We start from the raw sequence: 57,671 nt of genomic DNA on the forward strand, positions 1-57,671 counted from the left end.
ATCTGTCAATTTCAATGTGCCCTTATCGATCGCTTCCATCGTTAGTAGCATCGTCATAATCTTTGTAATACTAGCTGGTGGTAACTTCTCATGACTCTGTTTCTCGTAAATCACAGTCCCAGTATCCGCATCAATCAAAATAGCAGAACGGGCGTTATCCGCAAGTGCGACATCACCGTCATCTTCATGAAGCCCCGCCTGAGCTGCGTAGCTGAACGTAGGACTGATTAAGACTGTCAACATCAACGTGACGATCCACGTCAACATCATTTTTTTCATGATTAACCCCCCTTAAACATGCATTTGATTCTGATAACCTAGTATCGTCCAACTAGATGAAAAATATTCCTTAAAACGCAAATAAACCACGGTATCTCCCGCAACCCTATTAAGGATTACTGAAAACACTGTGGTTCGCTCGCATTACTATTCAATGTTCAAGCTAGAATCTCTTGATACCTTCAGGTGTTACTAGAGCAAAAACGAGTGGACGTCTTTGTACCTTCTCACTGGAAATACCATAAGCTTCTCTCACTCGGTTCACCGCTTCTTCTTGTCCTGATTCATGTTCTTTATTCAGGTGAAGAACAGCTAAAGTTTCACCAATCGTGACTGAATCACCAATTTTCTTGCGTAAATCTACTCCAGCAGCCAGGTCAATCACGGAATTCTTATTCTCTCGCCCAGCTCCGAGTATCATCGCGGCAATACCAATTTCCTCCGCCTGTATAGACTCTATATACCCTGAGCTGACTGATTTAACTTCAACCAAAATCTCCGCTTGTGGAAGTAATGCTAGATCTTTGATTTGGGCGATATCGCCTCCTTGTGCTGCGACCATGGCCATCAATTTATCCAGTGCTGCACCACTTTCTAGCTTTTCTTTAAGAATCATTCTGGCTTCCGTCTCTGACTCAGCCTTCCCACCTAGCACAAGCATGTGCGATGCCAATATCAAGCATACCTCTTGCAGATCAGATGGGCCTTCTCCTCGAAGTGTAGCCACAGCTTCCTTGATCTCCAGAGCATTGCCTATGGCATGTCCTAGCGGCTGATCCATATCACTGATCACAGCTACCGTGCTCCGACCGACTTGTGTGCCAATATCGACCATCGCACTCGCAAGCCGGATCGAATCATCTAACGTCTTCATAAATGCTCCGCTACCCGTTTTGACGTCGAGCACAATCGCGTCTGCACCCGCTGCGATCTTCTTACTCATAACGGAACTCGCAATGAGCGGGATCGAATCCACAGTAGCTGTGACATCACGTAGGCCATACAACTTCTTATCCGCAGGAGTCATGTTGCCGCTCTGACCGACAACAGCAAGTCCAATATCGTTCACTTGATTGAAGAACTGCTCTTTCCCAAGCTCGACAGAGAATCCTGAAATAGCTTCAAGCTTATCAATGGTTCCACCGGTATGACCGAGACCTCGACCTGACATCTTAGCTACAGGTACTCCAGCAGCGGCAACAAGAGGTCCAAGGACTATCGTCGCTTTATCACCTACACCGCCAGTAGAGTGCTTGTCGACCTTAATCCCATGTATGGAACTAAGATCAACCATATCCCCTGAAGCAGCCATATGCAGTGTTAGATCAGCCGTCTCACGCGCACTCATCCCTTGGTAATAAACAGCCATGGCCCAAGCGGACATTTGATAATCAGGAATGTCACCTTCACTATAACCCTTAACTAAAAAGCCAATCTCTTCGTTACTTAGTTCAAGACCATCTCGTTTTTTTCGAATCAGATCTACAGCTCTCATCGTCAGCTTCCTCACCTTTCAAATTTACATTTCAGGGATGATTGACAATACAAGACTTAGGAACTTCTCCCGAACTCGATCGGTCGTTTCCATCACTTCATGATGGGACAAAGGTTGATCTAAGATACCAGAAGCCATATTACTAATACATGAAATACCCAGCACTTCAATTCCTGCATGCCTTGCCACTATGACTTCGGAAACAGTCGACATACCCACTGCATCACCGCCAAGAGTACGAAGCATTACAATTTCCGCTGGCGTCTCGTAGGTAGGGCCCAGAAGGCCAACATAGACACCTTCCTGAAGTGGTACATTCTTCTCACTTGCGACTTTCTTGGCCGTATCCCGAAGCTTACGGCTGTATGCCTGTGACATGTCCGGGAACCTTGGACCCATTTCACTATCATTTGGTCCAATCAGGGGGTTCTTCCCCGTCAAATTAATATGATCCGAAATAAGCATCAAATCCCCTGGAGCAAATGACGTATTAATACCGCCTGCAGCGTTCGTTACAAGCAGTTTCGATACGCCAAGCTCTTTCATGACACGTACAGGGAAAGCGGTCAGCTCAGGTCCATAACCTTCGTACATGTGAAAACGACCCTTCATGAGTACAACAGGTACACCTTGAAGCGATCCAACCAATAATTCTCCGGCATGTCCTTCAACCGTGGACTGAGGGAAATGCGGAATATCCTGATAAGCGATACTTATCGGTTCTTCAATATGTTCAGCTAGCACACCAAGACCGGATCCAAGTATAAGTCCAATCTGTGGCGTAACCGGTGATTTAGATTGGATATATTGTGCTGCTTCTTTAATCATATCTTGTGTTAAAATTGTCATTTTGTCTACTCTCCCGTTTATTATTTCAATTGTTTTAGAAAGCTTCTACCGTGTCCACTTCCGTTGATTCCAAAGTTATCGGCAATCGTCGCTGCGAGGTCCGAGAATGTCGCGCGAATACCGAGGTCAACAGTTTGAGTTAGCGCCGGATTGTATACAAGCAACGGAACATATTCCCGTGTATGGTCGGTACCCGCATGAATCGGGTCATTTCCGTGATCCGCTGTAATAACAAGTAAATCTTGGTCCCCTACCTTGCTCAGCAAATCCGGCAATGCAGCATCAAATTCTTCTAGTGCACGCGCATATCCCTCAGGGTCACGGCGATGGCCGTATAAGGAATCGAAATCAACTAAATTCGTAAATAGTAGACCCGTGAAGTCCTGACCCATTAGAGTAATCGTCTCCTGGATGCCATGACTGTTGCTCTTTGTCGGATGGGATGCAGTAATGCCTTCCCCACTAAAAATATCGTTGATTTTCCCGACAGAAACAACGTCCTTCCCTGCATTTTTAAGGGCATTAAGAACTGTTGGTTCAGGCGGTTTTACTGCATAGTCGTGTCGATTTGGCGTTCTCTTGAAATCCCCTGGTGTGCCAACGAAAGGACGGGCAATGACTCTTCCCACGGTATGCTCCGGTTCCAGTGTAAGTCGACGAGCTATTTCACAAGCACGGTATAACTCTGAAAGCGGAATGATCTCCTCATGTGCTGCAATTTGAAATACACTATCTGCGGAAGTATATACAATCCAAGCTCCCGTTCTCATATGTTCTGCGCCCAGTTCATCGAGTATTTCAGTCCCGGAGGCTGGTTTATTACCAATCATTTTACGTCCAGTCTCTGCTTCGAACCGCGCGATCAAATCCCGTGGGAACCCATCTGGATAAGTCTGGAAGGGAGTATTAATCTTAAGACCCATCAGTTCCCAGTGTCCTGTCATCGTATCTTTACCTGTAGAAACTTCCGCCATTTTGCCATAAGAAGCCATAGGTGACTCTACCGGACTTAGATTGGGTAGCGTGGCAATATTGCCGAGACCTAACTTCTGAAGATTAGGCAGCTTCGTTTGAGGAACTTTCTCTAAAATATGACCCAGTGTATGAGCACCTTCATCCCCATATTTCTTTGCATCGGGTAGTTCTCCTATACCAACACTATCAAGTACAATTACAGTAATTTTATTGAAATTGTTATTATTTAGCATTATGTTTCACTCCTCACTTCTTACAGTTTTTTTGCTAGTTAGTTAAGTTATCCCCATTAGACGTCAAAGCATTCTTCGCCCGGGGATGATATGAATCGTACACAGACTTAATGTTCGGTTTCGTTATGTTCAAATAAACCTGTACCGTCGACACGTCTGAATGTCCCAGCATTTCCTGAACTGACCGCACATCAGCTCCACCTGAAAGTAAATGAGCGGCGAAAGAATGTCGTAGTGTATGGGGAGTAATAGCGGCTGTAAATCCCGCTTCCTGACCATATTTTTTAATAATTTTCCAGAAACCCTGCCGACTGATAGCTACTCCGCGACGATTAAGAAACAGGGGCCCTTGGCTACCTACTTCTGGACTCAGATGTGTCCAACTCTCGTTCAAGTACCTTTCTATCCATCCAGCAGTCACACTTCCAATGGGTATGATTCGTTCTTTCCCAGCTCCTCCAGAACAGCGTACGAAACGAAGACTTGTATTAACATCCTCCACGTTTAATGAGATTAATTCAGATACCCGGATTCCCGTCGCATACAACAGCTCCAACATTGCCTTATCCCTCATACCTAGAGGATGATTCACATCAGGCATTTCAAGTAGCCTTTCTGTTTCCTCGATCGTTAGAATTTGTGGTGGCTTCTTTTCACTCTTAGGCATGTCCATCATTAAAAAAGGGTCTTGATCAATGATTCGTTCTCGAACTAAATATTGAAAGAAAGCTCGAAGTGAAACCGAGGCCCTAGTTATCGTTGCGGGGGCTTTTCCTCTTTCTTTCATCGCTGAAAAGTATAACAGAATTCCTGTTCGGGTCACATCCAGAAGACTGTCCGCTTCTCGCTCTTGTAAGTAAGCCACATACTGTTTCAAATCTCTGGAGTATGATTCCAGAGTCGCTCCACTGAGTCCCTTCTGATCTTCTAAAAATGTAATAAAAGAGGCAACATGTTGTTCCAAATCCCCATGCCTCCTTTCGTTCTTTATGCAACCTGCCCTGTAGACAGATCTCTATTCAACAATTCAACATACATAACGCTATTCCCTGCTACTATCCCTATTCTCCATACCAAAAAAACAACTTTAATCTCTCAGATAATACTTCCGACTTGTTATCCCCATCGGTACCAGATCGAAATACTTTGACTGAAGATCCTTCTGGGATACGATACTTGTCCATCGGAAATATATATCCATCCAACATGCCTATAATTCTATACATGGCGTAGGCCAACACTAGGAATACTAATAAATATTTGAGCGCACGCAGACACTTACGTAGTGAAATTATCATAACCTTCCCTCTCTTTCTATACCCAAACTAAGATCCTATTAATTAAAAATAAGGACATTGTTTATAACAGTATATAAAAGAGACACAAAGTTTATGTACATTTATACTAGACAAGGATTGTTCTCTGACTACCTAGCCAGATAGCAAAAAAAGCTCCAAACGGCACGGTGGCCGTGAGAAGCTTTTTGGTTCGAATGATTAGTTAGTGCTTTCACCTTTATCCTGGTTATCACTATTCTTGTCTTTACAACGATAGCAAATGCCATGAAAATCAAGGCGATGATCGAGTACCGTAAAATTGAACTCTTTGTCCAATCGTTCCTCGAGCTCTCCAAGCCAGTCTTCGCGGATTTCATCCATTGCCCCGCATTGCACACATATCAAGTGATGGTGATGATGCTTGGATGTATCTGTACGCAAATCGTAACGAGCTACTCCGTCGCCGAAATTGATCTTCTCAACGACATGCAATTCACTCAATAACTCCAGCGTACGATAAACCGTCGCAAGACCGATTTCCGGAGCCTTATCCTTAACAAGCATAAACACATCTTCAGCACTTAAATGATCTTCTTCATTTTCTAGCAGTACCCTTACCGTGGCTTCCCGCTGGGGTGTCAACTTGTAACCGTGGGATTGTAACTGCTGCTTGATTTTCTCGATCTTTGCTTCCATGTTGTTCCTCCCCCAGGAATCGCCGTACATTGCCGTACAATGTAATTATTTATAACCACTTCTTTCATTATAGGGGGAGTCAAACAACAAAGTCAAACATTTTACTAGAGTTATACTGGGTTTAGAACCTGTTCCAACATAGGAGTGACCCAAGTCATCATCACGGGTGTAACCCAAGTTTCAAAAGCCGATGCCGCCAGTACAACCACGACCATAGCCAAAGTCAGGCCTGTATAAGATAAAAAGGGACGAGCAAAACTCCCATTACGGTTCATAAGAACTCTACTTCGGATAATCCCCAGTGAGAAACTTACCGCGGCTACACTGCCAATAAGCAATGCAGGAATAATGATCAGATTATGTGGCGCAATGGACACGAACGCAAATAATAAACCTTTCCAACTGAACTGACCGACAAGACAACCCACCGTAAACCCAATAAGAACTCCTTTTAGAAAATCTAAAATGAGAATACCAGGAAGTCCGATGACGGAAAGTCCCAAAATCCAAATTAGTCCAATCCACTTTAAATGCAGCCCCGCTACAGCCCAAAAATCTAGCTGGTTGAACTCGACTCCACCCTGATTTACGGATACAAAGAAATCTCCAAGATATCTTGATAGATCTTGCTGTTGCTCCAGTGTCAGCGCATTGACCATTAATGCACCAAAAACAACACCCATCAGAAAAAGCACAGATACGAATACATACAGTGACGTCTGATCCTTGAGCGCATGACGAAACGGTTGCAGCATGCGGGAGCCCCTTTCTCTCGTTCATAGTCGTCTTCCTCTTTAAATCAGACTATGTACAAGCTAGCTCCCTTATGCTTCAAAAATAACATTATGATTTGATGACCTTGCCGTATGTCCCGCCCCCACCTGGAGATAAATTTAATCTTCCACTTCGTGCTTCACAAATGAGACCAGCAAGCTCATCACCTACGACTTCAGCAAGTTCTAACTGTGATACTTGATGCAAAATGTTCATTTCAGTACCGAAGACTTTGAGCAAGAGATTAAGCTTAGATGGACCAAGGCCCGGAATAAATTCCAAGGGCACTTGATAATGATACGGCGGGCGATGTGAGGGAATCGAAGGCTCGCTGCGATCACTAATAGAATGGATTCTATCCAGAACTCCACGTACTAATTTGGGACTACCGCAATAAGGACAACGCTCCACCGAATGCTCGGTCTCATTGATGATGTAATTACACCCACCGCAGTATGTTCGGTGGTACTTACCCAAGCGAGGATTCAAGCCATAATTGCCGGCTACCTTTCTCCCATCTTCACGCTTCAGAGCTTTTTCGAACTCACGATAACTAGGCTCCCGTAGAATCAATTCATTGTATTCCCTACCGATCTTGCCAAGAGAGTGTGCGTCTGAATTGGTCAAGATGGTATACCGATCTAGCTCACTGATCAATCCTGCCATTTCACTATCGGCACTTAGGCCAAGCTCAACCGCACTGACAAGTTCAGGATCCAGTACCTCATCCAAACGTGGGGCACAACTACCATAAATACTTCGATGAGGTGTAAAAATATGAGCAGGAATTACCATGCCGCCTCGGGCATATACCTCTTCTTGCAACGCACGTGCTGGCGCGTATACACGTTGGGAGCTTAGACTTACATTCTTCATTCTTTGCTCCAACCAACCCGTAAATGACCGCATCATATCGAAATAAGGTAAGTAGACCAAAATATGCGCTGGTCCCATACCTGGTTCACGAATTTCTAATTCTGTACCCAGTAAGATGGTCGTTCCCTTATAAGAAATCCCACCATCTTCTAACTCCTTCATCTCGCCTTTGCTTAAGCTAACGACAATGTCATCCTGTACTCCAGGTGAATGGCAATCGATAATCCCCACGAGACTGATGCCCTTGCGCTCATGAGCTTCCTTTGCAATGTTCTCAAACGTCAGATTCCGACTACCACTAATTTTTACAGGAGCGCCCTGACCCGTACGACCTATGTGTATATGAAGATCAGCATAATAAGACGATAAATCTAATGGTTTACTCATCGTTACTTAACTTGGCTGTCTTGTGCAAGTTGTTGTTTCCAAATATATACCGCCATGATCGTCTTACTATCCGCAATACGACCCTCGGCAATGTAATTCTCACATTCTTCTAAAGTAGCCTCATACACTTCAAGAAATTCATCTTCATCCAGAGCCATTTCCCCTGCTGACAATCCCTCTGCAAGATACAAGTGAATCATTTCATCTGCAAAACCGGGAGATGTATAGAACGAATGTAGCAGACTTATATGCTCACAGCGATATCCTGTCTCTTCCTGAAGCTCTCGCTTGGCAGCCTCCATCGGATCTTCACCCTTCTCCAGCTTACCTGCGGGGATCTCAAGCTCACACCGACCCATAGGTTGACGATATTGATCCACAAGAAGTAATCGCCCTTCATGAATAGCAATTACAGCAACCGCACCAGGGTGCTTCACAACCTCGCGTGTAGCTTGTGAACCATCGGGAAGTTCTACCGTATCGATCTGAAGAGAAATAATTCTCCCTGAGAAAATAGGTTCTGTAGATATCGTCTTTTCGATTAACTTATCCTGTGCTGTAGTCATTATTTTTCCTCCTAAAATGAAATAGATAACGTCATAACTTGTCCACCTGAGACATATGCTGTAACTATACCAAAACCCGTCTTAGAAAAGGAGCAGCGCTATGAAATCATATTTCTCCAATGATCGTTTGCGAGCCCAAGGAAAGGCCTGGCAAATCCGCATTCTTTTGTCCCAGTGGCAAAAAGAGGCGGGAGCAACCGTTAAAGTTAAAGAACTTTTAGAATCGCGACGTACCAAATAAATGAATTCAACAGAACAGGAAGTGATGAACTATGGGTTATTCTCCATTCTGTGAAAATAATAAATCGGAGTCTTACCGTGAAATATATCTTGAATCTTTAATTCGTTCTGGCGAGATTGAAAAGGCACTTTCGCGTATCCAGGAGTGGACAGCAGAAGAGATAGCGAAGTCATCTTCCTTTATGGAGAGTATGAGTCAGTTGTCAATCATCTGCCAACTACGGATGAATGTCCCTATTATGGACCTTATTCTGAGCCATATTCGTGTAGCCGAACTTATTCATCGAACAGTAGCCTTAGGTCTGCTTGATCTTGCTGAGACTTTAGTGAACAAGTATCCCGATAATTATCACCAAAGCGAGCTTATCCAGTCTCTTTATAAACACGGTTACGTATCTACGGCTAAGGAGAAATTAACCTCCTTTCATAAGCTGCTTCTCAATGAAAAAAGTTGCTCTGTACTGAATCTAAACTTTATATCTGCTGAAATCCTTCATGATGAGGGTCGTTATTCCGAGGCTGCTGAAATTTTCGAATCACTTGTCATAAGTAATCCTGACATGGCTCGGGCTCGATTCGGTGCTGCATCCTGTTATCTACTCGACGCAATTGACAACCTAACAGGAAGGATCACTATATACAACCCGTCTGAAGAAGATAGAATGAGAATAGAGAGGTATCTAAGTGACATCACGCAATCTCTCCAAATCATAACTAAATCTGGATGGCATACGGTCTGGTCACTCGAGCAGCAACGGAACCTGCCGGATCAAGTAGTAGAACAGTCTGCCTTGTTACATTAAGTTCTTTAGGCTCCTGCCCTCTTATCCAAGTCATACATAGACAAACCGCCCAGGCTGTCATGAAGACTAACCTAGGCGGTGCATATGATGATCGCCTAGAATTAGCGAGTCACAGTCTGTCTAACGATCTCAAGTGCAAATTGGGCGACTTTAACAATATCCTCGCTCTTGATACGCTCTTTGGTTGTGTGAATATCTTCATATCCAACAGCTAAATTTACTGTAGGTATTCCTAATCCATTGAAAATATTGGCATCACTTCCCCCTCCTGAGAGGAAAGTATCTCCTGATAATCCTAATTGCCCCGCTGCCTTCTTCGCCAACAATACAACATCCTCACTACCTGAAAAATGGAATGCCGGATAAATAATATTACTATGGAATTCTCCACGTGCGTGGTAATCACGGCAAGCTGAATCAACCGCTTCCTTCATATCAGCAATTTGTTTGTTCACCTTATCCTGAGAAATACTACGTGCTTCTGCATATAACTTCACATAGTCTGGCACAATATTCGTCTGGCCACCGCCTTCGAATTTACCAATATTTGCAGTTGTTTCTTCATCAATACGACCCAGATTCATACGGGAAATGGCTTTACCTGCAACTTGAATTGCGCTAATCCCATCCTCAGGATTCACCCCAGCATGAGCTGATTTTCCGAAAATTTCGATCTCAATCCGCGCTTGCGTAGGAGCTCCAACACAGATAGAACCGACTTCTCCGTTAGAATCTATCGCAAATCCGAATTTGGCATCCAAGTGTTTAGCATCTAATGCTCTTGCACCCATAAGTCCTGATTCTTCTCCAGCAGTAATCACGAACTGAATTTGGCCATGTGGTAGGTTATTCTCTTTGAGCACTTGAATAAGCTCAAGAAGAGCCGCGACACCCGCTTTATCATCCGAACCAAGAATCGTAGTGCCATCGCTGCGAATCCATCCATCTTCACCGATAATCGGCTTAATCCCGACTCCCGGTGTCACCGTATCCATATGACACGTGAATAGGAAAGGCTCAGCAGACGAGTCTCCATTTGGTTTCAGAGTGGCAATCAGGTTGCCAGCTCCGTGACCTGTAATCGCCTGGGAATCATCTTCCACCACTTCAAGTCCAAGACTCTCAAACTTAGCTTTCAAGAAATCTGCAATTTGCCGCTCATGTTTTGTCTCACTGTCAATGGATACTAGCTCTATAAATTGTGCGATAACTCTTTCCTGATTAATCAATGTACTTTCCTCGCCTTCTCTTTTGCGTTAATATAAATGGATATAGTCAATACTTGACTAGTTGGACAAGCTTCACATGATTCAAGTTCATTCTAATTTTAATAAAAGGAGTATCTCAATATGCAGAAAAAAAGGTTGAAAATCGTCGTTTATATAATGTTATTTGCTATGCTTGGATCAACATTGCTCGCCCTTCTTGAGCCATTGTTCATGCGTTAATTTTAGGGCTAGCCTAATCCATTATAATCAAACACCTCGTTAAACAACGGGACAATCTCCTGTGCAACTTGTTCCACAGTAAATGTAAGGCCAGTGACATCTTCTAGCGATGTCACACCATATTGTTCAATGCCGCAGGGAATAATACCTTGGAATCCAGCTTGTTGAATGCCCGCTTTGATATTAAAAGCGAATCCATGACTGGCTATAAATCCTTTCCTGCGGCGACACTTATTAAATTTCACACCAATCGCTGCTATTTTGGTATCCCCGACCCAAACTCCGGTATATTCCGGCTTTCTAGATCCTTCAACTCCAAATAATTTCAAGTAATTTATAATTACCTGCTCCAGCTCTCGTAAATAGCCGTGTAAATCCAGTCCTTTTGTACCGTCAAGCCACAATAAAGGATAACCCACTAGTTGTCCTGGGCCATGATATGTAATATCTCCACCACGATCGATTTCAAACAAAGCTATTCCCTGCTCCTGCAATTGTTCAGGACTTAGAAGTAGATGTTCAGGGTGTCGTTGTGAGCCTATCGTATACGTCGGTGGATGTTGAAGAAGCAGCAGGTGTTCCTGCTGCTGTCCTTCATCAATGGCTTTTACGAGCATTTTCTGCATTTCCCAGGCTTCTCCGTATTCCATCATCGGAAAATACCGGACTTCCAAGGATTTCGTCATGCCGTTCATCGCCTCGTCTCTCAAATAACGGATGGATCAGATCTCCCAATCAATCGCTGATCAATACACTTGAGTGTCCATATTATAGCTTTCCATATTATCCTTCACGCGCTGCATAAATCTTCCGCAAATGACACCGTCCAATATCCGATGGTCAAGTGACAGACACATGTTAGCCATGGAACGAACTGCGATCATATCATTAATAACTACAGGTCTCTTAACAATGGATTCGAAGGTAAGAATTGCGGCCTGCGGATAGTTAATGATCGGTTGAGTCAAAATAGATCCGAAAGAACCGGTATTATTTACGGTAAAAGTTCCGCCTTGCATATCATCAAGCTTCAGCTTACCCGCACGGACCTTGCTAGCAAGATCCTCGATTTCCCTGGCAAGACCAGCGATATTCTTCTGATCTGCTTTCTTAATAACCGGTGTCAATACAGAATCTTCTGTCCCAACAGCAAGTGAAATGTTGATGTCCCGTTTAACAATAATCTTGTCCACAGCCCAAACCGAGTTCATGATCGGATAGTCCTTGATCGCGCCAACTACAGCTTTCATCAGGAAAGCTAGATAGGTAAGATTAACGCCTTCTTTTTTCATGAAATCATGCTTCAATTTATTACGGAGCTGAACCAGATTGGTGACATCAACCTCAATCATCATCCAACCATGTGGGATCTCCGATACACTTTGACGCATACGTGTAGCAATCGTGTTACGGATTGGTGTCACATCGATGAAATGTTCAGAACGATCTCCTGCCTCAACCTCAATCTTTGGAATTTTTGGAGATTCCGTCAAATGAAGCCCAGAATGACGAACTGGCTCTTCAGCAACCCGAGTTGGTTCGAAAGATACCGGTGAGGTGTATTGAGCCTGCTGTGGAGCAGGCGATGGAGCTGAAGGCGCTGCTCCTCCTCCATCAATATAGGCTAGCACGTCTTTACGCGTAATCCGCCCACCGAGACCCGTCCCAGGGACATTTTGCAAGTTGATCCCGTGTTGTGCAGCTAGCGTCTGTACTGCTGGTGAATAACGGCTACGCTGCGACTGATCTGTAGCAATTCCTGAATTACTTACACGTGCATTATCATTAACATCCGAAGACTTGTCATCAGAGATCAGATCAACACCAGCGTCAGTCGTCTCAATTCGGCAAATCACAGTACCGACCTTAATCTCCTGACCTTCTTCCGCTAGTAGCTCTCCCATAATCCCATCCATTGTTGAAGGAATTTCGGCGTTAACTTTGTCCGTGATTACTTCACAGATCGGCTCAAATTGCTCTACTGAGTCGCCTGGCTTCTTCAGCCATTTGCCAATAGTAGCAGATACAAGTGACTCTGCCAGTTGAGGCATCGTGACATCGGTTAACTTTTTATTAGATGACATATTCTCACTCACTCCCAATTAGTAAAGCGCCAATTGCAGCATGGCTTCTTTGACTTTATCTTTACTGAGCATAAAGAACTTCTCCATTGGAGGACTGATCGGCATTGCAGGAACATCCGGTCCACACAATCTCGCAATAGGTGCATCTAGCTCAAATAGACACTCCTCTGAAATAATGGCCGATACCTCAGCACCGACACCACCTGTCTTATTATCCTCATGAACGATTAATACCTTGCCTGTTTTACGAGCCGCTTCAATAATCGCATCACGATCCAGCGGCTGGATTGTTCGAAGATCCAACACATGTGATGTAATGCCTTGTTCCTTTTCCAAGTCAGCCGCCGCTTGCATAATAAAATGAAGTGGAAGACTGTAGCTGATCACGGTGAGATCAGAACCTTCACGCAGAACATTAGCCTTGCCAATCGGTACGATATAATCGTCCTCAGGGACATCCTCTTTAATCAGCTTGTAACATTTCTTATTTTCGAAGAACAACACAGGATCAGGATCCCGTACAGCTGCCTTCAGCAAGCCTTTGGCATCGTACGCCGAATAAGGCGCAATAATCTTCAAGCCTGGGGTACCGAAGAAAATGGATTCCGCACATTGCGAATGGTATAAACCACCGAATATCCCTCCACCGATAGGCGCACGAACGACCAATGGGCAGTTCCAATCATTATTAGAACGATAACGGATCTTAGCCGCCTCGCTGATAATTTGATTTGTTGCAGGTAACATAAAGTCAGAATACTGCATTTCCGCAATCGGCTTCATTCCGTACATCGCTGCCCCGATCGCTACGCCGGCAATTGCTGACTCCGCAAGTGGCGTATCGATAACACGATCCTCACCAAACTGTGCATGCAGTCCTTTTGTCGTCGTAAAGACGCCACCTTTGACCCCAACATCTTCTCCCAAAATAAATACATTCTCATCACGTTCCATTTCCTCTTTCATCGCAAGGCGAATGGCGTCTATATACTCCATAACTGGCATTTATTGACCCTCCTCTGCGCTGTCAGCGTAAACGTGCAGCAACGTATCTTCTGGCTTAGGAAATGGTGCGTTATCAGCTGAATCAATCGCTTCTTTAACTTGCTTGTGTAACTCTTTATTAAGCGCCTCATCCTGTTCTTCATCCCAAATATTACATTCAATGAGATAGGACTTCAGCTTTGGAATACCATCTTTCTTCCAGTTCTCGTCAACCTCATCCTTCGTCCGATACACTAGATCGTTATCCGAAGTTGTATGTGGTGACAGTCGGTACATCACGGCTTCGATTAAAGTTGGACCCTCACCGCGAAGTGCACGCTCCCGTGCTTCCTTCACGACACGATATACTTCCAGAGCGTCGTTGCCGTCGACCTCGATACCAGGAAACCCATATCCCTTAGCACGATCATACACACGCCCACCAAGCTGTTTACTGATCGGCACTGAAATCGCATATTGGTTATTCTCACACATGAAAATGACCGGTAGCTTATGCACACCAGCAAAGTTCAAACCTTCATGGAAGTCCCCTTGGTTACTAGAACCTTCCCCAAAGGTAACAAATGAAACAATATCTTCACCCTTCATTTTAGCGGCTAAGGCCACACCAACAGCATGAGGTACTTGTGTTGTTACGGGACTTGATCCAGTCACAATCCGTAGTCGTTTACTACCGAAATGTCCCGGCATCTGACGTCCGCCACTGTTAGGATCTTCCGCCTTAGCGAAAGCAGATAACATAAGTTCTCTTACCGTCATGCCGACAGATAGAACAAATCCGTAATCACGATAATACGGTAGGAAATAATCACGTTGCCGATCCAAGGCAAACGCTGCAGCAACCTGTGCCGCCTCCTGGCCAATACCAGAAACGTGAAAATTAATCTTACCTGCCCGTTGTAGGAGCAAGTTGAGCTCATCGAATTTCCGCGCGAGCAACATATATTTGTACATGTCCACCACTTCGGTATCCGACAATCCGAGCTGCTCATGTTTGTGTTTAGTCTGTGTTAAACTCTTTGCGTTCATGGGAGTTACCTCCTTCAATTATGTCTTTCCCCAGATTTCTTATCTCATCTTAAAACCTGGTACTAAGACTTGGTTTAACCTCATTATAATCTCTTTTCCCGCAAAAAGAAAATATTACTTTATTCTCTTAGATCACAGTAGCTTGACCGTCTACCGCTAATGCCGCTTCACCGATAATTTCGGACAAAGAAGGATGTGCAAACACAGCTTGACCAACTTCCCATGGCGTTGCATCGAGCACTTGAGCTAAGGTCGCACCGCTGATCAATTCAGTTACATGTGCGCCAATCATATGAACACCAATAATATCGTTGGTACGAGCATTGGACACTATTTTTACAAAGCCATCTTGTTCTCCATGAACTAGCGCTTTGCCAATCGCCGAGAAAGGAACCTTACCGATCTTAAGTTCAATCCCTTGTTCACGAGCTTCCTTCTCCGATATTCCAACTGAAGCCACTTCAGGACGCGAATATACGCAACGTGGTACATGGTGTGCGTTATAACCATGCCCGGATTCCCCAGCCAAGTGATTCACTGCGACTATTCCTTCATGACTAGCAACATGTGCCAGTTGCAATCCACCTATACAGTCACCGATCGCATAAATATGTGGTTCTGTCGTCTGCATGGATTCGTTCACTCGGATAAATCCCCTTTCCAAGGCGATATCTGTATTCTCTAGTCCAATATTCTCCACGTTGGCCTGACGACCAATCGAGAGCAATAGCTTGTCTCCTTGGAGTTCGATATTTTCTTCGCCACGCTTCGCCGAAATATGTACGACTTGATCTTTCACCTCGAAAGTATCCGTCAGTACACTTACACCGGTCAGCACAGTGACACCACGCCGCCCAAGTTGTTTCTGAAGCTCACGTGACAATTCCTCATCTTCTGTTGGTAGCAGTTGGCTTGCCGCTTCCACAATTGTGACTTGAACACCGAAATCACTAAGAAGTGAAGCCCACTCTACTCCGATTACGCCTCCGCCAACAATAATAATTGAAGCAGGAAGTTCCTCCATTTGCAGTGCTTCATCGCTACTTAATATATACTTACCATCAAGAGTTAATCCCGGTAATGTGCGTGGACGAGATCCAGTTGCAATAATCAAATATTCAGGAATAATGGTTTCCATTTCACCGTTAGTTAACTCAACAGCAACTGCTCCACTTTTAGGAGAGAATATCGAAGGTCCCGTAACCCGTCCTTTCCCTTGAATAATTTGAATCTTATGTTTCTTCATCAGGTATTTGACACCTGTATGTAGCTGGTCCACGATTCCTTGTTTGCGCTCTTGCACCTTCGGGAAGAAAAGGGACACTCCTGATGTCTCAATACCGAAACTTGCACTATCTTTCATTTGTGCGAATAGTTCTGCGCTCCGGAGTAGTGCTTTACTTGGGATACATCCACGATGTAGACATGTTCCTCCAAGCTTGTCCTGTTCAATAATCACAACATCCTTGCCTAATTGGGCTGCACGTATTGCCGCAACATATCCTCCCGTACCCCCACCAAGAATCGCTACATCGCATGAAATAGTCATTACTTATCTCCACCCATTCATTATAATAATCAATAGTATTTCGTCATCTTATTGTACCTCGTTTTACGGCTAATACAAATAAATGGAACCAAATAGACAGAATATCAATAACAAGTTATGATTAAAAAAATTACATTTTTTTAGGAAAGGAAGACAATTTTCATGAAATTGAAGACTTCCCGATTTATTGCGATTCTTATTCTCGTTATTCCGGGTATCGCGGCCATGATTGGCTTCCTTAAAATGAAAGACACTATATTCTTATATATGTCCAATCACGGAGACGATGCACTCACCACGATTACTTTCGACTGGCTAAATTTTATTATAGGTCTAATCTTATTTCTGTGCGGTATCAGTTTCTTAGCTGGTTGGACCTTCTTCCGCGACCGAAAACGGAATTATGTAGGGCCAAGGTTCCGCAAAAAGGCGTGATTCAAAGCAAAAACCTCTTTTCGCTAGACGCCGAAAGAGGTTTTTATTTTACTCATAAAGAGCGTCCTTCAATTTACTCGACATCTTAGATTCATTCTTCGATGACACTCGTAACAACGTTCTCCGCAAGCGTCCATTCTCTGCAGTTAATTTCTCCACTTGTTCGATCAGTTGATTAATCAAAACCTTATCTTGCTCAGAGATTCCTGTATGTTCAAGCATTGTTCTATAATGCTCCAATTTCAACTCTTCTGTTTCTGCTGACATACTGCGCCTCCACTTCATTTAGCTATAGTGCTTCAGTTGCTAACTTCTATTTTATCATATATCAGATAATTAAGAGTTCTCTACGTAAGAGAGAATATTTTCGCTGCAAACATCCCCCGTAATATTAGTTGTCTTTCTTCTAGAACTTCAATTACTTTCTCAGGGCGTAATTCGGCAGAGTCAAAACCTCTTATATCCTTATAACAGGATTTACAAAAGTCATTCGACACCTTATTTACCTTTCCACATTCACACTGCCACTTCTCATGGTCGAGTATTTTCCCTCTATTCGTAAACTCTTTGACTAATGTATTTATAAGTTCTTCTATTTTCTCAACATCACTGGCATTATACGATGATTTAGAACTCATCAGACTTTCCAAACTCAATCTTTTATGTTCAAAAGAAGCGGATAGCAGATACTCATTCATTTTGGAGTAATCCATCATATTTGCACTCACTAATAAACTAAAAACTCTATCGGGCCGCCTTGTTGTCTGAAGTACCGTATATAAGTAGGATTCAACAGGTTCCCCGATTTCTTTCATATACTCTACTATCTTTATTCTTAAATCCTCATAAAGTTCTGTGTTTATACAATAATTAATAATATCCTCCATGACCTCGACAATTCGGTTCTGCGTGAAAAATGAAATATGTTCAGTTATAAGAGAAGAGTTCTCTTTAACCTGTTTAATTACCCGCATTTTGTTGATTTCAAATTCTAGCCTATCATTTGTAATCTCTTGGATATCTTCATCCTCTTCTAAAACAGTGGTACCACTATCGGTAATCACTGCAGTACCAGAAGCTGTGACCATGAACATTTGTTTTCCTTTACCAGAGATTTCGTCATGATCAATTCTTACGCCAATAATTGCATTTGCACTAACTTTTTTTGCTTCACTTTGTAAAAGTTCAATCACTTCATCATAAATACTCTTTAGCTGCTTCTGATAAGTACCTGATCTTCCTCCAAACATATCACTAAAATCAGCAACGAAGTCGGAGAAAATACCTGTACCCGTGACTACCCTCGCTGAAATGATCCCTTTATATTGCAGTATGTCGATACCTTCTAATGACGATGTTGTAGAGATTATCATCTTTTGTCTAGTCAAATTAATTCACTCCTTGTAATACTGACCCCCTTGAGACCATGCTCCTTCCAATACTAGGGAGGTCAATCATATGGGTTACATAATCTTTACTTAGTAATGGTAGATTTACCTAAAATAATCTTCTTTAATGAATATAAAACCCGATAAATCAAAGATTTATCGGGCTCATGAGATCAAAAAATGATTAGTTCCGTTCCTTTCAAGAAACCTTATGCTCAATCCGTAACTTATCCGCAACCATCGCGATGAATTCGCTGTTGGTTGGTTTGGATTTGCTGATATTGATCGTGTAGCCGAACAGGTGACTGATGCTGTCGATATTGCCGCGTGTCCAAGCCACTTCAATGGCATGACGGATTGCGCGTTCGACGCGAGAAGGAGTTGTTTTAAATTTCTCAGCAATGGCTGGATATAGAGTTTTAGTAATCGCACCCAAAATTTCAATGTTATTGTATACCATCGTGATTGCTTCACGAAGATATTGATATCCCTTAATATGCGCAGGAACCCCGATTTCATGTATGATCGACGTGATGTTCGCATCCAGGTTCTTGCCCTTACCAAGGGGTACTACGTTAGATTTTGTAAATACTGAAGTCTGAGCTCCACCGATCGTGAGGCTTTGTACTCCTACAAGTTGTCTAATTCGATTAACGAGCACTTCCATGTCAAATGGTTTGAGGATGTAGTATGAAGCTCCGAGTTGTACCGCACGTTGTGTAATGTTCTCTTGTCCGAAAGCCGTCAGCATAATGATCTTAGGCTGTGGAGATAAATTTATATCGCGTAAACGCTCCAGCACGCCCAGTCCATCTAGATGTGGCATAATGATGTCTAGAATTAGCACGTCCGGAACTTTAGGAGCGTTCTCGATCATTTCCAGCACTTCTTCGCCATTATAAGCAATTCCTGAGACAACCATATCGTCTTGCTCCGTAATGTATTCCGCAAGTAAACTTGTAAATTCCCGGTTATCATCCGCCAACAACACTTCAATTTTCTGCACTGACTGCTTCCTCCTTAGAATAATTACAATATTATTATATTTCTCTTCCAGAATAAGGATTCGACATGCAAATGTAAATCCCTTCTGTCGAAAATTATTTTTCTTTATTTTTTTTTAAGCTTGATATATAATTATTTATTTATTTACACAATATGATTTCATTCGTTCGTTTTCGACAATCCTACGTAATAAATTCCAATTCACTTCCATAAAAAAATCTTAAGGCGTTTAGCTCGCCTTAAGATTTTGTGAAGCATTTTTATTTCCTTGGAGTATTCCAGCGTCCTGAAGCATCCATTCAATGAAACATCCGTACCCCGATCTTGGATCGTTAACAAAAACATGAGTGACTGCACCAATCAGTTTTCCGTTCTGGATAATCGGGCTGCCGCTCATCCCCTGTACGATCCCCCCTGTCTTCTCAATCAGTCTTGGATCCGTAATCCGTATCACAAGACCTTTGGTTTCAGGAGCGCTTTGACGAGAAACATGAACAATTTCGACCTTGAATCGTTCTACACGCTGCCCCTCTACAACGGTTAAGATCTCCGCAGGTCCTTCCTTTACCTCTTCTGAGAAAGCAACTGGAATAGGTTTATTATAGACACTATGTTCTGGATTTTCCGGCATTTTCCCAAAGATACCAAAATGGGTATTGCGTTCGATGTTGCCAAGTGTTCTTCCTTCCTTCAGAAAATGAGCTCTCTTCTCCCCAGGTTCTCCGCTTTCACTTTTGGAAATCGAAGTTACACTGGATTGAAGAATCTCACCACTTCCCACAACAATTGGGGTTTGTGTACTCATATCGGTGATAACATGTCCGAGTGCTCCATACACTTTGTGTTCTGGAGCAAAAAAGGTAAGCGTTCCAACACCCGCAGCAGAATCGCGAATATACAGCCCCATTCTCCATGCCTTATCCTCTTTATCATAAGCTGGATTCAAGGAAGTGAAGTATTCCTTCCCCTTACGTTTGTACGTAATCTTCAGCGGCTTCTTTACATCGCCTGACTTCTCGACGATCTCGCCAACTTCCTTTACATCCTTCAATTCGACTTTGTTTATGTGGGTAATTAAATCTCCAACTTGAATGCCAGCAACTTCTCCTGGGGATATTTTGCTGTTATCCGTATTAACTTGATGATGCCCTACAACCAAGATCCCGGCTGATTTCACTTTAACTCCAATGGTTTGTCCGCCAGGGATGACCTTCAAGTCGGGAATTACATTGACCTTCACAGTCTTAAGAGGAATTTGACCAAATAATTTCATACGAAGTTTAGCTTCTCCGCTGTTAAGCGAAGACAGCTTAAGTGGATCCCCTAGAGATACTCTCATGGAGGAACTCTCTCCTCCATTCAGCCTTATGACATCAGGCCGATCCACACTAACTTCGGCTTGCACAGGCAGAGTCAAGTTAATTTGCGAATTCTGCCCCTGAAATAGGCGCAGTTCATCTGGCATGAAGGGTACTTGTCCCTTAGCTACAGACGTGCCAAGAAAACAAAAGAAGAAGGCAAGTAAAAGACCGAGCAATCTTTTCTTGAGGTTTGGGTTCAATGGCTGTCACGCTCCCTTTGCTTCTTTCGCTTGACGAAAAGGTGGTCGCCAATTGCGTACCTATAAGATACCCCCGGTGTAATGTTTTATTACTGTCAATCATTGCTCCGAACACTAAAATGAATCCTTTTGTGCCTGTGCCAGTTTCAGCATCTCTTGTGCGTGATGCAACGTTTTCTCCGTTATTTCCACACCGCCAAGCATACGTGCCAATTCATGGACCCGGCCGTCTTCAGACAGAGCCTCCACTGAGGTTCTCGTGCGATCACCTTCTACAACTTTCTCGATCAAGTATTGGCGATCAGCCATACAGGCAACTTGAGGAAGATGACTGATGGAGAATACTTGGCATGTCTGCGACAGTCTGTATAATTTCTCGGCAATCGATTGAGCTGCACGTCCACTTACACCCGTATCCACTTCATCAAATATAAGCACAGGCACGTCATCGTGCTGGGCGAAAATACTCTTTAATGCAAGCATCATCCGGGATAATTCCCCACCTGAAGCAATTTTGCTGAGAGGTCGCAAAGGTTCCCCTGGGTTAGGAGAGATCAGGAATTCAGCACTGTCTATACCGTGTTTAGTTGGTTTAACTCGCTTACCTTGCCATTCAACCCCATTCGGGTCTTCGTTCCAGCTTATTTTAACTTGAAGAGAAGTTCGTCCCATTTGCAGATCTTTCAGTTCACTTTCAATCTGTAGCGCCAGTTCTTCGGCATGCTTCTGCCGAGTTGCGCTTAATTCAATAGCTTCCTTTAGCAGACGATTCAACAAATCACTACGACGCGCCTCAAGCTTATCCAGAAGCTCATCCTTGTTCTCCAGTGTTTCAGTCTCCCGTGATATCTTGTCATAATAATTTAAGATTCCCTCCACATTATCACCGTATTTACGTCGTAATGTAGAAATTAAATCTAAACGATCTTCAACTTCTTCCAACCTTGCTGGATTAAATTCAATATTTTCTCGATAATCCCTAAGACCAAATGAAGCATCCTCTAATTGATAATAAGCGGATTGTAATTGTTCAAGTAATGGATTGATTCCATTGCTATCGTAACTTGCTACATCTTGAAGTCTTGAAACGGCTTTGGCAATGGCCGCCAGTCCTTCAGAACCATATAACAAATTATAAGCCTCAGAAATGGACTCCATCGTCTTCTCACTATGTGATAGCTTGACCTTTTCCTCAGAAAGAAATTCATCTTCACCCGCTTTTAAACCAGCAGCAGCAATTTCGTCCAATTGAAAACGGTATAAATCAAGCATTTGCAACGCTTGTTGACTATTATGCCTAAGCTCATTCCATTCTTTATCAACTTTGACAAAAGACGCATATGTCTCTTGGTACTTCGACTTCAAAGCAGCAATTTCCCCTGCCCCGAATGCGTCCAACAGACCCAAATGGCGCTCTGGGCGAAGTAAATTCTGATGTTCATGCTGTCCGTGCAGGTTAATTAATTCCTCACCTACCTCACGCAACATGGACAGATTAACTAACTGACCATTAATTCTAGCGATACTTTTTCCCTGATGACTAATTTCACGGCGAATAATCAATGATTCCTTATGATCCGCACTAATGCCCAAACCATCTAGTGTCATCCAGACGGAATGACCTTCAGGCAAATCAAAAGACGCCTCCATTTCGGCCTTTTCGCAGCCGTATCTAATTAAATCAGCTGTACCTCTGCCCCCAGCAATCAGACTCAGAGCATCAATCACGATCGATTTCCCGGCTCCTGTCTCACCTGTGAGTACGTGAAAACCGCGGTAGAACTTCACGTCCACCGCTTCCACCACTGCTAAATTACGAATTGATAAATGAACCAACAAGGTGAGTACAACTCCCTTCGCCTAATAAGTCAATTCAAAGGATTAAGAAATGAACCCCATAATCTGTTCAATAATAAAATGACTATATTTCTCATCTCTACAAATAAGCAGAATCGTGTCATCACCACAAATCGTTCCGAGCAAATCTGGCCATTCCATATTGTCGATCAAAACAGCTACTGAATTTGCTGTCCCAGGTAAACATTTCATCACCACAAGATTGCCCGTGTGATCGATATGTACGAAGCTGTCCACCAATGAACGTTGTAATTTTTGGATAGGATTGTACCGCTGGGCCGTCGGCAAAGAGTATTTATATTTCCCCTCATCCGTTGGCACCTTGATCAGCATTAGTTCCTTAATATCGCGAGATACGGTTGCTTGTGTAACTTGAAACCCTGATTTCCGTAATGCTTCAACCAATTCGTCCTGCGTGTCAATTTCCTGATTTGCGATAATTTCACGTATTTTAATATGTCGTTGACCTTTCATCATGTCCTCCAAGTGCCCTTATGGGCTGATTCGTCTTCATCTTCATCATTAATTAAAGCAATTGTCCTGATGTCCCCAAGATCAGTATCGACATACAGTACACCTGTACATTCAGGATATAGTAATAAAAACGGTAAAAGTTCTTTGCGAACTCCACTGCCAGTCCATTCTACCGTTAAACGTTCTCTTGCTGTCTTGACTAGATACATCTCCCTGTCCTTAGTTACGATATAGTCGATAAACAAGCGGCTATGTAGCACATTACCATTTACCTTAAATGCTAGCGGTACCTTCAACTTATCACTAATGATTTCAAACCCTGCCTGCTCTAAGAGATCTACTGCAGGATGTTCCATGATTTCTTCATTAAATTGAAAGCCGATTCCAGACCGTAGCGAAAATGGCTTACGTACCCAAGATTGCATGCCACGATAAATTAAATAAATCGCTATTCCCGTAATGAGAACCATCAATAGTCCATCGGTGTAATTTCCCACCCGAAATCACCTCAAGGAATTAATTCGACGAATCCTGGCAAGCTCCTGTTAAAAGTAGAACAATTTTATAAGACTTAATAATTATTTATGCATTTTTCTTCATTATAACGAACACCCGTTCTGATTTCAACTATACAAAAAGCCCATCACTTTGACGGGCTTCCTGTAAAGGTATCAGTAGCTTCAGCGACCACTTGCTTGGACCTTTCCTTAATGGTATCCAAATCGACAGGCTCTTCGTCTTCATTCTGTTCATCAAGACAAAAATGTGCCAGAAATTCGATATTTCCTTCTCCACCCGTAATAGGTGAGTAGGTCAGGTCCTTTAAACCGTATCCACTTTCCAGTGCGAATTGAAGCACCGTTTCCAATACCTCGCAATGAACTTTGGGATCGCGTACAACACCTGATTTCCCGACCTTCTCACGTCCAGCCTCAAACTGCGGCTTAATTAATGCTACAATATCCGAAGGCCTCTTCAAAAGCGTCAACAGTGTCGGCAAAATAATTTTTAGCGAAATAAAAGAAACATCGATGCTTGCGAAATCTGGAGCCGGACCATCTAAATCTTCTGGTGTCATGTAACGGAAATTGGTTCGCTCCTTAACATTAACTCGCTCGTCATTACGAAGAGACCAATCCAGTTGATTGTATCCAACATCAATCGCATATACATAACTTGCTCCATGCTGTAACGCACAGTCGGTAAATCCACCAGTCGAAGAACCAATATCCAGCATGACACGTCCATTCATGTCGATATTGAATCTCTTTAAGGCTTTTTCCAATTTTAATCCGCCGCGGCCTACATAAGGATGAATAGCTCCTTTTACCGTTAAAGCTATATCGCGAGGCACTTTGGTTCCAGCCTTCTCAATTCGTTCCTGACCACCAAATACTAGTCCGGCCATAATCGCAGCTTTTGCTTTTTCCCTACTATCAAAATACCCCTGCTCCACCAGCAGGACATCAATACGTTCTTTGGAAACAGACATGAATTTCTCCTGACTTTCTATGGCTCCAAAGGCCCTTAACTTAAAATGGGTTAGCCTTTTTACCGTATGTTAACTGATGTTCACTTCGGAATTTCTGAATCTCATGCACAACGGACTCTGCAGTTAGACCCACTTCCTCGAGTTGTTCTTTAATCGAACCGTGCTCGATGAATCGATCTGGAATGCCTAACAACGAAATATCCAACCCGGAAATACCCTGTTCTGCATAAAATTCAAGAACTGAACTTCCCAAACTTCCTGCTTGAGAAGCTTCCTCTAGAACAACAATTTTATTACCTGTTTGAGCTAATTTCAGCAGCATTTCATTATCTAATGGCTTCAAGAAACGAGCGTTGATGACACTTGCCGATACACCTTCACGTTTAAGGATATCCGCTGCTGCTTCCGCTACCTGGACCATCGGTCCTACCGCGATAATAGTAAACCCTTCACCCTCACGGACTTTAACCCAACTTCCAATCGGGATTGGAGTAAGTACCTCATCCAATGGAACTCCCGGTACGTTGATACGAGGGTAACGATAAGCAATCGGGCCCTCATTATATTCAAGTGCAGTCTTCATCATATGACGAAGCTCGTTCTCATCTTTAGGCATCATGAGCACGATATTCGGAATATGCCGCATAAAAGCTATATCGAATACCCCATGATGTGTTTCTCCGTCGGCACCAACAAAACCTGCTCGATCAATAGCGAACATGACATTAGCATTATGACGACAAATATCATGGACAATTTGGTCGTAGGCCCGCTGCATGAAGGTCGAGTAAACGGCATAGACCGGTTTCATTCCCTCCATAGCCATAGCTGCACACATCGTCGCTGCATGTTGCTCAGCTATCCCCACATCAATCATCCGATCAGGGAAACGTTCGGCAAACTTAACTAAGCCTGAACCACCTGGCATAGCTGGAGTGACCGCTACAATTCGCTCATCCTGTTCAGCAAGCTCAATAAGTGTTTTGCCAAAAACTTCGGTATACATTGGATTGCCGACCGCTTTCAACACTTGGCCTGATTCGATCTTATATGGTGAAATTCCGTGCCATTTATGAGAGTCTTCTTCAGCCGGAGTATATCCTTTCCCTTTAGTGGTCAATACGTGCACCAACACTGGACCGTTGACATTGTTAGCTTGGTTAAAGGAATCAATCAATCCAGGAAGATCATGACCATCAACAGGACCCAAGTATTTAAATCCGAGCTCCTCGAATAAAACACCTGACACCATTAAATATTTCAGACTGTCCTTTACACGTTCGGCTGTCTTCGCTATTTTACCCCCGATGGCCGGGATTTTCTTCAACAACTGCTCAACTTCATCTTTAGCACGCAAATAATTTTTGTCCGAGCGAATTTTTGTCAAATAGTTGTGCATGGCGCCCACATTCGGAGCGATAGACATCTCATTATCATTCAGAATCACCATCAGATTTCTCTGTTCATGACCGATATGATTGAGTGCTTCAAAAGCCATTCCACCCGTTAGCGCACCATCACCAATAACAGCAACAACCTTATTATTCTCACCTTTAAGGTCACGTGCTATCGCCATTCCCATTGCCGCAGAGAGCGAAGTACTGCTATGCCCCGCTTCCCAAACATCGTGCTCACTTTCAGCACGCTTAACAAAACCACACATTCCATTATGCTTACGGAGTGTGTCAAATTTGTCCATTCGTCCCGTTAATATCTTATGTACATAAGCCTGATGGCCTACGTCAAAAATAAATTTATCTACAGGACTGTTATAACAGTAATGAAGCGCGATGGTTAGTTCCACCACACCTAAATTAGACGCAAGATGCCCACCGGTCACCGATAGCTTCTCAATTAGAAACTGACGGATTTCCGAGGCTAATGGCGTCAATTGCTCTACAGAATATTTCTTTAAATCATGGGGTTCATTAATTTTCGAAAGCAGCATACAAATTCCCCGCTTTCCTTAAATAGTTTTCTCTTGATAGTAATAGCATTTATTATAACATATGAACAGCTTAATCGAAATCATCCGAAAAATTAATGGTCCCTCTTCATCAAATAATCTGCAATCGCCAGCAACCGCTCTGGATGTGGAATAAGACCACTTGTTATGGCCTCTTTTGCAGTTCGCGTCAGTGCTTCCATCTCAGCCTGCGATTGCTCCAAACCGATAAAAAAAGGATAAGTAACCTTCTGCTGTTTCACATCGCTTTGTGTCTTCTTCCCAAGCTTACTCTCATCTCCGATGAGGTCGAGAATATCATCTTGAATTTGAAAGGCTAGTCCAATCGCCCGGCCAAACTGTTCAAGTGCAGCTAGTTGTTTCTCTGTAGCCGAAGCAACTCGTGCTCCAGCTTTCAAAGAGAACACAATAAGATCACCCGTCTTATGTTGATGGATGTAGCGTAGTTGTTCCAGATCCGTAAGCCCTTGCTCACCTTCCATATCTGCAACTTGACCGCCTACCATTCCAGCAGGTCCAGCAAACAATGATAACTCCTCTACGATTGCTAATGCAGACTCAGCAGGAATATCATATTGACGGCTTGCCTGGATGATATTATAAAACGCATGCGTCAAGAGACCATCCCCAGCAAGAATTGCCATAGCCTCCCCGAACACTTTATGGTTCGTTGGTTTGCCACGCCGAAAATCATCATTATCCATAGCTGGAAGATCATCATGAATTAATGAGTAGGTATGGACCATTTCCACGGCGCAGGCGACAGGTAGAGCAGCTTCTCTACTCCCACCAAGCGACTCCGCCGCAGCAACAACTAGTAGCGGCCGAAGCCTTTTCCCACCCGCCATGAGCGAATATTCCATCGACTTTCTAAGGTTCTCTGGAACATACCATGAGCCGGGTACACTATTCAGAAGAGAAGAGGTCACCGTATTGGAAACATCCTCGATATATTGTTGAATTGACATGTTATCCAAGTTATTCACCGCTCTCCTCACCTAGTGGGGCGAAAGGCTTCTTTTCAATTTCTCCACCATTCTCTACGATCATTTCAATTTTGCGCTCGACTTGAGCCAGCTTTTGGCTACAAAGTTGTGAAAGCTGCATCCCCTTTTGAAACAGATCAATTGCTTTCTCAAGGGGGACATCCCCATTCTCCAATTGTGCTACAACTTCTTCCAATTGATTCATGGCATCCTCAAAATTAATTTGCTGTTCCTGTCCCATGATCGTCTCCTTCCCGCTTCATGCCCCATACTTGGCATTCCAGCTCTCCGTCGGTCACTTTAACTTTCACCATATCACCAGGCTCTACGTCTCCTAGAGATTTGATTAATGATTTCCCCTGTTCATCATATACAAGGCTATATCCCCTCGCCATTACCTTCAATGGACTAAGGGCATCGAGTTGTCTTATACCATAAGACAACTGCTGCGATTTCTCCTTGAGCATAGCACTCATGGCTGCGCGAAGCTGACGACCTGCATCATTCTGCCGACGCTTTGCTAATAGTAACGCATCCTGCGGGTGATAACGGAGTAAACGCTCATGCAGACGACCATATTTCGAAATCGTCAGCTGTGTACGTGACAGCATTCTAACCTCCATACGAGATTGAAGTGTATCCAATCGTTCCGCATGCTGTAGTAAGCTTCGACGCGGCTGGAGCAGCGCTGGAGATTTCTGCAAGCGGCGTAATCGCTCGCGTGCCTGTGATACCTGGTGCTGCAAGCCACGCTGCAGCACTTGCTCTCGCTGGCTGATCAGCGCTCTCAATTCAGCGCTGTGTGGAACGGCCAGCTCGGCGGCAGCTGTAGGCGTCGCGGCACGAAGATCCGCGACGAAGTCGGCAATCGTAAAATCCGTCTCGTGGCCAACGGCCGAGATGATAGGTATTGCCGATTCATAGATCGCACGCGCAACTGATTCTTCATTGAACGCCCATAGTTCCTCGAGAGATCCGCCACCTCTGCCTACGATCAGCACATCAGCTTCACCCATCGCATTTAATCTTTCGATCGCTTGAACAATGGATGGAGCCGCCCCTTTTCCTTGGACAAGAACAGGGTATAGTACAACCGCAGCCTGCGGATAACGCCGCTGTAGCGTGATTAAGATATCGCGTACAGCTGCTCCAGTTGGTGAAGAAACAACACCAATCACCTTTGGAAAACGAGGCAGCGGGGATTTACGTTCTGGGGCAAATAATCCTTCTCGTTCCAGCTTCTGTTTCAACTGTTCAAATGCAAGATACAAACTGCCTATACCATCCGGCTGCATATGTGTCGCATAGAACTGATATTGACCGTCACGTTCATAGACCGACACATTGCCGCGAGCAATGACACGCGTTCCTTCTTTGGGGATAAATGGCAGTCGCTGATTATGTGAAGCGAACATAATACTTTTAATCCGACTATCGGCATCTTTCAACGTAAAATACATATGTCCACTGGAGTGATGCGTAAAATTAGAAATTTCACCACGAATCCAGACATCAGCAAGCAGCGTATCTGACTCCAGTTTCATCCGAATGTACCGGTTCAATTCCTTGATGGAATATATTCGCTGTTCCAAAGGTGCTGCCCCTTTCCAGATGTTACGCTAGACCCTTCAATCTTTTGGCCGCAAGCACAGTATTCATCATCAACATCGTAATTGTCATTGGACCTACACCGCCAGGTACTGGCGTAATTGGGCCGGAGATTTCTTTTACACTCTCAAAATCCACATCGCCAGCAAGTTTTCCGTTATCCAGTCGATTCATGCCTACATCAATGACTACAGCACCAGGCTTAACAAAAGATGCGTCAACAAAGTTTGCACGACCGATTGCCACAACAAGAATATCCGCTTGTTTAGTCAATTCCTTCATATTGGTTGTTCTAGAATGACACATCGTAACCGTTGCGTTCTCCCGTTGCAACAAGAGTGAGACAGGTTTACCAACGATGTTACTACGTCCAATAACAACCGCATGTTTACCAGAGATTTCAACGCCCGACCGTTTGATCAATTCAATTACTCCAGCCGGTGTGCAAGGTAACAAGCTATCGTCACCGATCATTAGATTTCCTACATTGACAGGATGGAATCCGTCAACATCCTTCTTCACGGAGATCGCGTCGATAACTGATTTCTCATGAATATGGTTTGGTAATGGAAGCTGCACGAGAATACCATGGATGCTATCTTGATGGTTCAGCTTGTCCACTAGAGCCAATAGGTCTTCTTGGGAAGTAGATGCCGGAAGACGATGAACTTCCGAATAAAATCCGAGATCATGACAAGCTTTTTCTTTATTACGAACATAAACTTGGGAAGCTGGGTCTTCACCAACAAGAACAACCGCAAGTCCTGGCGTTAAACCTTGATTTAGCAATTGTTCAACCTCTTCGCGGAGACCTCCCCGTATATCCTCAGATATTTGTTTTCCACTAATAAGTTGTGCAGACATGAATTTCTCCCCTTTTCATGATTTATCTTCCAACACCCTATTTATTTTTAATGATCAAATTTTACTCTTGATTTGCTCCACATCATGAATCATTTTTCCAAGAACACCATTTACGAATTTCCCGGATTCTTCAGTTCCAAAGTGTTTAGCCAAATCGATCGCCTCATTGATTACAACTTTTCCTGGAATATCATCGCGGAATATCATTTCATACACAGCTAGGCGTAGCACCTGACGATCCACTTTGGACAATCGACTGATATGCCATCCCTTCAAGTAATCAACGAGTAATTCATCAATACCTACCTTCCGATCCCACGTACCATTAACAATCTCTAATACAAAGGCCTTAGTCGCTTCTACATCAGATAGGTCCACTTCACTTTCGTTTTCACCTGCTGCTTCTGAAATAAGCATCGTCACTGCTTCTTCAGCTTCTACTTCATTCATTTCCATTTGATACAAGCTTTGTACGGCAATTTCTCTCGCTAGTCGTCGTTTCATGTGTATCCTCCTTAATTGATGCCACTCATCCCTCCCAAACCCTCCCTTACCATAAGGGAGGGCCCCAAGGGCTGCCGCCCTTTGGATACCCGCTTAGGTAACGTAGGAGGATGAGAGGCGCTCCTGCTCGCTGTCCCCTTTGGGGATGCGCTCTACTTTGGTGCTCGGTACGCTTTTCCCCCTTCGGGTACGTCTTACTTTTGGGCACACCTGGGCTACCTAGGTAAACCTGCTGCTCAATGAGCTAAGATCAATCACCCGAATAGGCAATGTAACGTAGAGTCGCTTGTCGCCCTACGGGCACGCTCTACCTTTGGTGCTCCTGCTCCAACTCTCTATAACATTTGCTCAATAAAGGGCGCTGTCCCTTCGGGATACGCTCACTTCTGAGCAGAACATTCCTTCTTACCTTCATGATGATCCAAAACAGTCAGATTCATCACACTTTTTCAAATGACTCATTTATTTCAAACAAAAAAATCCCTTGACACGCTCTCTCCACAAAAAATGGGCAAGATGAAATCGCAGCTCTTTTTCCGGAGAAAGCATATCACAGGAATTATTTAAAAGGGCGCCAACGCGATTCCAGCCATCCCCGAAGCTCTCCCCAAGGGATGAGCGGGCCCTGACCCAAATCCTTGTGTTTGCCCACAGTATACCCGACAAACAGCAATAGCGCGCAGAACAGCATATTCCAAAATCCAAAAAATAGATAGATCAGGCAAAAAAACACAGCCGCCCCTAGCCCTAGCAGGCGTCCTTTATGACTCTCCCACATTTGTCTCCAGAACATCGGGTCACCCACCCCTATTCAACCCGGTTTTTCATAACAGTTGATTGAACGATGTTGGCAATATACACCGAAACATAAGAAACAGGAATGCCTGTAATCTCTTCAACATGATCGTGAACTTGCTTTTGTACATCCTCGGTCAATGACGGAATGGAGGTTTCTCCGTCTACCATTGCACGCACCATAATTTCAAGACCCGCATCTGTGATTCGAATTTTTGTCTTCACTTCTTTGATGCCTCGAACACGAGAAGCAGCCTTATATGATAAGTTCTGAATAGTTTCTATTGAGATTTGGATATCCCCATAATCGGTACGCTGATCAATCGAGGGTAGTGAGTTACGTTCCCGTCGAACTGAGATATAGAAGAAACGAATGCTGAGGATGAATAATAGTGCAGCAACTACCAACGATACAATATACCATGTTTTTTCATCTGAGCTACTCAGTGACAAAGGCATAATGTTCGTCAGCAGGAGGATGGCGATGACAGAAATTATTCCGATACTCAAGCTGTAAATAAACAGCAAAAGTCTGTCCAAAATTTTGGCCACGACAGGTACAGCCTCCTTAAAATGAGAGTGTTCAAAAGATGACATTCTGAACTACACTAAAAGTTCTACTCTTAAAGTATAGTAAACCCCTGACATGAGTCGGGGGTTTAGCAATGCAATTTATTTCACTCTGTGGGTCAATTCTACCTCTTCGACTTTCTCTACTGCCTTAAAGATTACATCGTGAATATGTACATTCACTTCAACCACAGTTAAGCCTGTCATTGTTTCGATAGAACGTTTAACATTGCGTTGGATCTCAGTAGCTACTTCAGGAAGGCGATGACCAAACTCAACAATAACAGAGACGTCAACAGCCGCTTCACGCTGACCTACTTCTACCTTTACACCCTTGGACAAATTCTTTCTTCCCAGGAGTTCAACAATACCTCCAGCGAAACCGCCGCTCATTCCTGCGACACCTTTGACCTCAACCGTAGCAAGACCTGCAATGACTTCAATTACCTCAGGAGCAATTTGAATTTCACCAATATCTGTACGTTCAAATTCAGTAGGCACTGTACTCATTCTATTCATCCACCTCTCAATAAGTATGACGTTGCCTCACATCCAAGAGACTAGCGCACTTATTATACATACTATATCATTTCGGGTTCATTATGACAAACAAAGAGACGGTAACTAAATCTCATTTTCTTCCAAAAATTTAATATCAAAGTCTCCCCGAATAAAAGTGGGGTGCTCCAACAATTTTTGATGAAATGGGATCGTAGTATGAATCCCTTCAATCGCGAACTCTGCCAACGCACGTTTCATCTTGGCAATCGCATCCTCACGAGTAGCTCCCCACACAATCAATTTAGCGATCATAGAATCGTAATAAGGAGAAATGGTATACCCAGGATAAGCTGCGCTATCCACACGTACACCAGGACCACCTGGCGCTAAATAGAAGCCGATTTTACCAGGGGAAGGCATGAAGTTCCGAGAAGGATCCTCTGCATTAATCCGGCATTCAATCGACACTCCATTTAATTGGACTTCTTCTTGAGTGAAGGAGAGTGGGTTGCCTTCAGCAACCGAGATCATTTCCCGAATAAGATCGATTCCCGTTACCATTTCTGTTACAGGATGCTCTACTTGAATTCGAGTGTTCATCTCCATGAAATAAAATTGTCCATCCGGACTTAACAGAAATTCAAGTGTCCCTGCACCGGAATAATCCACAGCTTGTGCAGCTCTAACCGCAGCCTCGCCCATTTCTTTACGCTTCTCTGGGGAGAGCATTGAACAAGGTGCTTCCTCTACCAGCTTCTGCCGTCTACGTTGAACCGAACAGTCGCGTTCACCAAGATATACAGCAGACCCATGCTTGTCAGCAATGATTTGAATTTCAACATGCTTCATGCCGGTTAAGAACTTCTCAAGATATACACCTGCATTACCGAACGCTTTTTGAGCTTCCTGTTGTGCCGTTGTTATCTGCTGAACAAGTGAAGACTCATCCTCAGCAAGACGTATGCCTTTACCGCCGCCGCCAGCCGTTGCCTTAATAATAACTGGATAACCAATATCCCTAGCAATTAAGATCGCTTCTTCGAGATCTTCAACCAGACCAACTGATCCTGGTATAACAGGAACTTTTGCATCTCGCATCGTTTGCTTTGCTACAGCCTTATCACCCATTTTGGTAATGGCTTCCGCGGAAGGACCAATAAACGTAATGTTGCACGAACTGCAAATCTCAGCGAAGTCTGCATTCTCTGCAAGAAAACCGTAACCTGGGTGAATAGCGTCGCACTCCGTTAGAGTCGCTACACTAATCAGGTTAGAAATGTTTAGATAACTGTCTTTGGACAAGGTTGGCCCAATACAATAGGCCTCATCCGCAAGCCGCACATGCAGCGAATCTCTGTCCGCTTCCGAGTATACAGCCACGGTAGAAATACCAAGTTCGCGACAAGCACGTATAATTCGAACCGCAATTTCTCCACGATTCGCAATCAATATTTTATGAAATTTCACTGTCTCGCATCCTCCTTGGAAAGCTAGATAAGCGCCCCATTTTGTTAGACGCCTTCAGACCGATCACTCCGGCTTCACCAGAAAAAGAGGCTGTCCGTATTCCACTAGTTGACCATTCTCCACTAGAACATCAATAATTTCACCCTTAACCTCAGCTTCTAGCTCATTCATAAGCTTCATAGCTTCGATGATGCAGACCGTAGTCTTAACACCAACTTTATCCCCTATATTCACGTAAGGGTTTGCATCTGGAGATGAAGAGCGATAGAACGTACCGACCATTGGCGAAACAATCGTATGTAAGTTTGCTTCCTGCTCACGTGGACTTGGTACAGTCGATTCAACACTTTGACCTTGGTTAGTCGGTTCAGTAGGGACATAAGTTGGAACACCTATTTGTGGTACCCCTGCAATAACCGGTGGTTGAACAAATACCCCATCATTCTTAGATCTACGAATACACAAACGTGAGCCTTCATTTTCAATTTCAAGTTCGTGAAGAGTCGTTTTATCCATCAGTTCAATCAATTCTTTAATTTCATCCAATTTAAACATATTCTAATTTTCACTCCTTCAGCTTTATCGGAAAGCCTTGGCCATTTATAACATAACTTTATGTATTATATCACAATCACTCAAAATGGAAAGAGTCCAAGATCGCCTCGGACTCTTCCCAGTGTGCATCGTATTCATTCTACAGTGGTGTTCTAGTTATTGACTTACATATTGCACCTTTACTTTGTCTTGCGAAACACCTAGTTCTTTAATGACCATGTCCATAATTCCAACAGCAGCTTTTGCGTCCAACTTATCGCTGATCACAACCACTTTGTATTGATCATTATCCTCGGTCACGACTGCATTAGCATATTGCTGTTGAAGGCGTTCTTCAATATCCGTGATCTTTGCTTCCTTCTCCTCAAGAGCGCCTAATTGTTGCTGAGCCATAGTCGCTTCTTCCAGTGTTTTCGATTCATCACTTATCGCTTGAGTTAGTTCATCTTGTTTCTTGATATTGTTCTCACTACGTTCACGTTGGTAAGCCGTTAGTGTATCAGCAGCAGATACCCCACCAGCCTCCAGCTGCTTCAGAACATCTTCATCATTTTTACCCGTATCCGTCTGATTCTTATCGGTAGTTACAGTAACACCCTTAGCGTTATCAGGAGATTTGGTGTCTGCAATTGTCCCATCAGGTGTGTTAGCATCAGGTGTAATAGCATCATCTGTTATTACTCCATTACTACTATCCATGACTACATCATTGGTCTGTTCATCCTTTGAAACTTCATTAAGAACCACATCATCTCCAGCAGTTGATCTTGTGTCCATTGTCGTTACTTGGGCCCCATCAGCAACAGGCTTTTTAGCACTACCTGAATCCTCAGTAAACAAATAATAAGCGGATAAAATTACCATCAAGCTAAGCATTGATACGAGCCATACTGTCTGTCTTTTCGATCTCATTGTAAAATTCCTCCTAAGTATTAAATAGATTTTTATATAAAAATGAACCTGGTCATCCGTGTTACTATCATCATTGAGCTTGTTTTCTTGGAACGACGGAAATTTGATAGGAAGGAACATTTAATCCCTTCTCAATGGCATCAATGATTAGACCTTTGACTGTTTTATTCTCAGCACCTCGTGCTACAACAAGTACGCCTCGAACCTTCGGTTTTATTTTCTTCGTAATGATGGGCTGTTCATCACCAGATACTGAATAAGTAACGATCTGCCCATCTCGGGTATACTGCGTAACATGTCGTTTCCCGCCGCCAGCATCCGTCTCTTCCGTCAATTCTTGGGTGTCCTTTACATTGCGTTGGACAACGATTTCTTCAGTAGAATCAATGGTGACTAACACATCAACCGCACCGACCCCAACAATCTTCTCCAAAATTTCTTTGGTTTTATTCTCCAGTGTCTGTTCAATTCCATCAAACGAATTATCTCCCGCCCCTTCACTGGATAGGGTCGATGTTGGCATATTTTGTACAACCGGAGGTTCTCTGCCTACTCCATCCGAGTCAATCTGTTTGACATGTACAAAGGAGTTAAATAACATGATCGCTACCCCAATCAGACCTAAAATTAATAGCAACCGAAAGGTGTGTACACTTTTCTTCCCCTCCGTTCCTTTGCCCAGAAACTGTTCAAGCTTCTTCAACCAATTCGGCACGGTTATCACCTCCTTAAAGTTAATGTTCTTCTTGATCCCGCCTTATAACGGCAACCGTATCTTTGGAAACGCCCCATTGTTTGTATAACAATTCCTTAACTTTCACTGTTAGTTCAACATCTTGAGCCTTATTTTGGCTTCGGCTATTTGAGCCATTGTCTTCTATGGAGTCCTTGTCTGTATCAGCCATTACCGTCTTATCCTCCATAATCCCTTCCTCATTATGCGATGTTGAATCTTGTGGCAATTGAACGTTAATTGTCACTTTTTCGACGGATGGAATTGCATCAATTTCTGAATCTTTCACGGTGTTAGCTCCGCTCTGAGTGAGCTCTTCCTTCATCGCTTGACCCATGTACACCTCAACTGCTGAGATCAAAAGCTCCGATTGCCCTGAACCAAAGCTAGCCTTCTTTGCAGTTTCATCCGTTGGTTTAGTAGTCAACTTCACAGTAACACGCTCTACCGGCTGTCCAATCACTCGTTCAATCTGTTCTTTCATTTGCCTTGCTGCTTCTTCACCCGCCCATTGGAGCGACTCAGATTCTCTCTTTTTCTTGATTTCTTCCCCTTGTTTTAAAATGAGCGCCGTGCTAGCCTTGTCAGAATAACCATCCAAACCATTCATATTGTCCGATAGAGCTGCAGTAATCGTCTGCTCCGTACCACTCGAAAATAACCGGATAATGGGTGATAGAATAGTTAGGAGTATCAGTAAACTGACAACGAATTTTACATACCGCTCCATGGACTTATTAGGTAGAAGTAGTTCAATGAACACTGCGATCAATACGACAAAAATAATTTCTTTTAGCCATTCACTAATCCATGTCACCCGGCAATCACCACCTTGTTCATTCCATCACCTCATCATCACTGTGATATTACCAGCCGTTAGCATAATCGTGATGGCTAGGAAGAACATCAGCCCGACCGCAGCCAGCGCTGCAAATACGTACAACATGCTCTTGCCGATGGTCTCAAGGCAGCTAACGATCGGTGTATCTCCAAGTGGCTGCATGACAGCTGCGGATAAATTAAATATCAGCGCTAGCGTAAGTATCTTTATGGCTGGAAATGCACAAAGGAATAACAGTATGATGACTCCGACAAGACCAATCGAATTTTTCACAAGCAAGGAGGCTGAGATCACCGTATCCGTAGCATCGGAGAACAATTTACCAACAACAGGCACGAAATTTCCGGTCAAATATTTGGCCGCCCGGAGGGTAACCCCATCTGCCACTGAACCCGTGATCCCCTTGACGGAGATGACACCTAAGAAAACTGTCAGCAACAATCCAAGTAAGGCCATGCTGACCGTTCGAAGCAAATTAGCTAATTGCGTCAATTTATATTTATCAGATAGCGAGCTAACGATATGAAGTACGGCGGAGAAGAATAACAAGGGAAATACCACCGTATGAACCACCGTTCCAACCGTATGAACCATGAAGACAACGAGCGGATGAGTGACCGTAACCGTAACCGCATTGCCCATCGAAGCTAGTAGCATAAAAAGTAGAGGAACCATGGCCATCATAAAATCAATCATTCCAGTGATAGCTTCTGTTGCGTAGGTGATGGCGACATGAAAGCTGTTAATCGCAAGAACAAGAATGACCATGTAACAAATGGAATAGGCTACTTTGCTCACTTGCCTTCGTTCGAATGCGGTTTGAAGCGTCTCCAGAATCATGCTAAATACCGATAGAAGTACGATGGTCACCAAGATGTGACCGTTATACAGAACTTCATGCCACATATATCGCATCAGACCTGATAACGCCGACTTCAGATTGAAGCCGCTATCTTTCTGAATAAGCATATCCATGAAAGAAGGCATATTCTGATCTGGAAAAAAACCTCCATAATTCTTCATCAACTGCTGCCAGTAGGATTCCACTTGGTCCGTTGGAAGTTCCTCTGCCTGACGCTGTACCCACCCATCATCTGTGCCTTCGGCAAACAACTGGATGGGATTGAATAGCAGTAACCCAAGGACAATGATGAATACTGTTTTTTGTCGCCATGTCAGGTCAAATTGTTTCATCCCTTGTCCCCATTTCGACTAAGCTGGCAGCAATTTCATTACCGTCTCGATAATGATGCTGATAATTGGGATGGCGAGTACCATAATTAACACTTTTCCCGCCAGTTCTATTTTGGAAGCTATGCTCTCTTGTCCAGCATCCCGGACGATTTGTGCCCCAAATTCAGCAATGTAGGCGATCCCGATGATTTTGAGAATCGTCTTAAGATATATCATCTGCACACCGGAAGACTCTGCTAACTGTTCTAGTACCTCAATGATTCCTCCGATTTTTCCTATGAGATACATAAAGATTAGTATCCCTGTGCTTGCTGCAATCAGAAAGGCGAAAATCGGCTTTTGCTCTTTAATAACTAAAATCAGCACTGTTGCCAAAAGACCTAATCCTACAATCTGAATCATTTCCACCGTAAGTTCACCTACTGGAATAAGAAGATCGATTTGATTTCTTGAAACAGACTGTCAAGCAGTCGAATCACCATAAACAGCACAACGACGAACCCGATCAACGTCACCCAATGTGCCATATCTTCTTTGCCCATTTGCTTCAACACCGTATGAATCATGGCGATAATTATTCCGATGCCTGCAATTTGAAAAATGGCGTTCACTTCTATGTTCATTGATTTGGCACCTCACTATCAATTTCACAGCGATCATCGAATGGGGAGGATCATAGAATTCAGTAGAATAAAATAACGACGAACGCTCCGCTAAGCAGTCCCAAGCTTTTACACATTTTCTCGTAACGAGATTGTTCATCTCTAGCTGCGACCTCTTCACTTTCTAATTGGCGGATCGCTGTAACGATGTGTCCAATTTGATCTTGCCGATCGCTTGTCCCGAGTGTGTAACTAAGCTGGTTCATAATGTCTTTCTCCGGCTTCTTCATTGAAGTGAAGCCCCATTGACTCTCAACAGCATGTTGTAGACTGTCCTGCGCGGTCCAGTTGTTTGGCGGATTCATATGACCGGCAGCCACTGTGAACAAGGATCTAATCGGTTCCTTATTCTGATTAGCAATCCGCTGCAGGGCATCCGGTAAAGGGGTGAAGCCATACATAATTTCCGTTTCTAGTCGTTTCAATGCTAAGATCAATCCTCTGATTTGATTTGGGCGGCTTGCAAATTGTCTTGCCTTAAGCCATCCAACAAGCGTTGCTGCCAGGATGACTAATGCGGCTCCTAGCATCTTAAGCATGTTCTTTCCCACCTTTCCAACCTGGCTCATGAGTCTGGATTACTCTACCTTTTCCATCCCATAGTCGGAAAGCAAGTCCCTTTTCCGTGCGATTGAGCACCGTGTAAATTTGAAAGAAGGGAGGGTTGAACAATTGCGCTAACGCCGGTCTGGAGGCCATTTCAGCTACATTTGAACCATGCGCTGTGGCAATAACTCGTACACCTGCATGCAGTGCTTCGGCTAATGCCTCTGCATCCTCAGAACGTCCAATTTCATCGACGATAATAACATCAGGGGACATCGAGCGAATCATCATCATAATGCCTTCCGCTTTGGGGCAACCGTCCATTACATCGGTCCGAGCCCCAACATCAAAACTTGGTACCCCTCGCTTGCTTCCAGCGATTTCAGAACGTTCATCAATTACAGCCACCTTGAGACCGGACCACTTCGCTTCTGGATGTCCCCACGTTCCATTACTGATCTGGCGAGCCAAATCGCGGATCAGTGTTGTTTTTCCCTGTTGTGGTGGAGATAGAATCAAGGTATGATGCACACTCTGTTGTTTGAAATCGAGTAGCTGCGGTAACACTTGATCAGCGATTCCCTGTACTTCCCGAGCGATACGAACATTAAATCCACTAATATCGCGAAGATGTTCGACCCGCCCCGAGCTGAGTACCGTCCTTCCAGCAAGTCCTATCCTATGCCCACCTGCAATGGTAATAAATCCTCTACGCAACTCCTCCTCCATCGTATATAGGGAGTGATTCGTAATTAGATCTAGCAGCGTGTTACCATCTTGTTTTCCCGGCTTAAAAGCGAGAATAGGATTGCGGGTGATCTCTCCACTAGAAGTTAGAAAATAGTGACGACCCGCCGCATTGACTTCGAGCGGACGACCTTCACGGATGCGTATTTCTTCCAACTCGTTAAAGAGAGAAGTAGGCATCTTAAGCAATAATCCCCGGATGTTATCAGGAAATACGGATAACCAACTTGGGTTCATTTGCAACCCCCCAAGACTTATGTCTCTTATTTATTAGAAATGGTTTCTGTTATATCTCATGTGTATGCTTGTACTTTGTCTTTATGACCGTAAATCTATCATTTCTTCAAAATACCAATTAAGAGACAGGTGATACCGCCACCGATCCACATCATTTTGCCCCACGACAGTTTGTCAGACATACCTGCAAGTCCAATAGCCGTTGTTATGATCAATACCGTGGGTCCTACGAAAGCAAGAGTAGAATTAACAACCAATGCTCTATCTACCCTTCCTAGCTTAAGCATAAGAAGCGCAGCTGTGATCTCAATCGTTCCTGAAATAATTCGTAGTGTTGCCATACTTGTCACAAATTTATCAAGCATACTGACCTCCTTTATGAACAGATAACTCTATGCAAGTTTGTCCCTTTCTTATCGATATGCTGGAATATCTTTTTTTATTAAAAAAGAAGGTTCAAATCAAAAAAATAGTGTTGATTTCAGTGAAGAAAGATAAAAAATAAAGGCTCGCGAGTAATATCTCACGAACCTTTCTTAATATTCAGAGCCCCTTAAATGATAGAACTCTTTGCGATAACAAAAGGCTGCTGTGGAGCCCCCATTAAATTCCGGTTTGCTGACACTAAGACGTCTTTATCTAAAATTACATTTTCAATCGTTGTCCCAGCCTCAATTATCGACTTCTGCATCACAATTGAATTGATCACCCTTGCTCCCTTTTCGATCCGGACCCCACGGAAAATAATACTATTCTCCACCACTCCATCAATCACGCAGCCATTAGCCACAAGCGAATTACTTACATTAGCCTCCGTCAAATACTTGGATGGCGCCTCATATTTGATCTTGGTCTGGACCGCTTGTTTACCAAACAGTCGCAAGTAGTGCTCCCTTTTCAAGAGATCCATACTGTTCTTGTAATAGCTTTGCACCGAATTGATTACGGCGTGATAACCTGTATATTTATATGCGGATACTTTTAAGCCTCCGCGCCCTTTCTGAATCACATCCCGGAAAAAATGGCTGCCACCATGTGCGATGCACAGATCCACCATTTCCAGAAAAAGTTCCTTCTCTATGATAAACATTTCCATGTAAATGTTGTGGTTATCTTTTTCTTGATGAATACCGCTCACTTCACCGGAAGATTCAACATCAAGCCTTGTACAAGATTCATGCTCTGGTTCAAGTTGCTCGATCTGTTTGTAGACTAATGTAACATCGGCCCCACTATCACAATGCTGACTATAAACCTCTTTAATATCAACCATGTTGATATGACGACTGCCAGAGTACACGATGTACTTCCCAGGGGAACGTCGAAAGAAATGAAGGTTATTATGAAAATGCTGTAATTCCCCGCGTGAAGTGTCTGTAGGATCATTCCAATCAGGAGGAAGAATAAACAATCCCCCACGTTTCCGATCCAAATCCCAAGGTTTACCGTCCCCTAAATGATCTAGAAGGGAACGATATTTTCGACGAATAAAGAGCCCCACGCTGACAATCTCAGCATACATCATATTCGACAATATAAAATCGATCAAGCGATATCGTCCAGCAAATGGCACCGACGCACCGCAGCGGAAATATGTTAATTCATTTAACTGGTCCAGCTCATGATCTAGACTAATGACTCCAAGCAATGGCTTCATACTGCCTTCCCCCTCCTCTTTTAGCTTTGTGGGTTTCTCGAAAGGTATGACCAGACATCCTCTTCACTATCAATGAGTAAAATGTCCTCATCCTGCGTTGAACCAATAACAGCATTATCTTCAATAACGATATCCTCATTGATAATCGCTCCATGAATGCGTACGTTCTTTCCGATTTTAACTTTTGGCATAATAACCGAGTCTGTAATTTCGCTGTCTTTTCCCACTTCTACTCCGTAAAAAAGTACTGAATGTTCTACTTTGCCGTGAATAATACAACCTTCATTAATGATGCAATTTTTAAGGCTTGCTTGAGGTGCAATATATTGTGCCGGTTGGTTAGGATTTCGAGTATAGATTCGCCAGGAAGAGTCGTTTAGATCCAAGGGTGGAGCATCAGATAGTAGATCCATGTTCGCCTCCCATAGACTGCGAACGGTACCTACATCTCTCCAGTATCCTTCAAAAGGATAGGCAAATAATTTCTTGTCATTATGGAGCATCAGCGGAATGATATCTTTGCCAAAATCATAGGAGGAGAAGGGCTTCTCAGCGTCCTCCAGCAGATGCGCGCGCAATACGTCCCATTTGAAAATATAGACTCCCATAGATGCTAATGTACTCTTGGGATGCGCTGGTTTTTCTTCGAATTCATAAATCTGCAAATCTTCATTCGTATTTAATATTCCGAAACGGCTTGCTTCCTCTAAAGGAACATCAATGACTGAAATCGTACAATCGGAATCACGTTCCTTGTGATATTCTAATAGGGCTTTATAATCCATCTTGTAAATATGATCCCCTGACAGGATAAGTACGTGCTCAGGATTGAACTGCTCAATAAATTTCACATTGCGATAGATGGCATCCGCTGTACCTCGGTACCAATTGCTTCCGTCTTCCCGTTCGTGAGGGGGTAGAACATATACACCACCATATTTGCGATCCATATCCCAATCTGTACCTACACCAATATAAGAATGAAGCACAAGAGGCTCGTACTGAGTAAGAACGCCAACCGTATCAATTCCAGAGTTAGAACAATTGCTCAGTGGAAAATCAATAATCCTGTACGTACCCCCAAAATAAACCGCAGGTTTAGCAAGAGTCCTAGTAAGTCCCTTGAGCCGCTTACCTTGTCCTCCGGCCAGCAGCATAGCTACGATCTCTTTTTTCCTCATGAAAGCACCTCTTTCACAGTGATGATTCCTATTCATATTAGATTCTGCAATTATTAAAGGCCGCTATATTTAAACATACTGAAGTTTCAGCGTAACCATGTCTCAAAATAGCAGATTATTAAAAAATCTTTTTGCAGGCACAAAAAAAGACCTGCAATAATAACCGCAGGTCTACTAAAATCAGAACATGAAATTAAAAGAACGAGCCTCTAGAATCTCTTCTAAGGCTCGTTCTGCATATAGGGGGAAAAACTGACCCTCCTAAATTTTAACGTCTATCCTCTGGTCCACCTACAAAAACCTGATCTTTGGTATCAAGGCCATAGGCAGTATGCAGTGCTTTCACAACTTCATTCAATTTGCTACCTTCGATAACGCAAGAACATTTAATTTCTGAGGTGCTAACCATTTTAATGTTAACCTCTTGCTTCGAGATAACATCAAACATTTGCGCTGCAACCCCTGGATGACTGACCATACCTGCGCCAACGATGGACACCTTAACGAGCCCATCTTCCGAGGTGATATCCTCGAATGGAACTTCTCCGCGAATATTGTTGATTACACTGAGTGCTTTCTCTCGATCAGAGAGGCCTACAGTGAAGGAGAAATCTGCTTTCCCGTCCTGAACACCACTTTGTACAATGATATCTACATCAATCTTGGCATTTGCAAGTGAGCCGAATACTTTGGCTAATACACCAGGAACATGAGAAACCCCTAATATACTAATCCGGGCTACGTTCTTATCATAGGCTATTCCACTGACAACTACACCTTGCTCCATATTGACTTCCTCCTTAACGACAGTACCTTCATTATGATTAAAGCTTGAACGAACGACTAGACAAACCTGATTGTGCTTCGCATACTCTACAGCACGGGGATGTAATACAGCCGCCCCCAAATTAGCCAACTCTAGCATTTCATCGTAGGATATTTCCGAAAGCTTACGAGCATTCTTTACAATTCGTGGATCAGTGGAATAAATACCGTCTACATCCGTATATATTTCACAGAAATCTGCGGAAATTGCCGCAGCAAGAGCTACAGCAGTCGTATCCGAACCGCCACGTCCAAACGTTGTAATTTCCCCATCTTCCGTCATCCCTTGGAAACCAGCGACAACGACGATGTTTCCAGCGTCTAGGGCCTGCTGAACACGCTCCGGCTGAATATCTATAATACGGGCTTTGCCATGAACCGGCTCCGTACGAAAACCAGCTTGCCAGCCCGTAAAGGAAACTGCGTTCTTGCCAAGTGCATGAATCGCTATGGATAACAAAGCAATCGAAATTTGCTCACCATTTGTCATCAGCATATCCATCTCACGTAATGGTGGTTCTTCATTTAACAATCTAGCTTGATCAATTAAATCATCTGTCGTATCACCCATCGCAGAAACAACAACTACGACTTGATGGCCCTCATCTTGCTTCTCTACGACGCGTCTTGCGACACGCTTCATGCGCTCTGTATCCCCTACGGAGCTACCTCCGAATTTCATAACATATAAAGCCAAGTCAGACCCTCCCTAATATGATCTTCCACATTCCACTCACTAAATCAGTAACGCTTTAAAACAGTATAATACGAATAAAAAAATTCCTCCACCAATAATGGATGGAGGAGGAACTTTTTTTGGAGATTTGGAGATACAGTGACATAACCCCAACTATGCGCGGGAAATGTATTTACCTTCACGAGTATCAATCAACAATATATCATCCTCATTGATGAATAAAGGTACTTGAACGTTATGGCCTGTCTCAAGTTTAGCATTCTTCGTTGCACCAGTAGCTGTATTTCCTTTAATTCCTGGTTCAGTCTCAACAACGCGCAGTTCAACACTGTTCGGCAAGTTAATCCCCAGAATTTCACCTTGATAGCTGACGATTTTTACATTCATGTTCTCTCTCAGGAAGTTAAGTTCCCACTTCAACTGTTCAGAAGTCAATGTAAATTGATCATAAGTTTCATTGTCCATGAAGGAATGCTCCGAACCACTTGCATATAGATACTGTACATCACGGTTTTCGATTTGAGCTCGTCCGATCGTTTCACCGGCACGGAACGTTTTTTCTACGGTGTTACCGTTACGAAGGTTTTTTAATTTGGAACGGACAAATGCTGCGCCCTTCCCTGGTTTAACGTGCTGAAAGTCAAGCACCGTATAAATATCGCCGTCTACTTCGACGGTCAAGCCTGTTTTAAAATCATTTACTGAAATCAATAGAGAACCTCCTCAGGTAAAGTTAACATTTATTAATAAAATATATCATAACTTCTATGCAATTACGGTAAAATCCTTTGTTGACTCGGTTAAACGGCGAATCCCGCTCTCCGTAATGACAACATCATCTTCAATTCGGACGCCGCCAAAACCTGGCAAATAAATACCTGGTTCAACTGTAACGACCATTCCTGGTTGAAGTACCGTATCGCTAAGTTTGGATAACCTTGGTGCCTCATGCACTTCCATACCTAGACCATGACCTGTACTGTGACCAAATTGATCACCATAGCCGTAACGTGTAATCACATCACGAGCTAAAGCATCAGCTTCTCTTCCTGTCATGCCAGGACGAAGATGTTCAAGCGTGTGTAGCTGTGCTTCCAGAACAATGTCGTAAATTTCACGGTGCTTCGGACTTGGAGTTCCTAAAACCACCGTACGAGTAATATCCGAGCAGTAACCGTTCAAAAGAGCACCAAAATCCATTTTCACGAATTCATTACCCTTGATAACTCGCTCACTCGCTACCCCGTGAGGAAGAGCAGAACGTTCACCGGATGCTATAATCGTATCGAATGAACTTGAAGTAGCTCCATTCTTGCGCATGAAGATCTCCATTTCAAGAGCCATGTCCAATTCCGTAACACCAGGTCTAAGAATCCCTAGCATATGATGGAAAGTTCGGTCAGCAAGATCTGCCGCCTCTTTCATGATAGCCAATTCTTCATCGTCCTTATAAACTCGCAGTCCTTCCACGAGTCCAGCTGCCGGAATAAGCTGACAGGGACTTAATTCAGTCTCATAGTTCCGATATGTAGAGTACACAACATTCTCATCTTCGAAGCCAAGTCGACTTATTTGCCCCACTTGTAGGAGCTCCTTGAGCGTATCCGTAACCGAAGCAGCATGCTCAACAATCTCGAAACCTGTAGCCTGTTCGGAAGCCTGTACCATATATCGGAAATCTGTTAACAAATAGGCTTTCTGTCCTGTAATCAGAACATATCCGGAACTTCCAGTAAACCCCGTTAAATAGCGGCGATTCACTTCTCCAGTAATCAATATGGCTTCCAAATTTTGAAGCTCGAGAGCTTCCCGAAGCCGAATAACACGAGTGTTCGCCATCATATGCGCCCCTTTTCAGTCCATTCATTACTTTACGCATCTATCCTGTGAATTAACCAAAAGTAATTTTAACATAAAAAGGAGTCAATTGAGAAGCTTTTTGTCCCTATTGGTACGCATTCTCCGGTTCTCGTTGTCTTTCATCATTGTATTCTACGGCTGCCGTATATCCGATAAATAACCCCCATAATAAATAGAGACAAAACTCACTGATCGCGGTGTTAACTGACAGCTCCTTAAAGGGAATCGTCATATGAGTCAAAGGGCCAATAAGAAGGAATATAATGATCCACCAGAAGATCCCATACAGAAGACCGGGAATAGGTCCCTTAAGTTTACGGAGACACAGAGTGTATATGAGCGTCACTATGATTGAGAATACGATAAACCCTAACCAACCAACGTAATATCCAGGCCCGCTATTTAGAAATTTTTGTTTAAAAAATGGTTCAAGTAAATATCCTGGCAGCACTGTCGTAAAGCGCATATAATAAAATAAGCCCTTAATTCCTCCCCATATAAGACCTGCAAAAAAGCCAATATTCAAAGCAAACAACCAAATGTTTGTGACCTTTTTGCTGTTTTGCTGATGCTGAGTCATATTTTGATTCTCCTTTAAAATTGTTCCATATCAAATTCGCATTTAGTATGACCAATTTTTAAAAGACTAAACAAACTAGAATTTGCTCTCAAAATTCGATACAATGGACTCATTAACATTAGGGAAGGTGAAATATTTGCCTCAAGAATCTAAACCAGCTATATACGGTGGTCAAGCCGTCATCGAAGGCGTCATGTTTGGCGGCAAACATGTCAATGTAACAGCAGTCCGCCGAAAGAGCGGAGAAATCACCTTTTTGGAAGTACCAAAGCAAGATAAAACTTGGGTAAAACGACTTCGTAGAATCCCGTTAATCCGTGGACTAGTCAGTATTATCGATTCTAGTGCCAAAGGCTCCAAACACTTAAATTACTCAGCTGAAGCTTTGGCTGATGATGAAACGTCACCAGAAGAACGTGCTCAGCAAAAAGAAAAAGAAGAGTCCGGTTTCTCTCTATCGATGATTGTCGGTGTGGCTGTTGCCGGTATTCTTTCATTCATTGCAGGTAAACTCATATTCACGCTTGTCCCTGCGTTACTGGAACAATATTTGTTTCAGCATGCATTTGACAATCGTGTCTTGCATACTTTGGTGGAAGGCATTATCAAAATTGTACTTCTCCTATGTTATTTATGGCTCATGACACTAACACCGGTAATCAAACGCTTGTTTCAATATCATGGTGCTGAACATAAAGTCATTACCGCCTATGAGAACGGTGAAGAACTCACTCCTAAGAACGTTCAAAAATATAGTCGTCTTCACTATCGTTGTGGCAGTAGCTTTATCATTCTAACCGTTATCGTTGGCGTCATTGTTTATTCTTTCTTTAGTTGGGATAACGTATGGGAACGGATGTATATCCGCATACTATTGCTTCCATTAGTTATCGGCATTTCCTTTGAAATGCTGCGTCTGACGAATGCTGTACGAGATCTTCCTGTGTTACGCTTTCTCGGGTATCCTGGGTTATGGTTACAACTTCTAACAACCAAAGAACCAACTGACGATCAAGTAGAAGTGTCTATTGCCTCATTTAATCGGATGCGTGAATTAGACGCCCGTTTGGAGCAAGAAGGTGTATTGGAATCGCCTCTAGGCCATTCCACTTTGGATCCTGTGAAAGGATGATGGGGTATGAAGAAGGAGTTTATGATTTTCTGGATTACCATCGGACTCGCGGTTTTCGGAATTGTAGGAGGAGGATTCAACTTAGGTTATATTCTCCCGCCGCTTATCGTTTTCGGGGTCGTGTTCTTACTCTATAAATTTCCGCCAAAGAAATATAGAAGACCAGCAACTCCCAAAGTTAAACCGTCAGCTCGCACAATGGCTAAGGTCAATGCGGAAAGACGTCAATCTACACCGGAGAAACGCAAGCATTATCCTTTTCAGGTCATCGAAGGCCAAAAAGGAAAAAACGATGATACACCTAAATATCACTGATTCGCTTTGATTAACCTTTAACTTATTACTTTTCTGAAGTCTGCTGATACTTTATGAACTGCTTTTCGTAATACTGGACATTCCAGTCCTCGAAAAAGCGATTACCGGCCATTAGCCCGGATTCATAAAGCAGCAGGCTTTCTTTTTTGTCGATATCAAACTGGGTTGTACCTACACCTAAAGTGGGGATCTTAACCGTCCGATAGCGATTGGATTGCTCAATATATCTTTCATCATGCGCCGATAACATCGTCTCAACCAGCGCTTGCAGCATACTAAATGGTCCTCTAATTACATGCGGTTGATTACTATTCTTCCCTACCATTTGAAAACCTACTGTCGGAATCATCTTTCCACTTTTTCTTTTACAATCCTCGTCAAATAGCCATAAAGGAAAATTGCTCAGCAGCCCTCCATCAACGATGTGAAGAAATTGACCAGCGAATGGTTTACCTTTGGTTTGCTTAGAAGGTAATCGTAAGAGTACGGGATCAAAGAAGTAAGGGATACTACAGCTCATTCGCACGGCTTTTGCTATTTCGAAGGTATCTGGATTAATTCCCATTTTGGGTAAATCATCTGGAAGAATTAGAATCCTTCCTCTTGTAATATCTGATGCAATAATGGTCAGTTTACCCTTTTCCAAGTCTCCGAATGTTCGGACCCCTTTAACCTTTAAAATTTGCCGCATCCATTCTTCAAGTGCCTCGCCCGAATATAGCCCTTTCTTAAGCAGTACACGTAACGCAGGCCCCAGAAGAGCTGTATTGAATATTGCCGATCTCTTCAAAAAGTGAGTAAACGAAGTAGACATAATAATGTTCTTCATTTCTTCTGCTGCGTGACCCGATGCAATGAGTGATGCTACGATCGAACCCGATGAAGTTCCTGCCACCCGATGAAATCTTGCACCATACAGTTCCGATGCCCGGACTGCTCCCGCTAAAGAGATCCCTTTTACGCCACCACCTTCAAACACACCATTGATCAACATAAGAAAAAGCCCCCAATCCATACCTAAGTCTACTCTTATGTATGTTGTCGGGGGCTGTCTGTATGCTATTTTAAGATCCGAAATATGACTGTAATAATGGAATAAGTCCTAATGGATTTTTCAGCAAATCTTTCGCGCTAAAAAATATACTTCCCTTAATTTCAGGAATCGTTTCATTATATTTCAATTCATTGATAATCTCAGATGCAGAATTCCATCCAACCTCACTCGTTCCGAGTTTGTATGGCGCATGACCGATATATAACTTCACGTTCGTACCTTTAACTTCGCTGGCCCACCAGTCAGCCAGAATGTCGTAACGAACCTCATTGCGCGACAAACTCCAGTACAACTGCGGAGCAACATAATCGACCCATCCGTTCTGAATCCAGGTACGTACATCAGCATAGTAGTTGTCATAAGCGGTAATTCCCGCTTTCGTATTCGAACCCGTCGGATCGGTCGCTTTGTTCCGCCAGACCCCAAATGGACTAATACCATAGGACACATTAGGCTTTGCACCATGAATACTTTGACCAAGATCGCGGACAAAATCATTGATATTGTCCCGTCTCCAATCGCCTTTATTGCTAATTTGATTATAGTTATAAGTTTTATAAGTGCTATCATCATTAAACTTTTTGGATGCTGTCTCGCCCGTCGGGTAGAAATAGTCATCTAAATGTACCCCATCGATATCGTACTTTTCCACAACTTCCATGATCACGTCAATAATGTGCTGCCGTGCTTCTGGAATTCCCGGGTTAATGTACAAAGTGCTCTCGAACTTAACGATCCAATCGGGATGCATTTTCGTGACGTGATTCTCTGGTAAAATACTAGTTTCAATTCCTGTGCTCGCTCGGAACGGATTGAACCATGCATGGAACTCCATCCCCCGACGATGTGTCTCTTCAATCATAAATCGCAGAGCATCATATCCCGGATCCTTACCAGCAGTTCCTGTTAGGAAAGAAGTCCATGGAACCAGATTCGAAGGATAAATTGCGTCGGCTGAAGGACGTACTTGAACAAACACCGCATTTAACCCCATACTTTGTAATTGATCAAGTTGTTTAATGTATTCATTCTTTTGAGTTTCAATTTTGCCACTTGAGGCTTTACTAGGCCAATCCAAATTAAATACCGTAGAAATCCAAGCGCCACGAAGTTCAGCTTTGTTACCTCCTGTAATTGGCGGTTCCTCAGTTACTGGCGGTGTGGTTCCAGGTTGTTCGTTGCCTGGTGGATCTATAACATCATGATTAGTGGTCAGATTAATGGTTTGGAGCTTCTGATTCCACTCTACATTTAGCCCCAATTGCTCGCTAACAAAGCGAAGTGGGACCATCGTTCGACCACTTACAATCTCAACCGATACATCCAAACCTATAAGACTATCATTAACTTGAGCTGTCTTATTCCCAATACGAAGCACTATTGTATTTCCGTCTTTAATGATTGTTACACTCTTTGCAGCCTGCGACCAATTGATCGATGCCCCCAGTCCTTCACTAATCACACGAAGCGGGACCATCGTAACGTTCTCTTTGGGTTTGATATAAGGAGCAGTATCACTAGCTAAAGATACTCCGTCCAAATAAATCGTAATGTCGCGGGATGATGCTGCCCCCACCTGACCCGTTGCGGAAGAAAACATAATCAGAATAAGAAGAGGAGTAAGCCATGTGCGCAAAAATTTCATCAGTAACCTCCAGGATTCTATTATTTGTACGAAAAATCTCCTACCTTCTTTTAACGTTATCTAGGTTACAAGAGTTGCGGTTTTGGGTGAACAAATAAAAGAAGCGACCTGTCATCGGTTAATACCGAGTGCAGATCGCTTCAACTTGACGGACTATAAACACGAGTACTTATTGTATTAAGATTCCGCTAGAATTTCCTGATGTACATTATTAAGATCATCGATTCGAGAACTATCACGTTTGAAGTATTCAACAAGTGTGGAAATTCGTGTGATGGAGTCCCAGCTTAAGTGATGTTCAATTCCCTCAACATCCTTATAAATATTATCATGCTCAACACCGATCATCCCCAGAAATTCTTCCAGCAAATGATGGCGGTCAACGAGTCTTTTACCTACCTTTTTACCTTTACTCGTTAACACTAATCCTCGATATTTCTCATAAATCAAATACTCATCCTTGTCCAATTTCTGAATCATCTTAGTCACTGAAGATGGATGAACCTCCAGTCCCTCTGCAATATCTGAAACTCTAGCATATCCCTTTTCATCGATCAGTTTATAGATACGCTCCAAATAATCCTCCATGCTGGGCGTTGGCATCTGTTGATAACCTCTTTTCCATGAGTTAACGGTAGCTTAACCTTGGCAAAACACTACTCTATTTATGATACATGTTATGCTTATCCCTTGGCAAGTGCACACCAAGTTTAACCTGTTACTTAAAACTTAAGCCACTCAGGTGTAATTTGCTGTAACCAGATCGTAATTTGTGACATCCGATTAGTAAATAGGAGTACGCCCATGAGCAACATTAGTGCTCCACCGACTTTCATCATGATGCCCGAATAGCGAACGATCCATCTCGTTGACCCAATAAAGAAGGCCAATACAAAGAAAGGCAGTGCAAAGCCGATCGTATAGGCGGTGATCATACTTAACCAGACTCCCGGTTCACTCGCAGCAAGCGCAATAATCGCAGCTAGAATTGGTCCGACGCAAGGAGACCACCCCGCAGAAAAGCCGATTCCGAATATAAAAGAACCCAAATATCCAGACGGCTTAAACTTCATATTCATTTTTCGTTCTTTAAGTAGAAACTGGGGTTGAAAAATGCCAAGTAAAAATAAACCCATGACAATGATTAAAATGGCGGAAAGCTGACGGATTAAGCTACGATTGGCGTTAAAAAAATCACCGAATAGTCCTGCGCCAAACCCTAGCGTGTAAAATACAACCGAGAACCCAAGAATGAACGCCAGCGTATGAGTCATCGTTCGGAAACGAACTTCCCGCCGACTCTGCTCGTTCTTCAATGTTTGTACCGACATACCAGTAATATACGATAAATAAGACGGATAAAGAGGCAGACAGCATGGTGAAATAAAAGAAGCCACGCCCGCACCAAAAGCCAGCCAAACATTGAGATCAGCCATAATTACCTCCAAGCTATCTATACTTTCTTCTTATACTTTAAAACCTCTTTTACCGAGAAGGGTTAATATTAACATGGCGATCAGAAGTAGTACAATAGTTGCTCCAGGTGCTAAATTCCATATTCCTGCGATCATTAATCCTAATACAACAGCAATTTCGGCAATGATTACAGAGTAAATAACCGAGGTTTTAAAACTCCTTGCAATAATCAGACTACAAGCAGCAGGTATTGTAAGTAATGCGGATACTAGTAACGCTCCAACAATCTTGATCGCAGTGCTAATAACTAGTGCGGTCATAATGGTGATGAGCATGTTTAGCAACTTAACTGGCAACCCACTCACAGCGGCTGCATCCTCTTCGAACGAGAGTAGGAAGAATTCTTTGAAGAACAGAGAAATTACTATAACTACAACAACGGTCACAGCACCTACAACATACAGATCTGTCGTATCTAACGTATAAATACTTCCGAACAAATAACTAACGACATCCGTATTGTAACCCATACCGAGTGTAAAGAACAATGACGCGAGCGCTACGCCTCCCGACATAATGATCGCGATAGATAGTTCAGCGTAGCTCTTATAGGCCTTACGTAGCTTCTCAATAGCAAATGAGGCGATCACAGCAAAGATCAGCCCCATGCCTACTGGATACACCTCAATGAGGAAACCTAAAGCTACACCCGCTATGGTGACGTGAGCTAGCGTGTCCCCAATCATTGATAATCGTCTAAGAACTAAAAAAATACCAATCAGGGGGGCAGTAAGGCCGATCAAGAGACCACCTGCCAACGCTCTTTGAAAGAAATCAACCGTTAATATTTCCAAGAATCACAACTCCTTAAAGTTTTGCGAAGCAAAACTACTTCGTAAGCATTATCTTAAGTTTTGCGAAGCAAAACTATTTCAATCCATGTATTAAAAAATTAAGTAAGCGAGTGCTGCAAGTCAGGAATAGCACATTCCTGCTCATGAGAATGTCGTACATATAACTTAATTGCGCCACATTGATCACGTGGTTCCTGACCCAAGTAGCCCTCAATGATTTCGATATCATGTGATACCATCAGGAAAGTCATATGATGATGGGCGTGTAAATGAAAGATAAGTTCAAAGAAGTCTCGTTGTGTTTGCGCATCAATTCCGACCGTTGGTTCATCGAGAATAAGCAGATCAGGATGATTAATTAACGCTCTAGCTAGAAATACACGTTGCTGCTGTCCACCTGACAGCTGTCCAATTCGTTTATCAGCAAGGTTACTAATCTTCATAACTTCAAGGGCGTCATCACACTTCTGTTGGTCCTCCCGTCCAACCCGGCGGAAGATCTTCTTATTACTATACAATCCAGACAACACCACTTCCCGTACCGTGGCTGGGAATAACGGGTTAAACGAGTTCTTCTGCGGTACGTATCCAATCCGATCCCAGTCTCGGAAGCGTTTGATCGGCTGACCAAACATCTTGATTTCTCCCTTAGTCGGCTCTAGAAGTCCAACCATCATGCGCAGCAATGTGGTCTTCCCAGCTCCATTGGAGCCGATCACGCCGACAAAATCACGCTCATTCACTCCAAAACTGAAGTCGGAGATCACTTTTTGATCATTATAGGAGAAGGAAACACCGTCAAGTTCAATTATTTTATCGTGACAAAATGCCGTGTTAGCGGCGCTATTTGATTTCATCGTGGCCATCCTTCCAGTTCAAAATTCAGCTTTATTGTAATACTTGAATTAGATTTTGTAAGTTTTTCTCCATTAAGGTGAAATACGTATCTCCTGCTTGCTCCTGCTCTTTTGTTAACCCTTCAACAGGATTCAGAACCATCGTCTGCACTCCTGTTTCTGCAGCAAGAGTCTTTGCCAACTTATCCGATACTAGTTCTTCGAAAAAGATATACTGTATACCCTCATCCTTCACAAGTTTAGATAATGCTACGAGATCTTGCGCTCTTGGCTCAGCTTCAGGGGATAGACCCATAATCGCATGCTGTGATAATCCATAATCGCGACACAAATAGCCAAACGATTGATGAGATACGACAATCTCTTTTTTTGTAGTCTTAGACAACTCTTCTGTAAATTTCATGTCCAATTGTTCCAATTTATCACGTAAAGCCGCATATCGTGTTTCATAACCATCCTTATGAGCAGGATCGACGTCTATGTAGCTGTTTTTTATATTTTCAGCCATAATGATCGCTGACTTAGGACTAACCCAAGTATGTGGATCCAAATGATGATCTGCTGTCTCACCATGATCATGATCGTGCTCGTCTTCTCCATCCGCCTCTATAAGCGAAATGCCCTCACTAACTTGGATCGACTTCACTTTCGATTGACTCCCCAGCCCCTTCATGAAATTGGGTACCCAACCTTCCAATCCCGCTCCATTATAAAGAAACAGTTCAGCTTTAGATGTATTCATAATATCTTGGCTACGAGGTGTCCATTCGTGCGGCTCCACACCCGTTGGCAACAGATTAATCACATTCGCTTCTTCTCCTCCTATTTCCTTGGCAAACTCATATATAGGATAAAAGCTTGTCACCACATTAACCTTCCCTGCTACTATTCCTCCACCCTGACTCTTGCCGCATCCAGTGAGGAGAACTAGTGCCACGACCATCATCAAAGAAAATTTCCAAACTTTATTTTTATATGAAGTCACTAGCCTCTTCCCTTCTTAATCGTAATAATTACTATAAGGATTATAGGGGCATTCGCTTGAGGTTGTCAACCTAGGTAATTCATCTCCTATCTTTGACAAACAACCATTCACCCATTAACATGGTGAAGTGAGTTTTTTCATACTATTAAGAAAGAGAGGAGAATTCAGTTTGGACTTTTGGGAAGTACTTAAATATGCTCTACTAGGCCTCATTCAAGGGATAACCGAACCTATTCCCGTCTCTTCAAGCGGCCATCTCATTATCGTAGAGAGATTATTTGGAATTCATATAGAGGGTATGAGCTTTGAGGTATTGGTTAATACTGCTTCGCTCTTAGCCATCGTGTGGATATATCGTAAGGATCTCTCAAAACTAATCATCTCATTCTTCCGCTACATAGCGAAACGTGAAACTCGTGATTATGCCGATTTCCGTATGGGCCTGTATCTAATTCTAGCAACGATACCAGCCGCTGTGCTGGGGTACTTGTATAGTGATGCGATTGGCGATTTGTTCAAAGGAATGACCACGATCGGTATCGCCTTACTAGTCACAGCATTAGCCTTGTGGATTATACGTAATTTACGAGGTAAAAAGGGAGATAAAGATCTGTCTCTCCGTGATACTTTTCTCGTAGGTCTGACCCAAGCCATCGCTCTGATACCTGGGATCAGCCGTTCAGGTTCAACGATTGTTACCGCAATGCTACTTGGTTGGAAGCAGGAAACCGCCCTGAAGTTCTCGTTTTTTCTTTATATTCCGGTCAGCGTAGGTGGAATGATTCTCACAGCTAAAGATTTAGTGAACGATCCACAAATCTCACAATTACTATTGCCTTATGCTGCCGCATTTTTGTGTTCCCTTGTTGCCACATACTTTGCATTAAAATGGTTCATGAACATTATGGCCAAAGGTAACCTAGCTGTATTCTCCATTTACTGCGTTATTGCAGGGTTATCTGTACTAATTTTTCTCTAGAAGCGATACTTTCGAAGTATGTTTCTTATGGATACATTTCAAACAACAAAAACAGCAAGTCTCACGAGACTCGCTGTTTTTCTATATCTAAACTTTATTTCACAATTGCGCCGTTAGGCATACTATCCGGAACCGTCGCCAGAGAAAGATTATCGCCTTCTGAAGCAGCTAGGATCATACCTTGAGACAATTCACCGCGCAGCTTCACTGGCTTCAAATTAGTGACACAAATGACCTTACGGCCAACAAGTTCTTCCGGTTTGTAGAATTTAGCAATACCGGAGACCACTTGACGACGCTCGAACCCTAAATCTAATTGCAGTTTGAGCAGTTTGTCGGCTTTAGGTACTGGTTCACAAGCGATGACCTCTGCCACACGAAGCTCGACTTTAGCGAAATCGTCGATTCCGATTTCATCCTTAGGTTCTGGTTTAACGACCTCAGCAGCAGAAGACTTCGCTACCTCAGTTGCAAGAGCTGGTGCTCCAGCATTCATCGCATTCACAATAAAAGCAACTTCCTGCTCCCCATCAAGACGAGGGAAGATCGGCTCCCCTATACCTAGCTTCGTTCCTTCAGGAGTAATACCAAAAGTCTTAGCACTTTCCCAAGTTGTCAATTCGCCCGCAGTGATACCTAGTTGTTCCCAAATTCTTGACGGGGCTTTCGTTAAGAAAGGCTGCAACAAAATGGAAGCAATCCGTAGTGACTCTACAAGATGAACCATAACAGAAGCAAGTTCCTCGCGTTTGGATTCATCTTTTGCCAAGGTCCATGGCTGTGTTTCATCAATATATTTATTGGTTCGACTAATGAAAGCTCCAATTGCGGTAAGGGCTACAGAGAATTCTAAATTCTCCATCACTTCCTCCACTTTTTGAATCGTCCGAAGCGACATATCCGTGAGTTCCTGATCAAAAGCCGTAACTTGACCCTTATAAACCGGAACACTGCCGTCAAAATACTTATTAACCATTGCAACAGTACGATTAAGCAAGTTACCCAAATCATTAGCAAGGTCAGAATTTACACGTTCAACAAAGCTTTCCGGTGTAAATGCTCCATCTGAGCCAAACGGCACCTCACGAAGGAAATAATACCGAGCTGCATCCAAACCATAACGGTCAATGAGCAAGTTAGGATCTACCACATTACCCTTAGATTTGGAC

General features: G+C 43.2%; 65 protein-coding genes (2 of these 65 cut by a window edge). 7 read left to right on the forward strand and 58 right to left on the reverse strand.

Features of this window, described 5'->3' with window-relative positions:
• From IEW05_RS12405 to IEW05_RS12450, 10 genes are all read right to left on the reverse strand, one after another.
• A protein-coding gene (locus tag IEW05_RS12405; protein ID WP_188539126.1) for a D-alanyl-D-alanine carboxypeptidase family protein crosses the window boundary here: on the reverse strand, window positions 1–279 show its beginning. It extends 912 nt beyond the left edge of the window; 279 of the gene's 1,191 nt are visible here — the first part of the coding sequence; it begins with the start codon at window positions 277–279; its stop codon lies beyond the left edge, outside the window.
• A gap of 163 nt (window positions 280–442) precedes the next feature.
• A complete protein-coding gene (locus IEW05_RS12410) occupies window positions 443–1,774 on the reverse strand; it encodes a pyrimidine-nucleoside phosphorylase (RefSeq protein WP_188539127.1) in 1,332 nt (443 codons plus the stop codon).
• A gap of 24 nt (window positions 1,775–1,798) precedes the next feature.
• A complete protein-coding gene (locus IEW05_RS12415) occupies window positions 1,799–2,623 on the reverse strand; it encodes a purine-nucleoside phosphorylase (RefSeq protein WP_188539128.1) in 825 nt (274 codons plus the stop codon).
• Window positions 2,624–2,643: 20 nt separating this feature from the next.
• Window positions 2,644–3,831, reverse strand: a complete 1,188-nt coding sequence (gene deoB, locus IEW05_RS12420) for a phosphopentomutase (RefSeq protein ID WP_188539129.1) — start codon at window positions 3,829–3,831, stop codon at window positions 2,644–2,646.
• Window positions 3,832–3,865: 34 nt separating this feature from the next.
• The gene (xerD, locus tag IEW05_RS12425) at window positions 3,866–4,795 is read right to left on the reverse strand and encodes a site-specific tyrosine recombinase XerD (RefSeq protein ID WP_188539131.1); all 930 of its coding nucleotides are present in this window, start codon (window positions 4,793–4,795) and stop codon (window positions 3,866–3,868) included.
• A 97-nt stretch (window positions 4,796–4,892) separates the two neighbouring features.
• Complete coding sequence (locus IEW05_RS12430) at window positions 4,893–5,129, reverse strand: DUF4227 family protein (protein ID WP_188539133.1); 237 nt, start codon at window positions 5,127–5,129, stop codon at window positions 4,893–4,895.
• A gap of 198 nt (window positions 5,130–5,327) precedes the next feature.
• Window positions 5,328–5,804 (reverse strand): ferric iron uptake transcriptional regulator, encoded by a 477-nt coding sequence (fur, locus tag IEW05_RS12435; RefSeq protein WP_188539135.1) that lies wholly within the window; start codon window positions 5,802–5,804, stop codon window positions 5,328–5,330.
• A 110-nt stretch (window positions 5,805–5,914) separates the two neighbouring features.
• A complete protein-coding gene (gene spoIIM, locus IEW05_RS12440; protein WP_188540850.1) occupies window positions 5,915–6,556 on the reverse strand; it encodes a stage II sporulation protein M in 642 nt (213 codons plus the stop codon).
• Window positions 6,557–6,647: 91 nt separating this feature from the next.
• A complete protein-coding gene (locus tag IEW05_RS12445) occupies window positions 6,648–7,841 on the reverse strand; it encodes an endonuclease Q family protein (RefSeq protein WP_188539137.1) in 1,194 nt (397 codons plus the stop codon).
• A gap of 2 nt (window positions 7,842–7,843) precedes the next feature.
• Entirely contained in the window at window positions 7,844–8,407 is a 564-nt protein-coding gene (locus tag IEW05_RS12450; RefSeq protein WP_188539139.1) for an NUDIX domain-containing protein, read from the reverse strand.
• Between the two features lie 100 nt (window positions 8,408–8,507).
• Between IEW05_RS12450 and mciZ the strand changes: the two genes are divergently transcribed.
• Both mciZ and IEW05_RS12460 read left to right on the forward strand, forming a co-directional pair.
• On the forward strand, window positions 8,508–8,648 hold the full coding sequence (mciZ, locus tag IEW05_RS12455; protein WP_188539141.1) for a Z-ring formation inhibitor MciZ: 141 nt from the start codon (window positions 8,508–8,510) through the stop codon (window positions 8,646–8,648).
• Between the two features lie 31 nt (window positions 8,649–8,679).
• Window positions 8,680–9,450 (forward strand): tetratricopeptide repeat protein, encoded by a 771-nt coding sequence (locus IEW05_RS12460; protein ID WP_229753358.1) that lies wholly within the window; start codon window positions 8,680–8,682, stop codon window positions 9,448–9,450.
• 101 nt (window positions 9,451–9,551) lie between these two features.
• On the opposite strand, the gene IEW05_RS12465 is transcribed toward IEW05_RS12460, so the two are convergent.
• A complete protein-coding gene (locus tag IEW05_RS12465; RefSeq protein WP_188539143.1) occupies window positions 9,552–10,679 on the reverse strand; it encodes a M20/M25/M40 family metallo-hydrolase in 1,128 nt (375 codons plus the stop codon).
• A gap of 120 nt (window positions 10,680–10,799) precedes the next feature.
• Between IEW05_RS12465 and prli42 the strand changes: the two genes are divergently transcribed.
• Window positions 10,800–10,898, forward strand: a complete 99-nt coding sequence (gene prli42 / locus IEW05_RS12470) for a stressosome-associated protein Prli42 (protein WP_188539151.1) — start codon at window positions 10,800–10,802, stop codon at window positions 10,896–10,898.
• Between the two features lie 8 nt (window positions 10,899–10,906).
• On the opposite strand, the gene lipB is transcribed toward prli42, so the two are convergent.
• The 5 genes from lipB to lpdA all read right to left on the reverse strand — a co-directional run bounded on the left by lipB (window position 10,907) and on the right by lpdA (window position 16,565).
• A complete protein-coding gene (lipB, locus tag IEW05_RS12475; RefSeq protein ID WP_188539153.1) occupies window positions 10,907–11,584 on the reverse strand; it encodes a lipoyl(octanoyl) transferase LipB in 678 nt (225 codons plus the stop codon).
• A 60-nt stretch (window positions 11,585–11,644) separates the two neighbouring features.
• Window positions 11,645–12,982, reverse strand: a complete 1,338-nt coding sequence (locus IEW05_RS12480) for a dihydrolipoamide acetyltransferase family protein (RefSeq protein WP_188539156.1) — start codon at window positions 12,980–12,982, stop codon at window positions 11,645–11,647.
• A gap of 18 nt (window positions 12,983–13,000) precedes the next feature.
• Entirely contained in the window at window positions 13,001–13,987 is a 987-nt protein-coding gene (locus tag IEW05_RS12485; RefSeq protein ID WP_188539158.1) for an alpha-ketoacid dehydrogenase subunit beta, read from the reverse strand.
• Window positions 13,988–15,016: a thiamine pyrophosphate-dependent dehydrogenase E1 component subunit alpha gene (locus tag IEW05_RS12490; RefSeq protein ID WP_188539160.1), complete on the reverse strand. Its 1,029-nt coding sequence runs from the start codon at window positions 15,014–15,016 to the stop codon at window positions 13,988–13,990.
• Window positions 15,017–15,143: 127 nt separating this feature from the next.
• A complete protein-coding gene (gene lpdA, locus IEW05_RS12495) occupies window positions 15,144–16,565 on the reverse strand; it encodes a dihydrolipoyl dehydrogenase (protein WP_188539162.1) in 1,422 nt (473 codons plus the stop codon).
• Between the two features lie 162 nt (window positions 16,566–16,727).
• On the opposite strand from lpdA, the gene IEW05_RS12500 reads away from it, so the two are divergent.
• The gene (locus IEW05_RS12500) at window positions 16,728–17,000 is read left to right on the forward strand and encodes a DUF2627 domain-containing protein (protein ID WP_188539164.1); all 273 of its coding nucleotides are present in this window, start codon (window positions 16,728–16,730) and stop codon (window positions 16,998–17,000) included.
• 48 nt (window positions 17,001–17,048) lie between these two features.
• Here IEW05_RS12500 and IEW05_RS12505 read toward each other — a convergent pair whose 3' ends face one another.
• The 34 genes from IEW05_RS12505 to IEW05_RS12670 all read right to left on the reverse strand — a co-directional run bounded on the left by IEW05_RS12505 (window position 17,049) and on the right by IEW05_RS12670 (window position 47,265).
• Window positions 17,049–17,267 carry a hypothetical protein gene (locus IEW05_RS12505; RefSeq protein WP_188540913.1) on the reverse strand — a complete coding sequence of 73 codons (219 nt, stop codon included), beginning with the start codon at window positions 17,265–17,267 and terminating at the stop codon, window positions 17,049–17,051.
• An 80-nt stretch (window positions 17,268–17,347) separates the two neighbouring features.
• Window positions 17,348–18,388, reverse strand: coding sequence for a YbjQ family protein (locus tag IEW05_RS12510; RefSeq protein ID WP_188539166.1), 1,041 nt, complete (start codon window positions 18,386–18,388; stop codon window positions 17,348–17,350).
• Between the two features lie 199 nt (window positions 18,389–18,587).
• Window positions 18,588–19,394: a sporulation transcription factor Spo0A gene (gene spo0A, locus IEW05_RS12515; protein ID WP_188539168.1), complete on the reverse strand. Its 807-nt coding sequence runs from the start codon at window positions 19,392–19,394 to the stop codon at window positions 18,588–18,590.
• A 228-nt stretch (window positions 19,395–19,622) separates the two neighbouring features.
• The gene (gene spoIVB, locus IEW05_RS12520; protein ID WP_188539170.1) at window positions 19,623–20,954 is read right to left on the reverse strand and encodes a SpoIVB peptidase; all 1,332 of its coding nucleotides are present in this window, start codon (window positions 20,952–20,954) and stop codon (window positions 19,623–19,625) included.
• Between the two features lie 114 nt (window positions 20,955–21,068).
• Complete coding sequence (gene recN, locus IEW05_RS12525) at window positions 21,069–22,793, reverse strand: DNA repair protein RecN (RefSeq protein ID WP_188539172.1); 1,725 nt, start codon at window positions 22,791–22,793, stop codon at window positions 21,069–21,071.
• Between the two features lie 42 nt (window positions 22,794–22,835).
• Window positions 22,836–23,285, reverse strand: coding sequence for a transcriptional regulator AhrC/ArgR (ahrC, locus tag IEW05_RS12530; RefSeq protein ID WP_308420425.1), 450 nt, complete (start codon window positions 23,283–23,285; stop codon window positions 22,836–22,838).
• Window positions 23,285–23,782: a hypothetical protein gene (locus IEW05_RS12535; RefSeq protein ID WP_188539176.1), complete on the reverse strand. Its 498-nt coding sequence runs from the start codon at window positions 23,780–23,782 to the stop codon at window positions 23,285–23,287. The genes ahrC and IEW05_RS12535 overlap by 1 nt, the downstream gene beginning before the upstream one ends.
• A gap of 146 nt (window positions 23,783–23,928) precedes the next feature.
• On the reverse strand, window positions 23,929–24,777 hold the full coding sequence (locus IEW05_RS12540; RefSeq protein ID WP_188539178.1) for a TlyA family RNA methyltransferase: 849 nt from the start codon (window positions 24,775–24,777) through the stop codon (window positions 23,929–23,931).
• Between the two features lie 40 nt (window positions 24,778–24,817).
• The gene (gene dxs / locus IEW05_RS12545; protein WP_188539180.1) at window positions 24,818–26,725 is read right to left on the reverse strand and encodes a 1-deoxy-D-xylulose-5-phosphate synthase; all 1,908 of its coding nucleotides are present in this window, start codon (window positions 26,723–26,725) and stop codon (window positions 24,818–24,820) included.
• A 92-nt stretch (window positions 26,726–26,817) separates the two neighbouring features.
• A complete protein-coding gene (locus IEW05_RS12550) occupies window positions 26,818–27,711 on the reverse strand; it encodes a polyprenyl synthetase family protein (protein ID WP_188540852.1) in 894 nt (297 codons plus the stop codon).
• Between the two features lie 10 nt (window positions 27,712–27,721).
• Window positions 27,722–27,970 (reverse strand): exodeoxyribonuclease VII small subunit, encoded by a 249-nt coding sequence (gene xseB, locus IEW05_RS12555; RefSeq protein ID WP_188539182.1) that lies wholly within the window; start codon window positions 27,968–27,970, stop codon window positions 27,722–27,724.
• Window positions 27,948–29,273 (reverse strand): exodeoxyribonuclease VII large subunit, encoded by a 1,326-nt coding sequence (xseA, locus tag IEW05_RS12560; RefSeq protein ID WP_373285831.1) that lies wholly within the window; start codon window positions 29,271–29,273, stop codon window positions 27,948–27,950. Before xseA ends, xseB begins: the two co-directional genes overlap by 23 nt.
• A 70-nt stretch (window positions 29,274–29,343) precedes the next feature.
• Window positions 29,344–30,201, reverse strand: a complete 858-nt coding sequence (gene folD / locus IEW05_RS12565; RefSeq protein ID WP_188539185.1) for a bifunctional methylenetetrahydrofolate dehydrogenase/methenyltetrahydrofolate cyclohydrolase FolD — start codon at window positions 30,199–30,201, stop codon at window positions 29,344–29,346.
• 54 nt (window positions 30,202–30,255) lie between these two features.
• A complete protein-coding gene (gene nusB / locus IEW05_RS12570) occupies window positions 30,256–30,705 on the reverse strand; it encodes a transcription antitermination factor NusB (RefSeq protein ID WP_188539188.1) in 450 nt (149 codons plus the stop codon).
• A gap of 559 nt (window positions 30,706–31,264) precedes the next feature.
• Window positions 31,265–31,498 (reverse strand): DUF2273 domain-containing protein, encoded by a 234-nt coding sequence (locus IEW05_RS12575; RefSeq protein ID WP_188539190.1) that lies wholly within the window; start codon window positions 31,496–31,498, stop codon window positions 31,265–31,267.
• A gap of 14 nt (window positions 31,499–31,512) precedes the next feature.
• Entirely contained in the window at window positions 31,513–32,052 is a 540-nt protein-coding gene (gene amaP, locus IEW05_RS12580; protein WP_188539192.1) for an alkaline shock response membrane anchor protein AmaP, read from the reverse strand.
• A 120-nt stretch (window positions 32,053–32,172) separates the two neighbouring features.
• Complete coding sequence (locus tag IEW05_RS12585) at window positions 32,173–32,580, reverse strand: Asp23/Gls24 family envelope stress response protein (RefSeq protein ID WP_188539194.1); 408 nt, start codon at window positions 32,578–32,580, stop codon at window positions 32,173–32,175.
• Window positions 32,581–32,694: 114 nt separating this feature from the next.
• Window positions 32,695–34,038, reverse strand: a complete 1,344-nt coding sequence (gene accC / locus IEW05_RS12590; protein WP_188539196.1) for an acetyl-CoA carboxylase biotin carboxylase subunit — start codon at window positions 34,036–34,038, stop codon at window positions 32,695–32,697.
• A 63-nt stretch (window positions 34,039–34,101) separates the two neighbouring features.
• Entirely contained in the window at window positions 34,102–34,593 is a 492-nt protein-coding gene (gene accB / locus IEW05_RS12595) for an acetyl-CoA carboxylase biotin carboxyl carrier protein (RefSeq protein ID WP_188539203.1), read from the reverse strand.
• A 156-nt stretch (window positions 34,594–34,749) separates the two neighbouring features.
• Window positions 34,750–35,505, reverse strand: a complete 756-nt coding sequence (locus IEW05_RS12600; protein WP_188539205.1) for a SpoIIIAH-like family protein — start codon at window positions 35,503–35,505, stop codon at window positions 34,750–34,752.
• A gap of 70 nt (window positions 35,506–35,575) precedes the next feature.
• On the reverse strand, window positions 35,576–36,220 hold the full coding sequence (gene spoIIIAG / locus IEW05_RS12605) for a stage III sporulation protein AG (RefSeq protein ID WP_188539207.1): 645 nt from the start codon (window positions 36,218–36,220) through the stop codon (window positions 35,576–35,578).
• A 19-nt stretch (window positions 36,221–36,239) separates the two neighbouring features.
• Window positions 36,240–37,055 carry a stage III sporulation protein AF gene (gene spoIIIAF / locus IEW05_RS12610; RefSeq protein ID WP_188539209.1) on the reverse strand — a complete coding sequence of 272 codons (816 nt, stop codon included), beginning with the start codon at window positions 37,053–37,055 and terminating at the stop codon, window positions 36,240–36,242.
• A gap of 27 nt (window positions 37,056–37,082) precedes the next feature.
• Window positions 37,083–38,273, reverse strand: a complete 1,191-nt coding sequence (gene spoIIIAE, locus IEW05_RS12615) for a stage III sporulation protein AE (RefSeq protein WP_188539211.1) — start codon at window positions 38,271–38,273, stop codon at window positions 37,083–37,085.
• Window positions 38,274–38,291: 18 nt separating this feature from the next.
• Window positions 38,292–38,681, reverse strand: coding sequence for a stage III sporulation protein AD (spoIIIAD, locus tag IEW05_RS12620; protein ID WP_188539213.1), 390 nt, complete (start codon window positions 38,679–38,681; stop codon window positions 38,292–38,294).
• A gap of 11 nt (window positions 38,682–38,692) precedes the next feature.
• Window positions 38,693–38,896 carry a stage III sporulation protein AC gene (gene spoIIIAC, locus IEW05_RS12625; protein WP_009225775.1) on the reverse strand — a complete coding sequence of 68 codons (204 nt, stop codon included), beginning with the start codon at window positions 38,894–38,896 and terminating at the stop codon, window positions 38,693–38,695.
• Between the two features lie 59 nt (window positions 38,897–38,955).
• Window positions 38,956–39,474 carry a stage III sporulation protein SpoIIIAB gene (gene spoIIIAB, locus IEW05_RS12630; protein ID WP_188539215.1) on the reverse strand — a complete coding sequence of 173 codons (519 nt, stop codon included), beginning with the start codon at window positions 39,472–39,474 and terminating at the stop codon, window positions 38,956–38,958.
• Entirely contained in the window at window positions 39,467–40,465 is a 999-nt protein-coding gene (gene spoIIIAA / locus IEW05_RS12635; protein WP_188539218.1) for a stage III sporulation protein AA, read from the reverse strand. The genes spoIIIAB and spoIIIAA overlap by 8 nt, the downstream gene beginning before the upstream one ends.
• Window positions 40,466–40,563: 98 nt before the next feature.
• The gene (locus tag IEW05_RS12640; RefSeq protein WP_188539220.1) at window positions 40,564–40,830 is read right to left on the reverse strand and encodes a YqhV family protein; all 267 of its coding nucleotides are present in this window, start codon (window positions 40,828–40,830) and stop codon (window positions 40,564–40,566) included.
• Between the two features lie 188 nt (window positions 40,831–41,018).
• Window positions 41,019–42,122, reverse strand: coding sequence for a glucose-1-phosphate adenylyltransferase subunit GlgD (gene glgD, locus IEW05_RS12645; protein WP_188539222.1), 1,104 nt, complete (start codon window positions 42,120–42,122; stop codon window positions 41,019–41,021).
• 20 nt (window positions 42,123–42,142) lie between these two features.
• Entirely contained in the window at window positions 42,143–43,303 is a 1,161-nt protein-coding gene (locus IEW05_RS12650) for a glucose-1-phosphate adenylyltransferase (RefSeq protein ID WP_188539224.1), read from the reverse strand.
• 268 nt (window positions 43,304–43,571) lie between these two features.
• Window positions 43,572–44,825 carry an aspartate kinase gene (locus IEW05_RS12655; RefSeq protein WP_188539226.1) on the reverse strand — a complete coding sequence of 418 codons (1,254 nt, stop codon included), beginning with the start codon at window positions 44,823–44,825 and terminating at the stop codon, window positions 43,572–43,574.
• 153 nt (window positions 44,826–44,978) lie between these two features.
• Window positions 44,979–45,536, reverse strand: coding sequence for an elongation factor P (efp, locus tag IEW05_RS12660; protein ID WP_188539229.1), 558 nt, complete (start codon window positions 45,534–45,536; stop codon window positions 44,979–44,981).
• A gap of 54 nt (window positions 45,537–45,590) precedes the next feature.
• The gene (locus IEW05_RS12665; RefSeq protein WP_188539231.1) at window positions 45,591–46,664 is read right to left on the reverse strand and encodes a M24 family metallopeptidase; all 1,074 of its coding nucleotides are present in this window, start codon (window positions 46,662–46,664) and stop codon (window positions 45,591–45,593) included.
• Between the two features lie 106 nt (window positions 46,665–46,770).
• The gene (locus IEW05_RS12670; RefSeq protein ID WP_188539233.1) at window positions 46,771–47,265 is read right to left on the reverse strand and encodes a YqhR family membrane protein; all 495 of its coding nucleotides are present in this window, start codon (window positions 47,263–47,265) and stop codon (window positions 46,771–46,773) included.
• 136 nt (window positions 47,266–47,401) lie between these two features.
• Here IEW05_RS12670 and IEW05_RS12675 point away from each other — a divergent pair, with 136 nt between their 5' ends.
• Both IEW05_RS12675 and IEW05_RS12680 read left to right on the forward strand, forming a co-directional pair.
• The gene (locus IEW05_RS12675; protein ID WP_188539236.1) at window positions 47,402–48,397 is read left to right on the forward strand and encodes a DUF1385 domain-containing protein; all 996 of its coding nucleotides are present in this window, start codon (window positions 47,402–47,404) and stop codon (window positions 48,395–48,397) included.
• A 6-nt stretch (window positions 48,398–48,403) separates the two neighbouring features.
• Entirely contained in the window at window positions 48,404–48,712 is a 309-nt protein-coding gene (locus IEW05_RS12680) for a hypothetical protein (protein ID WP_188539238.1), read from the forward strand.
• Between the two features lie 25 nt (window positions 48,713–48,737).
• Here the strand turns inward: IEW05_RS12680 and IEW05_RS12685 are convergent, their stop codons facing one another.
• The 7 genes from IEW05_RS12685 to IEW05_RS12715 form a co-directional block, all read right to left on the reverse strand.
• On the reverse strand, window positions 48,738–49,706 hold the full coding sequence (locus IEW05_RS12685) for a patatin-like phospholipase family protein (RefSeq protein WP_188539240.1): 969 nt from the start codon (window positions 49,704–49,706) through the stop codon (window positions 48,738–48,740).
• A 70-nt stretch (window positions 49,707–49,776) separates the two neighbouring features.
• Window positions 49,777–51,411 carry a family 10 glycosylhydrolase gene (locus IEW05_RS12690; RefSeq protein ID WP_188539242.1) on the reverse strand — a complete coding sequence of 545 codons (1,635 nt, stop codon included), beginning with the start codon at window positions 51,409–51,411 and terminating at the stop codon, window positions 49,777–49,779.
• 177 nt (window positions 51,412–51,588) lie between these two features.
• The gene (gene mntR, locus IEW05_RS12695) at window positions 51,589–52,014 is read right to left on the reverse strand and encodes a transcriptional regulator MntR (RefSeq protein WP_188539244.1); all 426 of its coding nucleotides are present in this window, start codon (window positions 52,012–52,014) and stop codon (window positions 51,589–51,591) included.
• Window positions 52,015–52,133: 119 nt separating this feature from the next.
• Window positions 52,134–52,847: a cytochrome c biogenesis CcdA family protein gene (locus IEW05_RS12700; protein ID WP_188539247.1), complete on the reverse strand. Its 714-nt coding sequence runs from the start codon at window positions 52,845–52,847 to the stop codon at window positions 52,134–52,136.
• Between the two features lie 30 nt (window positions 52,848–52,877).
• Entirely contained in the window at window positions 52,878–53,681 is an 804-nt protein-coding gene (locus IEW05_RS12705; protein ID WP_188539249.1) for a metal ABC transporter permease, read from the reverse strand.
• A 98-nt stretch (window positions 53,682–53,779) separates the two neighbouring features.
• Window positions 53,780–54,538, reverse strand: coding sequence for a metal ABC transporter ATP-binding protein (locus IEW05_RS12710; RefSeq protein WP_188539251.1), 759 nt, complete (start codon window positions 54,536–54,538; stop codon window positions 53,780–53,782).
• Between the two features lie 31 nt (window positions 54,539–54,569).
• A complete protein-coding gene (locus tag IEW05_RS12715; RefSeq protein WP_188540853.1) occupies window positions 54,570–55,484 on the reverse strand; it encodes a metal ABC transporter substrate-binding protein in 915 nt (304 codons plus the stop codon).
• A 208-nt stretch (window positions 55,485–55,692) separates the two neighbouring features.
• Between IEW05_RS12715 and IEW05_RS12720 the strand changes: the two genes are divergently transcribed.
• A complete protein-coding gene (locus IEW05_RS12720) occupies window positions 55,693–56,502 on the forward strand; it encodes an undecaprenyl-diphosphate phosphatase (protein WP_188539253.1) in 810 nt (269 codons plus the stop codon).
• A 94-nt stretch (window positions 56,503–56,596) separates the two neighbouring features.
• Here the strand turns inward: IEW05_RS12720 and metG are convergent, their stop codons facing one another.
• Window positions 56,597–57,671, reverse strand: the 3' portion of a protein-coding gene (gene metG / locus IEW05_RS12725) for a methionine--tRNA ligase (protein WP_188540854.1). 932 nt of this gene lie beyond the right edge of the window; the window shows 1,075 of its 2,007 coding nt (coding positions 933–2,007); the start codon falls outside the window, past its right edge; its stop codon occupies window positions 56,597–56,599.

Origin of the sequence: Paenibacillus segetis, from assembly GCF_014639155.1 — a bacterium.
Classification (GTDB): domain Bacteria; phylum Bacillota; class Bacilli; order Paenibacillales; family Paenibacillaceae; genus Fontibacillus; species Fontibacillus segetis.

Coding starts and splice junctions, on each gene's coding strand:
- IEW05_RS12410 (WP_188539127.1), bottom strand. CDS start 1,774: ATGAGAGCTGTAGATCTGATTCGAAAAAAACGAGATGGTCTTGAACTA.
- IEW05_RS12415 (WP_188539128.1), bottom strand. CDS start 2,623: ATGACAATTTTAACACAAGATATGATTAAAGAAGCAGCACAATATATC.
- deoB (WP_188539129.1), bottom strand. CDS start 3,831: ATGCTAAATAATAACAATTTCAATAAAATTACTGTAATTGTACTTGAT.
- IEW05_RS12430 (WP_188539133.1), bottom strand. CDS start 5,129: ATGATAATTTCACTACGTAAGTGTCTGCGTGCGCTCAAATATTTATTA.
- fur (WP_188539135.1), bottom strand. CDS start 5,804: ATGGAAGCAAAGATCGAGAAAATCAAGCAGCAGTTACAATCCCACGGT.
- IEW05_RS12445 (WP_188539137.1), bottom strand. CDS start 7,841: ATGAGTAAACCATTAGATTTATCGTCTTATTATGCTGATCTTCATATA.
- IEW05_RS12450 (WP_188539139.1), bottom strand. CDS start 8,407: ATGACTACAGCACAGGATAAGTTAATCGAAAAGACGATATCTACAGAA.
- mciZ (WP_188539141.1), top strand. CDS start 8,508: ATGAAATCATATTTCTCCAATGATCGTTTGCGAGCCCAAGGAAAGGCC.
- IEW05_RS12460 (WP_229753358.1), top strand. CDS start 8,680: ATGGGTTATTCTCCATTCTGTGAAAATAATAAATCGGAGTCTTACCGT.
- prli42 (WP_188539151.1), top strand. CDS start 10,800: ATGCAGAAAAAAAGGTTGAAAATCGTCGTTTATATAATGTTATTTGCT.
- lipB (WP_188539153.1), bottom strand. CDS start 11,584: ATGACGAAATCCTTGGAAGTCCGGTATTTTCCGATGATGGAATACGGA.
- IEW05_RS12480 (WP_188539156.1), bottom strand. CDS start 12,982: ATGTCATCTAATAAAAAGTTAACCGATGTCACGATGCCTCAACTGGCA.
- IEW05_RS12485 (WP_188539158.1), bottom strand. CDS start 13,987: ATGCCAGTTATGGAGTATATAGACGCCATTCGCCTTGCGATGAAAGAG.
- IEW05_RS12490 (WP_188539160.1), bottom strand. CDS start 15,016: ATGAACGCAAAGAGTTTAACACAGACTAAACACAAACATGAGCAGCTC.
- lpdA (WP_188539162.1), bottom strand. CDS start 16,565: ATGACTATTTCATGCGATGTAGCGATTCTTGGTGGGGGTACGGGAGGA.
- IEW05_RS12500 (WP_188539164.1), top strand. CDS start 16,728: ATGAAATTGAAGACTTCCCGATTTATTGCGATTCTTATTCTCGTTATT.
- IEW05_RS12505 (WP_188540913.1), bottom strand. CDS start 17,267: ATGTCAGCAGAAACAGAAGAGTTGAAATTGGAGCATTATAGAACAATG.
- ahrC (WP_308420425.1), bottom strand. CDS start 23,285: ATGAAAGGTCAACGACATATTAAAATACGTGAAATTATCGCAAATCAG.
- IEW05_RS12540 (WP_188539178.1), bottom strand. CDS start 24,777: ATGTCTGTTTCCAAAGAACGTATTGATGTCCTGCTGGTGGAGCAGGGG.
- dxs (WP_188539180.1), bottom strand. CDS start 26,725: ATGCTGCTTTCGAAAATTAATGAACCCCATGATTTAAAGAAATATTCT.
- IEW05_RS12550 (WP_188540852.1), bottom strand. CDS start 27,711: ATGTCAATTCAACAATATATCGAGGATGTTTCCAATACGGTGACCTCT.
- xseB (WP_188539182.1), bottom strand. CDS start 27,970: ATGGGACAGGAACAGCAAATTAATTTTGAGGATGCCATGAATCAATTG.
- xseA (WP_373285831.1), bottom strand. CDS start 29,273: ATGAAACTGGAGTCAGATACGCTGCTTGCTGATGTCTGGATTCGTGGT.
- folD (WP_188539185.1), bottom strand. CDS start 30,201: ATGTCTGCACAACTTATTAGTGGAAAACAAATATCTGAGGATATACGG.
- nusB (WP_188539188.1), bottom strand. CDS start 30,705: ATGAAACGACGACTAGCGAGAGAAATTGCCGTACAAAGCTTGTATCAA.
- IEW05_RS12575 (WP_188539190.1), bottom strand. CDS start 31,498: ATGTTCTGGAGACAAATGTGGGAGAGTCATAAAGGACGCCTGCTAGGG.
- IEW05_RS12585 (WP_188539194.1), bottom strand. CDS start 32,580: ATGAGTACAGTGCCTACTGAATTTGAACGTACAGATATTGGTGAAATT.
- accB (WP_188539203.1), bottom strand. CDS start 34,593: ATGTTTAAATTGGATGAAATTAAAGAATTGATTGAACTGATGGATAAA.
- IEW05_RS12600 (WP_188539205.1), bottom strand. CDS start 35,505: ATGAGATCGAAAAGACAGACAGTATGGCTCGTATCAATGCTTAGCTTG.
- spoIIIAE (WP_188539211.1), bottom strand. CDS start 38,273: ATGAAACAATTTGACCTGACATGGCGACAAAAAACAGTATTCATCATT.
- spoIIIAC (WP_009225775.1), bottom strand. CDS start 38,896: ATGAACATAGAAGTGAACGCCATTTTTCAAATTGCAGGCATCGGAATA.
- spoIIIAB (WP_188539215.1), bottom strand. CDS start 39,474: ATGCTTAAGATGCTAGGAGCCGCATTAGTCATCCTGGCAGCAACGCTT.
- spoIIIAA (WP_188539218.1), bottom strand. CDS start 40,465: ATGAACCCAAGTTGGTTATCCGTATTTCCTGATAACATCCGGGGATTA.
- IEW05_RS12640 (WP_188539220.1), bottom strand. CDS start 40,830: ATGCTTGATAAATTTGTGACAAGTATGGCAACACTACGAATTATTTCA.
- glgD (WP_188539222.1), bottom strand. CDS start 42,122: ATGAAGCCATTGCTTGGAGTCATTAGTCTAGATCATGAGCTGGACCAG.
- IEW05_RS12650 (WP_188539224.1), bottom strand. CDS start 43,303: ATGAGGAAAAAAGAGATCGTAGCTATGCTGCTGGCCGGAGGACAAGGT.
- IEW05_RS12665 (WP_188539231.1), bottom strand. CDS start 46,664: ATGGCGAACACTCGTGTTATTCGGCTTCGGGAAGCTCTCGAGCTTCAA.
- IEW05_RS12670 (WP_188539233.1), bottom strand. CDS start 47,265: ATGACTCAGCATCAGCAAAACAGCAAAAAGGTCACAAACATTTGGTTG.
- IEW05_RS12680 (WP_188539238.1), top strand. CDS start 48,404: ATGAAGAAGGAGTTTATGATTTTCTGGATTACCATCGGACTCGCGGTT.
- IEW05_RS12685 (WP_188539240.1), bottom strand. CDS start 49,706: ATGTTGATCAATGGTGTGTTTGAAGGTGGTGGCGTAAAAGGGATCTCT.
- IEW05_RS12690 (WP_188539242.1), bottom strand. CDS start 51,411: ATGAAATTTTTGCGCACATGGCTTACTCCTCTTCTTATTCTGATTATG.
- mntR (WP_188539244.1), bottom strand. CDS start 52,014: ATGCCAACGCCCAGCATGGAGGATTATTTGGAGCGTATCTATAAACTG.
- IEW05_RS12700 (WP_188539247.1), bottom strand. CDS start 52,847: ATGGCTGATCTCAATGTTTGGCTGGCTTTTGGTGCGGGCGTGGCTTCT.
- IEW05_RS12710 (WP_188539251.1), bottom strand. CDS start 54,538: ATGAAATCAAATAGCGCCGCTAACACGGCATTTTGTCACGATAAAATA.
- IEW05_RS12715 (WP_188540853.1), bottom strand. CDS start 55,484: ATGATGGTCGTGGCACTAGTTCTCCTCACTGGATGCGGCAAGAGTCAG.